Source organism: Agromyces sp. NPDC127015, from assembly GCF_042725165.1.
Taxonomy (GTDB): domain Bacteria; phylum Actinomycetota; class Actinomycetes; order Actinomycetales; family Microbacteriaceae; genus Agromyces; species Agromyces chromiiresistens.
Genome location: NZ_JBHXDI010000001.1, coordinates 1 through 57,671, shown reverse-complemented (window position 1 = coordinate 57,671; position 57,671 = coordinate 1). Strand labels below are relative to the sequence as shown.

At 71.6% G+C, this 57,671-nt stretch carries 43 protein-coding genes and 2 tRNA genes (1 of these 45 running past the window's edge); 29 read left to right on the top strand and 16 right to left on the bottom strand.

Annotated features, from left to right (window positions below):
- On the bottom strand, window positions 1-40 hold the 5' portion of the coding sequence (locus tag ACFWGP_RS00225) for a TetR/AcrR family transcriptional regulator (RefSeq protein WP_231428964.1). Its footprint begins 683 nt before the window's first position; the window shows 40 of its 723 coding nt (coding positions 1-40); its start codon is at window positions 38-40; its stop codon lies beyond the left edge, outside the window.
- A gap of 89 nt (window positions 41-129) precedes the next feature.
- Between ACFWGP_RS00225 and ACFWGP_RS00220 the strand changes: the two genes are divergently transcribed.
- A complete protein-coding gene (locus ACFWGP_RS00220; protein ID WP_376929865.1) occupies window positions 130-519 on the top strand; it encodes a VOC family protein in 390 nt (129 codons plus the stop codon).
- 44 nt (window positions 520-563) lie between these two features.
- On the opposite strand, the gene ACFWGP_RS00215 is transcribed toward ACFWGP_RS00220, so the two are convergent.
- Complete coding sequence (locus ACFWGP_RS00215; protein WP_231428962.1) at window positions 564-1,697, bottom strand: glycoside hydrolase family 172 protein; 1,134 nt, start codon at window positions 1,695-1,697, stop codon at window positions 564-566.
- Between the two features lie 120 nt (window positions 1,698-1,817).
- Here ACFWGP_RS00215 and ACFWGP_RS00210 point away from each other — a divergent pair, with 120 nt between their 5' ends.
- The 3 genes from ACFWGP_RS00210 to ACFWGP_RS00200 all read left to right on the top strand — a co-directional run bounded on the left by ACFWGP_RS00210 (window position 1,818) and on the right by ACFWGP_RS00200 (window position 6,152).
- Complete coding sequence (locus ACFWGP_RS00210) at window positions 1,818-2,801, top strand: LacI family DNA-binding transcriptional regulator (RefSeq protein WP_231428961.1); 984 nt, start codon at window positions 1,818-1,820, stop codon at window positions 2,799-2,801.
- 149 nt (window positions 2,802-2,950) lie between these two features.
- A complete protein-coding gene (locus ACFWGP_RS00205; RefSeq protein WP_376929864.1) occupies window positions 2,951-4,453 on the top strand; it encodes an FGGY-family carbohydrate kinase in 1,503 nt (500 codons plus the stop codon).
- A 49-nt stretch (window positions 4,454-4,502) separates the two neighbouring features.
- Entirely contained in the window at window positions 4,503-6,152 is a 1,650-nt protein-coding gene (locus ACFWGP_RS00200; protein ID WP_231428959.1) for a fucose isomerase, read from the top strand.
- Between the two features lie 90 nt (window positions 6,153-6,242).
- On the opposite strand, the gene ACFWGP_RS00195 is transcribed toward ACFWGP_RS00200, so the two are convergent.
- On the bottom strand, window positions 6,243-10,049 hold the full coding sequence (locus ACFWGP_RS00195) for an NPCBM/NEW2 domain-containing protein (RefSeq protein WP_376929863.1): 3,807 nt from the start codon (window positions 10,047-10,049) through the stop codon (window positions 6,243-6,245).
- A 151-nt stretch (window positions 10,050-10,200) separates the two neighbouring features.
- Between ACFWGP_RS00195 and ACFWGP_RS00190 the strand changes: the two genes are divergently transcribed.
- Entirely contained in the window at window positions 10,201-11,046 is an 846-nt protein-coding gene (locus ACFWGP_RS00190) for an alpha/beta fold hydrolase (RefSeq protein ID WP_231428957.1), read from the top strand.
- Between the two features lie 139 nt (window positions 11,047-11,185).
- Window positions 11,186-12,913, top strand: a complete 1,728-nt coding sequence (locus ACFWGP_RS00185; protein WP_376929862.1) for a beta-N-acetylhexosaminidase — start codon at window positions 11,186-11,188, stop codon at window positions 12,911-12,913.
- A 123-nt stretch (window positions 12,914-13,036) separates the two neighbouring features.
- On the opposite strand, the gene ACFWGP_RS00180 is transcribed toward ACFWGP_RS00185, so the two are convergent.
- Entirely contained in the window at window positions 13,037-13,681 is a 645-nt protein-coding gene (locus ACFWGP_RS00180) for a histidine phosphatase family protein (RefSeq protein ID WP_275506073.1), read from the bottom strand.
- Window positions 13,682-13,940: 259 nt separating this feature from the next.
- Between ACFWGP_RS00180 and ACFWGP_RS00175 the strand changes: the two genes are divergently transcribed.
- Both ACFWGP_RS00175 and ACFWGP_RS00170 read left to right on the top strand, forming a co-directional pair.
- Window positions 13,941-14,990, top strand: coding sequence for a biotin/lipoate A/B protein ligase family protein (locus tag ACFWGP_RS00175; protein WP_376929861.1), 1,050 nt, complete (start codon window positions 13,941-13,943; stop codon window positions 14,988-14,990).
- Between the two features lie 68 nt (window positions 14,991-15,058).
- Window positions 15,059-15,385, top strand: coding sequence for a hypothetical protein (locus tag ACFWGP_RS00170; protein WP_275506077.1), 327 nt, complete (start codon window positions 15,059-15,061; stop codon window positions 15,383-15,385).
- Between the two features lie 79 nt (window positions 15,386-15,464).
- On the opposite strand, the gene ACFWGP_RS00165 is transcribed toward ACFWGP_RS00170, so the two are convergent.
- Window positions 15,465-16,076 carry a TetR/AcrR family transcriptional regulator gene (locus tag ACFWGP_RS00165; RefSeq protein ID WP_231428952.1) on the bottom strand — a complete coding sequence of 204 codons (612 nt, stop codon included), beginning with the start codon at window positions 16,074-16,076 and terminating at the stop codon, window positions 15,465-15,467.
- A gap of 97 nt (window positions 16,077-16,173) precedes the next feature.
- Here ACFWGP_RS00165 and ACFWGP_RS00160 point away from each other — a divergent pair, with 97 nt between their 5' ends.
- The 6 genes from ACFWGP_RS00160 (at window position 16,174) to ACFWGP_RS00135 (ending at window position 27,516) form a co-directional block, all read left to right on the top strand.
- On the top strand, window positions 16,174-17,625 hold the full coding sequence (locus ACFWGP_RS00160) for an APC family permease (RefSeq protein WP_231428951.1): 1,452 nt from the start codon (window positions 16,174-16,176) through the stop codon (window positions 17,623-17,625).
- Window positions 17,626-18,065: 440 nt separating this feature from the next.
- Window positions 18,066-19,799: an amidohydrolase gene (locus ACFWGP_RS00155; RefSeq protein WP_376929860.1), complete on the top strand. Its 1,734-nt coding sequence runs from the start codon at window positions 18,066-18,068 to the stop codon at window positions 19,797-19,799.
- A gap of 54 nt (window positions 19,800-19,853) precedes the next feature.
- Window positions 19,854-20,738 carry a site-specific DNA-methyltransferase gene (locus tag ACFWGP_RS00150; RefSeq protein ID WP_231428949.1) on the top strand — a complete coding sequence of 295 codons (885 nt, stop codon included), beginning with the start codon at window positions 19,854-19,856 and terminating at the stop codon, window positions 20,736-20,738.
- A complete protein-coding gene (locus ACFWGP_RS00145) occupies window positions 20,735-21,457 on the top strand; it encodes a GntR family transcriptional regulator (protein WP_376929859.1) in 723 nt (240 codons plus the stop codon). The genes ACFWGP_RS00150 and ACFWGP_RS00145 overlap by 4 nt, the downstream gene beginning before the upstream one ends.
- Before the next feature lie 232 nt (window positions 21,458-21,689).
- Window positions 21,690-26,105: a LamG-like jellyroll fold domain-containing protein gene (locus ACFWGP_RS00140; RefSeq protein WP_376929858.1), complete on the top strand. Its 4,416-nt coding sequence runs from the start codon at window positions 21,690-21,692 to the stop codon at window positions 26,103-26,105.
- A 28-nt stretch (window positions 26,106-26,133) separates the two neighbouring features.
- Window positions 26,134-27,516, top strand: coding sequence for a HupE/UreJ family protein (locus ACFWGP_RS00135; protein WP_376929857.1), 1,383 nt, complete (start codon window positions 26,134-26,136; stop codon window positions 27,514-27,516).
- Window positions 27,517-27,538: 22 nt separating this feature from the next.
- Here the strand turns inward: ACFWGP_RS00135 and ACFWGP_RS00130 are convergent, their stop codons facing one another.
- The 5 genes from ACFWGP_RS00130 to ACFWGP_RS00110 form a co-directional block, all read right to left on the bottom strand.
- Window positions 27,539-28,582, bottom strand: a complete 1,044-nt coding sequence (locus ACFWGP_RS00130; protein ID WP_275506081.1) for a LacI family DNA-binding transcriptional regulator — start codon at window positions 28,580-28,582, stop codon at window positions 27,539-27,541.
- A 119-nt stretch (window positions 28,583-28,701) separates the two neighbouring features.
- Window positions 28,702-30,159, bottom strand: coding sequence for a GH1 family beta-glucosidase (locus ACFWGP_RS00125; protein WP_231428944.1), 1,458 nt, complete (start codon window positions 30,157-30,159; stop codon window positions 28,702-28,704).
- Between the two features lie 26 nt (window positions 30,160-30,185).
- Window positions 30,186-31,082 (bottom strand): carbohydrate ABC transporter permease, encoded by an 897-nt coding sequence (locus tag ACFWGP_RS00120; protein ID WP_231428943.1) that lies wholly within the window; start codon window positions 31,080-31,082, stop codon window positions 30,186-30,188.
- Window positions 31,079-32,251 (bottom strand): carbohydrate ABC transporter permease, encoded by a 1,173-nt coding sequence (locus tag ACFWGP_RS00115; RefSeq protein WP_376929856.1) that lies wholly within the window; start codon window positions 32,249-32,251, stop codon window positions 31,079-31,081. The genes ACFWGP_RS00120 and ACFWGP_RS00115 overlap by 4 nt, the downstream gene beginning before the upstream one ends.
- Window positions 32,252-32,321: 70 nt before the next feature.
- Window positions 32,322-33,641, bottom strand: coding sequence for an ABC transporter substrate-binding protein (locus ACFWGP_RS00110; protein ID WP_376929855.1), 1,320 nt, complete (start codon window positions 33,639-33,641; stop codon window positions 32,322-32,324).
- A gap of 213 nt (window positions 33,642-33,854) precedes the next feature.
- Between ACFWGP_RS00110 and ACFWGP_RS00105 the strand changes: the two genes are divergently transcribed.
- Both ACFWGP_RS00105 and ACFWGP_RS00100 read left to right on the top strand, forming a co-directional pair.
- Complete coding sequence (locus tag ACFWGP_RS00105; RefSeq protein ID WP_231428940.1) at window positions 33,855-34,667, top strand: M15 family metallopeptidase; 813 nt, start codon at window positions 33,855-33,857, stop codon at window positions 34,665-34,667.
- A complete protein-coding gene (locus ACFWGP_RS00100; RefSeq protein WP_231428939.1) occupies window positions 34,667-36,001 on the top strand; it encodes an MFS transporter in 1,335 nt (444 codons plus the stop codon). The genes ACFWGP_RS00105 and ACFWGP_RS00100 overlap by 1 nt, the downstream gene beginning before the upstream one ends.
- Here ACFWGP_RS00100 and ACFWGP_RS00095 read toward each other — a convergent pair.
- Window positions 35,970-36,980 (bottom strand): DUF1648 domain-containing protein, encoded by a 1,011-nt coding sequence (locus ACFWGP_RS00095; RefSeq protein WP_275506085.1) that lies wholly within the window; start codon window positions 36,978-36,980, stop codon window positions 35,970-35,972. The two genes, ACFWGP_RS00100 and ACFWGP_RS00095, sit on opposite strands and share 32 nt — an antisense overlap.
- Window positions 36,977-37,327 carry a GntR family transcriptional regulator gene (locus ACFWGP_RS00090; RefSeq protein ID WP_231428937.1) on the bottom strand — a complete coding sequence of 117 codons (351 nt, stop codon included), beginning with the start codon at window positions 37,325-37,327 and terminating at the stop codon, window positions 36,977-36,979. Before ACFWGP_RS00090 ends, ACFWGP_RS00095 begins: the two co-directional genes overlap by 4 nt.
- A gap of 216 nt (window positions 37,328-37,543) precedes the next feature.
- On the opposite strand from ACFWGP_RS00090, the gene ACFWGP_RS00085 reads away from it, so the two are divergent.
- A complete protein-coding gene (locus ACFWGP_RS00085; RefSeq protein WP_376929854.1) occupies window positions 37,544-39,091 on the top strand; it encodes an amidase domain-containing protein in 1,548 nt (515 codons plus the stop codon).
- Window positions 39,092-39,094: 3 nt separating this feature from the next.
- On the opposite strand, the gene pgm is transcribed toward ACFWGP_RS00085, so the two are convergent.
- Both pgm and ACFWGP_RS00075 read right to left on the bottom strand, forming a co-directional pair.
- Window positions 39,095-40,723 (bottom strand): phosphoglucomutase (alpha-D-glucose-1,6-bisphosphate-dependent), encoded by a 1,629-nt coding sequence (pgm, locus tag ACFWGP_RS00080; protein WP_376929853.1) that lies wholly within the window; start codon window positions 40,721-40,723, stop codon window positions 39,095-39,097.
- Window positions 40,724-40,864: 141 nt separating this feature from the next.
- Entirely contained in the window at window positions 40,865-42,151 is a 1,287-nt protein-coding gene (locus ACFWGP_RS00075; RefSeq protein ID WP_376929852.1) for a DUF445 domain-containing protein, read from the bottom strand.
- Window positions 42,152-42,199: 48 nt separating this feature from the next.
- Here ACFWGP_RS00075 and pheA point away from each other — a divergent pair, with 48 nt between their 5' ends.
- Both pheA and ACFWGP_RS00065 read left to right on the top strand, forming a co-directional pair.
- Window positions 42,200-43,162: a prephenate dehydratase gene (gene pheA / locus ACFWGP_RS00070; protein WP_376929851.1), complete on the top strand. Its 963-nt coding sequence runs from the start codon at window positions 42,200-42,202 to the stop codon at window positions 43,160-43,162.
- Window positions 43,163-43,193: 31 nt separating this feature from the next.
- On the top strand, window positions 43,194-44,204 hold the full coding sequence (locus ACFWGP_RS00065; protein WP_376929850.1) for a hypothetical protein: 1,011 nt from the start codon (window positions 43,194-43,196) through the stop codon (window positions 44,202-44,204).
- A gap of 8 nt (window positions 44,205-44,212) precedes the next feature.
- Here ACFWGP_RS00065 and ACFWGP_RS00060 read toward each other — a convergent pair whose 3' ends face one another.
- On the bottom strand, window positions 44,213-45,436 hold the full coding sequence (locus tag ACFWGP_RS00060; RefSeq protein WP_376929849.1) for an ROK family protein: 1,224 nt from the start codon (window positions 45,434-45,436) through the stop codon (window positions 44,213-44,215).
- A gap of 129 nt (window positions 45,437-45,565) precedes the next feature.
- On the opposite strand from ACFWGP_RS00060, the gene ACFWGP_RS00055 reads away from it, so the two are divergent.
- The gene (locus tag ACFWGP_RS00055; protein WP_376929848.1) at window positions 45,566-48,313 is read left to right on the top strand and encodes an alpha-N-acetylglucosaminidase TIM-barrel domain-containing protein; all 2,748 of its coding nucleotides are present in this window, start codon (window positions 45,566-45,568) and stop codon (window positions 48,311-48,313) included.
- A 127-nt stretch (window positions 48,314-48,440) separates the two neighbouring features.
- Window positions 48,441-50,024, top strand: coding sequence for an MFS transporter (locus ACFWGP_RS00050; protein ID WP_231428929.1), 1,584 nt, complete (start codon window positions 48,441-48,443; stop codon window positions 50,022-50,024).
- Window positions 50,025-50,062: 38 nt separating this feature from the next.
- On the opposite strand, the gene ACFWGP_RS00045 is transcribed toward ACFWGP_RS00050, so the two are convergent.
- The gene (locus tag ACFWGP_RS00045) at window positions 50,063-51,070 is read right to left on the bottom strand and encodes a diacylglycerol kinase family protein (protein ID WP_231428928.1); all 1,008 of its coding nucleotides are present in this window, start codon (window positions 51,068-51,070) and stop codon (window positions 50,063-50,065) included.
- 74 nt (window positions 51,071-51,144) lie between these two features.
- On the opposite strand from ACFWGP_RS00045, the gene serS reads away from it, so the two are divergent.
- The 8 genes from serS to ACFWGP_RS00005 all read left to right on the top strand — a co-directional run.
- The gene (gene serS, locus ACFWGP_RS00040) at window positions 51,145-52,413 is read left to right on the top strand and encodes a serine--tRNA ligase (protein ID WP_376929847.1); all 1,269 of its coding nucleotides are present in this window, start codon (window positions 51,145-51,147) and stop codon (window positions 52,411-52,413) included.
- The gene (locus tag ACFWGP_RS00035; RefSeq protein ID WP_231428926.1) at window positions 52,410-53,240 is read left to right on the top strand and encodes an HAD family hydrolase; all 831 of its coding nucleotides are present in this window, start codon (window positions 52,410-52,412) and stop codon (window positions 53,238-53,240) included. The genes serS and ACFWGP_RS00035 overlap by 4 nt, the downstream gene beginning before the upstream one ends.
- A 66-nt stretch (window positions 53,241-53,306) precedes the next feature.
- Window positions 53,307-54,644 carry an LCP family protein gene (locus ACFWGP_RS00030; protein ID WP_231428925.1) on the top strand — a complete coding sequence of 446 codons (1,338 nt, stop codon included), beginning with the start codon at window positions 53,307-53,309 and terminating at the stop codon, window positions 54,642-54,644.
- 126 nt (window positions 54,645-54,770) lie between these two features.
- Window positions 54,771-54,855: transfer RNA gene (locus tag ACFWGP_RS00025), tRNA-Ser, on the top strand.
- Between the two features lie 76 nt (window positions 54,856-54,931).
- Entirely contained in the window at window positions 54,932-56,209 is a 1,278-nt protein-coding gene (locus ACFWGP_RS00020) for an LCP family protein (protein WP_376929846.1), read from the top strand.
- 97 nt (window positions 56,210-56,306) lie between these two features.
- Window positions 56,307-56,395: transfer RNA gene (locus ACFWGP_RS00015), tRNA-Ser, on the top strand.
- A gap of 141 nt (window positions 56,396-56,536) precedes the next feature.
- Complete coding sequence (locus ACFWGP_RS00010; RefSeq protein ID WP_231428923.1) at window positions 56,537-56,701, top strand: hypothetical protein; 165 nt, start codon at window positions 56,537-56,539, stop codon at window positions 56,699-56,701.
- A gap of 134 nt (window positions 56,702-56,835) precedes the next feature.
- On the top strand, window positions 56,836-57,671 hold an 836-nt coding region (locus tag ACFWGP_RS00005), incomplete at its 3' end, for a GyrI-like domain-containing protein (protein WP_376929845.1).

Genomic DNA, 57,671 nt, shown 5'->3' with positions numbered 1-57,671 from the left:
GGCGGTCGCGCCAGAGCAGGTCGATCAGGGGCCTGGGCATCGCGGGACCTCCCTCGGAATACCGTCGCAACATTGTACGTTGTAGACGGTACTGTACGCTGTACAGGGTTTACCGAACGGGGAGAACCGATGAACATCACCCAGACCGCCGTCTCGCTGAACGTCGCCGACGTCGACGCCTCGGCGAACTTCGCCAAGACCTGCTTCGGCTACGAGGAGGCCATGGCGGCCGACGGGTTCGTGTCGCTCCGCCACGCCGACTCGAACACGAACCTGATCTTCCTCGCCACGGGCCTCGCCACCTTCAAGCCGAGCGAGATCGCCGGCTCGGCGGGGCAGGGGCTGCTGCTCGTCTTTGTGGTCGACGACCTCGACGCCGAGTTCGAGCGCATCGCGGGGACCGGCGCCCGCGTCGTGACGGCACCCGAGACGGAGCCATGGGGCGAGCGCTACTGCCAGTTCGCCGACCCGAACGGCCTCGTCTGGCAGCTCGTGCAGTGGGTCGAGCTGCCCGCCTGAACACGGGGGCGACGCGCCGCGCGCGTCGCCCCTCATGCCGGCGGTCAGGTGCGCGGCGGCGTCGCGCCGAGGTCGGGCACAGGGGCCGAGCCCAAGTGCACCTCCAGGTCGTCGGCCGTCGGCGTCTTCGGTCGGCGGGCGGTGGGCCGGTCGAGGTAGAACATCGCGGTCGAGGCGATGTCGTCGCGCAGGGGAAGGTAGCGCCATCCGCTGCGCCAGCCGAGGGCCTGGATGTCGACCTTCGGCAGGCCGGTCGTGAAGTGGATCGGGTCGAGCAGATGCCACCGGTACATGCCGAAGCGCTGCTGCGAGACGTAGAGCCCGTCGGGCCGGATCACCTGGGGCATGCCGAGGTACGGGGTCGAGTAGGCCGTGTAGCCCCGCCCCGGGATGTCGAAGTTCCACGCACCGCCGAAGTAGTCCTCGGTGCCGGTGCCGCAGATCGTCGGGTGGTCGGTGTCGTCGTCGAGGTAGAACTTGATCTCGCCCTCGCCCCACCAGCCGTTCGAGTTCACGCCCCAGGCGAGGTAGGTGCCGACGTACTGGCCCTGCCCCTCGATGCCCTCGAGGATGGTGTGCGGCACGAGCTCCTCGAGCGGGTTCGAGCGGCGCCACTGGGCGTGGAAGTAGCCGTCGCTCGCGTAGTCGCCGCCGATCTCGTAGGTGACCTGGTAGTAGACGCGCACGTCGACGACCGAGGTGTTCTCGATCGTGAGCCGGGCGCCCCGCTTGAACGGCATCGGCCAGTACGAGTTGAAGCCGCCGTGCGGGTTCGCCGCGATGACCTGCGAGTTCACCTGCGCGAACACGCCCCAGCCGTTGCAGAAGAAGTCGCCGTAGGGCACCTCGACGGCGGGCTCGTCGGCGCCGTCCCAGTAGGCGCGCAGGATCAGCGTGCGCCAGTTGTCGGTATGCGTCGTGATCCAGACGTGGGTGATGCGGCCGGGTCCGTCGATCGCGGCGAGGTCGAAGGTCTCGCCGGCCGTGATGTCGACGCTCGGCGAGATCTTCCACCCCGGCCCGAGGTCGCGTGCGCACGAGGCCCCGGTGCCCTCGGTCGCGCGGGCGCCGCCGCCCTTCGACCCGTCGAAGTTCTCGGGCGAGATCGACCGCGTCTGCAGCGGCCGGATCGCGGCGATCGACGAGAGGTCCGGACTCGGCGGGTGCGGGGCGTTCACGTTGCGACCACTTCCTCGTGTGTCGGCGCGGCGCTGCGGCGCTCGCGTTTGGAATCGATTTCAACACTGTAAAGTGGCCTCACCGGCATGTCAACGCGGGCCGGCGCAGGGGCAGGGCGCATGGCGACGATCTACGAAGTGGCGAAGCTCGCGGGGGTGTCACCCGCGACGGTCTCACGCGTGTTCAACGGCGTGGCCGTCTCCGACGAGAAGGTCGCCGCCGTCCGCGACGCCGCCAGGCAGCTGAAGTTCACGCCCAATCGCACGGCGCGCACCCTGCGCAAGCAGGAGTCCGAGGTGATCGCGCTCGTGATCCCCGACATCGAGAATCCGTACTTCACCGAGCTCGCCCGCGGCGTCGAGGACGTCGCCCAGAAGGCGGGCTACTCGGTCGTGCTCTGCAACACCGACTCGCAGCTCGAGAAGGAGGCGACCTACCTCCAGATCGCGATCTCCGAGCACATGGCCGGGGTCATCCTCGCCGCCGCCTCCGACACGACGAACCTCGACGACATCCAGGCGGCGGGCCGCCCCGTCGTCGCGGTCGACCGGGGCACCGGGTACGACATCGACGGCGTGGTGATGGCGAACCGCACGGCGGGCCAGGCGGCGACCGAGCACCTCGTGCGAGCCGGCTACCGGCGAATCGCCTGCATCACAGGCCCGCAGCTCATCGAGACGGCCTATGAACGAGCACAGGGATGGCGCGCGGTGGTCGCCCGCCAGTTCCCCGACGTCGATCCCGACGAACTGCTGCGCTACTCGACCTTCCGCGTCGACGGCGGGCGCGAGGTGATGGAGGAGCTGCTGGCCCTGCCCGAGCCGCCCGACGCCGTCGTCGCGGGCAACAACCTGCTCGGCGTCGGCGCGATCCAGGTGCTCACCGAGCACGGGCTCACGCCGCCGAAACTCGGGGTCGCGGTCGTCGGCTCGCTGCCGTTCACGACGCTGTCGCCGAGCGCGGTCACCCTCGTGCGGCTGCCGGCCCGCCACATGGGCGTGACGGCGGCCAAGATGCTGCTCGAGCGCATCGCCGGCGACGACCAGCCGGCCCGCACCGTCGTGCTGCGCGGCGAGCTGCAGCCGGCGCGCGCAGCCGGCTGAGCGCGGCCCGCACACGCGCATCGGCGCCGGGTCGAGCCATCCCGTGCGGTTGATCATGAAATCGATTTCGCATAGAGTGACCGCAGAGTGCCGGAGCGCGGACGCAGCGTCCGCGACGACGCGAACGACGGTGATCGAGGAGGAGCGCCATGTCGGTGCGATGCACCCTGGGGGTCGACATCGGCACGTCCAGCAGCAAGGGCGTGCTGGTCGCGGGCGACGGCACCCTGCTCGCCACGGCGACCCGGCAGCACGAGGTCGACCGCCCGCGCACCGGGTGGGTCGAGATGAACGGACGCATCTGGTGGCGCGAGTTCGTCGAGCTCGCCCGCGAACTCCGGGGCGGTGCGCCCGGGGCCGAGATCGTCGGGGTCGGCGTGAGCGGCATGGGCCCGTGCGTGCTGCTCTGCGACGACGACGACGAGCCCGTGCGGCCCGCGATCCTCTACGGCGTCGACACGAGGGCCGGCGCGCAGATCGACCGGATGAACCGTGAGCTCGGCACCGACGAGATCGCGCGCGTGGGCGGCTCGCAGCTCACCTCCCAGGCCGCCGGCGCGAAGATCGCCTGGGTCGCCGACGAGGAGCCCCGAGCATGGGCGCGCGCCCGCCGCCTCTACATGCCGGCCTCGTGGCTCGCCCGGCGGCTGACCGGCGCCTACGTGCTCGACCACCAGTCGGCGAGCCAGACCTCGCCCCTCTACGACGTCGAGGCGGAGGCATGGCACGAGCCGTGGTGGCAGCGCTACGCGGCGACCGTCGAGGCGCCCCCGCTCGCGTGGGCCGGCGACCTCGCGGGCCTCGTGACCGCGTCGGCCGCCGCCGAGACCGGGATCGCCGAGGGCACGCCCGTCATCGTCGGCACGATCGACGCCTGGACCGAGGCGGTGAGCGTCGGCGCCCATGGGGTCGGCGACCTGATGCTCATGTACGGCACGACGATGTTCCTCATCGCCACCGGCGACGAGACCCTGCGCTCCCCCTCGATGTGGACCACGGCCGGCGCCTTCCCCGGAACGCGCAACCTCGCCGGCGGCCTCTCGACCTCGGGCGCCCTGACCGCGTGGCTCGCGAACCTCACCGGCTCCGACTACCCCGAGCTGCTCGCCGAGGCGGCAGCGTCGGGGCCCGGCGCACGCGGCCTCGTCACCCTGCCCTACTTCGCGGGGGAGCGCACGCCCATCCAGGACCCCGACGCCCGCGGCGTCATCGCCGGACTCACCCTCGAGCACGGTCGCGGCGACCTCTACCGCTCGGCACTCGAGGCGACCGCCCTCGGCGTGCGGCACAACGTCGAGACGATGCGCGCCGCGGGCGCCGACCTGCGCCGCATCGTCGCGGTCGGCGGCGGCACGCAGGGCGAGCTCTGGCTGCAGATCGTGTCGGATGCCACGGGGCTCGTGCAGGAGGTGCCCGAGATCACGATCGGGGCGAGCTTCGGGGCGGCCTTCCTCGCCGCGGGTGCGGTCGCCTCGCGCGACGGCGCGACGCCCCCGGTCATCGCCGACTGGAACCCGACGACCCGCACGATCCGCCCCGACCCCGCCGCGCGGGCCGCCTACGACGCGCTCTTCGACCGCTACCTGCGGCTCTATGCGGCGAGCGCAGAGGTCGTGCACGAGCTCGCCGCCGAGCAGCGCGGCCGCGCATGACCACGAACCACCACCAGCACCGACGTCCAGCACCCACCAGGAGGCATCCATGACCGACACCGCTCAGACCCGGTACGCGCTCCCGCGGCCGGCGGCCCGCCCCGCGGCCGAGCCGAACACCGCCTACCTGATCGCATCGGGCGACCTGCGCGAGTCGGCCAACACGGCGGGCTGGGCGACGCAGGCCGCCATGGAGGCCGACGTCACGGCGGCCCTCGGCGAGCTCGGTTGGCGAGTGGTGCGCGCGAACGAGGTCGATCCCGCGACCGGGCACGGGTTCATCTCGAGCCAGCGCATGGGGCTCGAGGTGTTCAAGTCCATTCCGGTCGACGCGCCGCTGATCGTCGCCGAAGCGGTGTGGCAGTACTCGCACCACGTGCTCGCGGGCCTTCGCACGCACCGGGGGCCGATTCTCACGGTCGCGAACTTCGCGGGCGACTGGCCCGGCCTGGTGGGCCTGCTCGGCCTGAACGCCGGTCTGACCAAGATGGGCAGGGAGTACTCGACGATCTGGTCGGTCGACTTCACCGACGACTGGTTCCGGCAGGGGCTGCGCGAGTGGGTCGAGACCGGCTCGATCACGCACGACGCGTCGCACGTGCGGCCCCTGCCAGAGCTGCCCGACACCGCCGAGGTCGAGCTCGGGCGTGCGCTCGCCGACGAGCTGCTCGCCGACAAGGCGATCATCGGCGTCTTCGACGAGGGCTGCATGGGCATGTACAACGCGATCTTCGACGACGAGCTGCTGAACCGGCTCGGCATCTACAAGGAGCGGCTCTCGCAGTCCGCGCTCTACGCCGAGATGCTGACGGTCGGCGACGACGAGGCCGACGCGGTCGGGGCCTGGCTCGTCGAGCGGGGCATGACGTTCAAGCTCGGCAGCGACGAGGCGACCGAGCTCACCGAGGCGCAGCTGCGCTGGCAGTACAAGATGTACATCGCCGCGCTGCGGATCGCCGACGACTTCGGGCTCGACGCCGTCGGCATCCAGTACCAGCAGGGCCTGAAGGACCTCGTGCCGGCGTCGGACCTCGCCGAGGGCCTGCTCAACTCGACCGAGCGCCCGCCCGTCACGTCGCGCGACGGCGAGCGCGTGCTGCACGAGGGGCGCGCGTTCCCGCACTTCAACGAGGCCGACGAGGGCGTCGCGGTCGACGCGCTCATCACCGACCGCATCTGGCGGGCGATGGGCATGGTCCCCGACAACACGCTGCACGACGTGCGCTGGGGCGAGGAGTTCGCGGGCGAGTTCGTGTGGGTGTACGAGATCTCGGGCTCCGTGCCCGGCTCGCACCTCGGCGGCTGGCAGAACGCCGAGGGGTGGCGGCAGGACCCGGTGTTCTTCCCGGCGGGCGGATCGACGGTCAACGGCGTCTCGAAGCCCGGCGAGGTGGTCCTCTCGCGCGTGTTCATCGCCGACGGCCGGCTGCAGGCCGACCTCCTGCGTGCCACCGTCGTCGTGCTGCCCGAGGAGGAGACGATCCGTCGCAAGAACGCCACGAACCCCGAGTGGCCGATCGCGCACGTCGTGCTGCACGAGGTGAGCCGCGACCAGTTCATGGCCAGGCACAAGGCCAACCACGCCCAGCTCGTCTACGCGCCCGACGCCGACACCGCCGACAAGGCCCTCGTCGCGAAGGCCGCGATGCTCGACCGGCTCGGCGTGAAGGTCAACCTCGTGGGGCGCGTCGAACTCTGAGCCCGAACGAGCGGATGCCTCGGCGAGCAGCGCTCGCCGAGGCATCCGTTCAGTGTTGGGCGGGCCGTGGGGAAGCGGCCCGCACCGGCCTCACTCGCAGGTGAACTTCGCGTCGCCCCACACGCCGTGGGCGCCGTTGATGCTGCCGGGCGCCTCGACGATCAGGTCGACGTACTGCACGCCGCTGAGGTCGACGTCGACCGACTCGGGCGCGAACCCGGGCGTGAACGTCCGCGACTGGTAGCGGTTCTCACCGTCGGCGTCGACCTTGAAGATCACGTTGCCGGCGAACCGCGCCTCGAGGCCCACTTCGGCCGTGAAGGCCGAGCACGCCCCGCCGACGTAGTACGTGATCTTCGAGAGCGCGTGCACCCCGAGGCCCTTCTCGTACGTCGGGTTCGCGCCCGTCGCCGGGTCGGTGTAGTTGATCGCGAGCGGAACGTCGGGCGAGCTCGCCGCGTCCTTGTTCGCGACGTCCTTGCCGATCACGCCCCAGCCGTTCGTGGCGCTCAGCCACGGCAGGTCGGAGGCGTAGACCGTGCCCGACGGGGGCGTCGGCAGCGGCTGGTCGACGACCTTCCAGTCGAAGATCTTCAGTCGCGACTCGGTCGGCAGCACGACGTAGGCGAGCTCCTTCGCGGGGTTGAGCCGCAGCACGTTCGAGTACACCTGGTACTTGTACGTCGGATACTCGTAGACGGCCGGGTTCGTCGCGCTGTTGCGCCCGAGCGAGGTGATCGCCACGCTCGCACCGCCGAGGCCCGAGGCCTGCGGCAGCCAGTTCGGGAAGAACACGCTCTGCTTCGACACGCTGCCGTCGGCGTAGTGCAGCTCGAGCTCGGGGTTCACCCCGCCGCCCGACGCCGCTGAGGCGAGGAGCGCGAGGTGCGTGCCCCGGCCCGAGAGCGCGATCGTCTGGCCGGCCGGCGAGACCGAGTCGGCCGCACCCGAGGGCGCCGGCCACGTGTACCCGATCGCCGCGTCGCCCGTGCCGACGGTGACCGTCGAGCCCGGCGTGACGCCCGCGCGGGCGAGCGCCTCGGCCGAGAAGCTCGCGCCGCCGCCGTCGAAGTTCGCGGCCTTCGCCGTCGCGATCTCGCTGATCGCGTCGGCGTTGTAGGCGCCCGCGAGCGAGCCGTAGGCGACGTAGATCTGGTTCGCTCCCGACACCGTCTGCGGCGAACGCTGCGACGTGTACGCCGCCTCGACGCCGACGGTCTGGCGGTCGGCCGCCGCGGCATCCGTCACCTCGAACACGAACTCGGCGCTCGCCGAGCCGCCCGCCTGCACGGTGCCGGCGCGGTCGCCCGTCGCGGAGACGAGCTCCCAGCCCTCGGGCGAGGCCGGCGTCAGCACGACGTCGTCCTTCGCCTTGGTGCCGGTGTTGCGGAACGTCGCCGTCACCGTGGTCTCGTCGCCCTGGAACACGCGATCGGCCAGGTCGACCGAGACCGATGCCGCCGAGGCATCCGCGTCGCGCCCGCCGACCGCGCTCGTCGCGGCCAGCACGACCTCGGCGCGCTCGCCGGAGGCGATCGGCGCGAGCTTCACGGTCACGACCCCGCCGGCGTCGGCGGCGTCGTAGAACCAGCCGGATGCCGCGGCCTCGAGCGCCTCGAGCGACGCGGCCTTCTTCAGGCCGGTGCCGTCGACCGCGACGTTCTGGGGCGCGGAGCCCGTGTGCGCCTCGATCACGTAGGGGCGGGCGCCGGCCTTGCCGTCGTAGTCGCCCTCGCGCTCGCCGATGCCGATCGTGACGGTGCCCTTCTTGCCGGGCTCCGGCGCGTCGACCGTGAACTCCTGGGTGCTCGACTCGCCGTCGGCGTAGCCGCGGGTCACCTTGTCGTCCTCGTAGAGCGCGAACTCGCTCTCGTCCTGCGGGTACACCGACAGGGTGATCGGCGAGTCCTCGGGCACGAACGAGGCGTTGCGGGCGACGACGCCCTGCGGCACGAGCGCGCCGGCGCGCACGAAGATCGGCAGCTTGTCGAGGGGCGCCGGGTGGCCGTTGATCACCTGGCCGCCCTCGTAGAGCTTGCCCGTCCAGTAGTCGACCCACTGCTCGCCCTCGGGCACGTAGATGCCGTTGCGCACGGTCGTCTTCGTGAAGACGGGTGCGACGAGGTAGTCGCTGCCGAGCAGGAACTCGTTGTTGGCCTCGACGCTGTAGGCGCCCGGGTCCTTCGGGTACTCGAGCGCGAGCGACCGCATCATCGGCAGGCCGCTCCGGTGCGACTCGGCCGCGAGCGTGTAGATGTACGGCATGAGCTGCTGGCGAAGCTGCAGGTACGAGCGGTTGATCGCCGTCGCCTGCTCGCCGTAGAGCCACGGCCGCTTGTCGACCGAGGCCCAGCCGCTCATCGAGTAGAGCGCGGGCGCGAACGCCTTCCACTGCAGGTCGCGCACGTAGCTCTCGGCGGAGCCGCCGAAGATGCCGTCGACGTCGCCGGTCGTGAAGGGCAGGCCCGAGTTGCCGGCGCCCGTGAGCGCCGAGACCTGCCAGCGAACGGCGTCGAGGTTGCCCGAGTGGTCGCCCGTCCACTGCATGCCGCAGCGCTGCGCGCCCGCCCAGCCCTCGACCATGAGCGAGGTGCCGCGGGCGTCGGAGTACTGCTCGATGCCGTCGTGCGCGGCCTCGCAGCCGGTGAGCGCGAGCCGGTAGCCCGACCCGACCCAGGCGACGTCGAGCTTGCGCAGGCGGATGCCGGCTTCGCCGACCTCGTACTCCTGCTGCGTGAGCGAGCGCTGGGTCCAGAGGCCGGTCTTGAGGCCGGTCTCGGCCTCGATGGCGTCGACGGTCTCGGGCAGCTCCTGGTACTCGCAGCCGTAGCCGTCGTTGACGAGCATCCAGCCGCCGGGCATGTCGTGCTCGACGAAGTCCTTCGCGATCTCGAGCGCCTGCGGGGTCTTCAGCTTCGCCGGGTCCTTCGAACCCGAGTAGGTCGGGCTCGAGCGGTTGTAGCAGTCTGCGTCGCCGTACTCGAGGGCGTACACCGGGGGCATGATCGGCCGGCCGGTGAGCTTCGTGTAGCCGTCGAGCGCGTCCTCGTAGTCGCCCACGAAGTAGAACGCGTCGAACCGCTGCTCGGCGTGCGTCGTCGTGCCCGCCGCGAAATCGTAGCTGCCGGCGGCGAACGTGTCGCGCAGCACGCCGTAGCCGTTCGACGACATGTAGTACGGCACCGCGTTCGGGTAGCCCTCGTCGTCCCAGTCGAAGTTCTTGGCGACGTTGATGGTCGCACCCGTGTGGATCGACCGGCCGTTCTGCATGCCGCCGCCGAGGAACTGCTCGCCCTCGACCGCCTCGAGGTGCTGGGTCGTCGAGCTGCGCCCGAAGGTGAGGGGCTCGGACTCGGACCAGACGGTCGAGCCGTCGGCGCGCTCGAGCGCGGTGCGCCCGGTGGCGCGGTCGATCTCGAGGGTCGCCTTCGCGGTCGCGATGGTGATCGTGTCGCCCTCGGTGACGGTCACGGATGCCTCGTCGAAGTCGTCCTCGCCGACGACGATGTTCGCCGTGCGGGCGGGGTCGCCCTGCGGGGTGTTCGCGGGGTCGGTGAACTCGCCGGTCGGGGTGGCCTCGAGGCGCAGGGTGCGCTCGTCGAGGAAGGTCGCCCTGAGCGCGCCGTGCTCGGCCTCGAGGGTGACGGTCGCGCCGTCCTGCTCGACGCCGGTGATCGCACCGAGCGTGGTGCCCGTGTCGTCGACGGGCACCTCGGGGTTCACCTTCTTCGGCGTGATCGGCGTCGGCTCGCTCGAGGCGGCCTCGGCAACGCTCGGTGTCGAGCCGGCCGCGAGCGCGAACGAGCCGAGGCCCGTCATCGCGACGAGGGCGGCGAGGCCGAGTGCGGTGAAGCGACGCGGCGGCCCGACGGGCCGGGTACACGGTTGCTGCATCATTGCTCGCAATCTCAAAGTGATGGATTGTGACGTTTTCCGCCACCAAACGTTCATATAAGAGCACTTTGGAATCACCCCCGTCAAGGGGTCGCGCTCGTTCGGGACGATCGGCCGCCCGGCGGTCGGCGCGCCGCCTGCGATGATGTTCGGCATGCCGAGCTTCATCGATGCGCACGGGGTCGCCATCCACTACGAATCGTGGCGGGTGCCCGATGCGACCGCCGTCGTCCAGCTCGCGCACGGCGTGGGCGAGCACATCGGCAGGTACGGCGAGCTCGTCGGGGTGCTGAACGCGGCGGGCTACTCGGTCTGGGCCGACGACCACCGCGGGCACGGGCAGACCGGCTACGTGCAGCACGGCGGCGACCTCACCCGCATGGGGCGGCTCGGCCCGGGCGGCCTGCGTGCGGCGATCGATGCGGTCGAGCAGTTCACCGGCGTGATCCGCGAGCACGAGACATCCGACCTGCCGCTCGTCTACCTCGGGCAGTCCTGGGGGTCGTTCCTCGGGCAGATCATCATGAACCGGCACCCCGAGCGGTACGACGGCTTCGTGCTCACCGGTACCGCCTACCGCACGCTGTTCGACCTCCACTCGCCGAGCAACAGGCGCTTCGGGCACACCGGGCCGACACCGATGGAGTGGCTCAGCCGCGACCCCGAGGTGGCCCGGGCGTTCATGGCCGACCCGTACGCGACCGAGGTGCCGTTGCCGAAGCTGTTCGGACTGCCCGACACGCTCAGGCTGCTCGGCCGGCCCGCGCGCGGCCTCCCGCCCGAGCTGCCGCTGCTCATCATGAGCGGCACCGAGTGCGCCGTCGGCGGCGAGCGCAGCGTGCGTCGCCTCGCCGAGGCGTACGTCGAGCGGTCGGGCCTGCGCGACGTCGAGCTCATCGTGTACGAGGGTGCGCGGCACGAGCCCTTCAACGAGACCAACCGGGCCGAGGTCTTCGGCGACCTCGTGCGTTGGCTCGACGAGCGGTACGCGGTCGACTGATCGCAAAGATGAGCGAATGATCACCCATGGTGATTGTTTCTGACCGAAAACATCGGACTATTGACAGACTCGATCAGCGCTGGCTAGCTTTCGGAGAGAACCCGAGACGCCCCTACCACCGAGCTCGAGGAGGACACCGATGTCCAGATCGCCCCGCGCCGCACTCGCCGCCACTGTCGCGGTGGGTGCGCTCGCCTTCGTCGCCGCGCCCCTGCCGGCGAATGCCGCCGACTCCGCTGCCGGCGCCGACCCGCTCGCCGACCTCGCCCTCGTTCCACAACCGTCGCACGTCGCCGCGACGGGCGCGGATCCCGTCGAACTCGGCGCCGGCACCGTCATCAAGGTGCACCCGCTCGACGACGGCGCGGCGTCGGTCGGTGAGGGCTTCGCGGAACTGCTGAGGGATGCCACGGGCTACGCGGTCCCCGTCGGCCAGCGAGCAGCGGGCGCATCCCGGGGCGCGACGATCGAGCTCTCGACCCGCGGCGACGCCGCCCTCGGCGACGAGGGCTACACGATCCAGGCCGAGGGAACGCACGTGTCGCTCGAGGCGCACACCGCCGAGGGGCTGTTCCGCGGCGCGACCACGCTCCGGCAGTTGCTGCCGCCCGAGGTCGAATCGGCCGAGGCATCCGATGTCGCCTGGGCGATCCCGTCGGTCGACATCAGCGATGCGCCCCGCTACGACTACCGCGGCGCCATGCTCGACGTCGGTCGGCGGTTCTACCCCGTCGACGACGTGAAGCGCTTCATCGACCACATGGCGCTCTACAAGTACAACGCGCTCCACCTGCACCTCACCGACGACCAGGGCTGGCGCCTCACCGTCGATGCGCGGCCCGAGCTCACGCAGGTCGGCGCATCGACGCAGAGCGGATGGAAGCCCGGCACCGGCGGGCCCTGGTTCTACACCAAGGCCGACTACCAGGAGATCGTGAAGTACGCCGCCGACCACTTCATCGAGGTCGTGCCCGAGATCGACGGGCCGAGCCACGCGATGGCGGCCAAGGCGTCGATCCCCGAGATCAACTGCGACGGCAAGGCCGTCGCGCCGTATTCGGGCTTCGACGTCGGCCTGCCGACCATCTGCCTCACGCCCGAGAAGCGAGCCGAGGTGCGCGCCTACCTGCAGGACGTGTTCACCGAGGCCGCGCAGCAGAGCTCCTCCGACATCGTGCACATCGGCGGCGACGAGGTGCCGTCGACCACGCAGGAGCAGATGGACTGGTACGTCGAGACCTCCGCCGAGGTGCTCGCCGAGCAGGGCAAGCGGGTCATGGGCTGGCACCAGATCGGCGCCTCGCCGCTGCCCGAGGGCTCCATCATGCAGTGGTGGGCCGACGCCGGCGACCAGGCCTCGATCGGCACGCCGAACGAGCGCCCCGACGTGCGGGAGCTCCGCAACGCGCTCGCGCAGGGCGCGACGGTCGTCGCCTCGCCCGCCGACCGCTCGTACCTCGACATGAAGTACGACGCGAGCGTGCCCTACGGGCTCAGCTGGGCCGGCCTCGTCGACCTCGAGCGCTCGTACGACTGGGACCCGATCTCGGTGACCTCGAGCACCGACGGCAGCGTCTCGCTCGCGACCGAGGAGCAGATCGAGGGCGTTGAGGCGGCGCTCTGGGCCGACCGCGCCTACTACGGCTCGACGAAGCTGCCGACGTCGCTCGACCAGTTCATCCCCGTGTCGCAGTACGCCGACTTCGTGAGCTTCCCGCGCATGCCGGCGATCGCCGAGGTCGGCTGGTCGGCGCCCGAGGTGCGCTCGTTCGACGACTTCGAACGCCGCATCGTGCAGCAGGCCCACCGCTGGGACGAGATGGGCATCGGCTACTACAAGGCGCCCGACGTGCCCTGGGAGGAGTAGGGGTCGTCGCCCCGCACGAGGCGCCGCCGGGACTCACCCGGTGGCGCCTCGTTCGAGTTCCGGCCCGTCGCGGGCCGAGGAGGGAGCGAGGCGAGCGCCTCGAAGCGCCGCCGACCGCCGCGGCTACATGCCCGCGTGCCAGGGCGGCACGTCGTAGCCCAGCAGTCGGATGCGGGGATGGTGCGCCGCGCGCGACTCCGTCGCCCAGGGGTAGACGATCGTCGTCACGTTGCAGTTGCCGAGCACGGGCAGCAGGTCGCGGTAGCCGTCGGGGTCCATGCCGGCGAGCTCGCAGAACAGCAGCCGGATGAGGGTGGCGTGCGCGACGACGAGCACGCGCCCGTCGGGGAACTCCTCGACCAGCTCGTCGAACACCGGCAGCGCCCGGGCGATGCCGGCGCGGCCGGTCTCGCCGCCCGGGAACGGGTTCGACGCGGGCGCCTCGCAGAACGCCGCCCACTCGGCCGGGTACCGCTCGGTGAGCTCGTCGGGCGTGAGTCCCTCGGCGGCGCCGAAGTCGATCTCGACGAGCCGGGCGTCGGTGCGCACCGGCAGGCCGGTCGTCTCGCCGGCGGGTGCGGCCGAGCGCTGCGCGCGGCTGAGCGGCGAGGCGATGATCGCATCGAGCCGGGCGTCGACCGCCCACGCGCCGAGCGCCGCGGCCTGGCCGAGGCCGTGGCGCGTGAGCGCGACATCCGAGTTGCCCGCGTAGCGGTGTTCGGCGTGCCAGACGGTCTCGCCGTGCCGCGCCAGGAAGAACGTCGTCATGTCGCCAGCGTACGCAGGGTCCCGTCGGTCGAGTAGGCGGCACCGGCGGGACCAAGCGATCCGCACCAGGTGTGGATTTGTGGATTTGTGGCCACCGATCGAGTGGATTTGTGGATTTGTGGACACCGATCGAGTGGACTTGTGGATTTGTGGCCGCCTTCCCGCGAGTGCACCCGGCGGTCGGCCTGACGCGGCGCGTCCGAGCCCGTGACGCTCCCGCGCTACTCGACCGACGGAACCCATCCGTAGGCTGTACCGCATGCACGGTGAATACAAGGTGCCCGGCGGCAAGCTCGTGATCGTCGACTTCGACGTGGTCGGCGGGGCGATCCGCAACCCGCGGGTCGCCGGCGACTTCTTCCTCGAACCCGACGAAGCGCTCGACGACATCAACGCCGCGCTCGAGGGCCTGCCCGCGGCTTCCGACGCGAAGCAGATCTCGGCCGCGATCGGCGCGCGCCTCCGCAAGGACGCCGTCATGCTGGGCTTCTCGGCCGACGCCGTCGCGGTCGCCGTGCGCCGCGCGCTCACCGAGGCGACGAGCTGGGCCGACTACGACTGGGAGGTCGTGCACGACCCCGCCGTGCCGCCGCGCCTGCACCTCGCGCTCGACGAGGTGCTCGCCACCCGCGTCGGCGAGGGCCGCCGCAAGCCGACCCTGCGCATCTGGGAGTGGGACGAATCGGCCGTCGTCATCGGCTCGTTCCAGTCGGTGAAGAACGAGGTCGATCCCGAGGGCGCCGAGCGCTATGGCTTCGACGTCGTGCGCCGTATCTCGGGCGGCGGCGCGATGATGATGGAGCAGGGCAACGTCGTCACCTACTCGCTCTACGTGCCTGCAGAGCTCGTGCAGGGCATGAGCTTCGCCGAGTCGTACGCCTACCTCGACGACTGGGTGCTGCAGGGCCTGCGCGCCCTCGGGATCGAGGCGACGTACCAGCCGCTCAACGACATCACGAGCCCGCTCGGCAAGATCGGCGGCGCCGCGCAGAAGCGCCTCGGCAACGGGGGAGTGCTGCACCACGTCACGATGGCGTACGACCTCGACAACGAGAAGATGCTCGAGGTCCTCCGCATCGGTCGCGAGAAGATCAGCGACAAGGGCATCGCCTCGGCGGCGAAGCGCGTCGACCCGCTGCGCTCGCAGACGGGGCTCAGCCGCGGCGCCATCATCGAGAGCCTCAAGCAGACGTTCGTCGCGCTCAACGGGGCGACGCCGGGCAGCGTGACCGCCGACGAGCTGGCCGAGGCCGAGGAGCTCGTCGAGGCGAAGTTCGCGACGCGCGAGTGGCTCTACCGGGTGCCCTGACGGCCGCGCGTCGCGGCTGAGCGACGGCTCGCGAGGAAGGCTCAGGGTCACCCCGCTAGAATCGCCGGGTGGATTGGTGGATCTGGCTCGCGATCGCGCTCGGCGCGCTCGCCGTCATCGTCGTCGCCGTGCGGCTCGGCTGGATCGACCTCTCCGACAAGACCAAGAAGGGCAAGCCCTCGGGCAGCGCCGTCATGATGATCGGCGACGAGGTGTTCGCGCCGCGCAAGTACGAGGCGCAGGTCGAGATGGACCGGCAGAACCGCCTGCCCACGCCGGCGCCGACCCCCGACGGTGACAAGGGCATCGCCTTCGCCGACGACGAGGGGGATGCCGCGGGCGCGCCTCCGGCGCGGTCCGATCGCTTCAAGGGCTCGATCCGTCTCGACGTCTGAGGACGGTCGGTCGGTCGAGTGGCGAAGCGGATCGAGGCCACCGGGTCGAGCGGCCCGGCCTCGATACGGTGCTGCGCGCCTACTCGGCCGACGGGGTGGTCGGGCAGCCGAGTTCCGCCGCGACCGCCCGCATCGCCGCGGCCGCGGTCTCGACCGTCATGAGCGCGTTGCCGCCGACGATGTGCAGGCCGTACGCGTCTTCGAGGGCGACGAACGTCATCGCGAGCCGGTCGTCGTCGAGGTTCGGCGTGAAGACGCCGGCCGTGCGCCCCGCGGCCAGGATGCGACGGTACGTCTCGAGCTGGCGCAGGTAGAGCTTCTGCACGAGCTCGTCGTGCAGCGGCGAGTTGCCGGCGAGCACGTCGAACTCGTAGAGCAGGCTCATGAGCGCGTCATCGGGCCCGCTCGGCAGACCGCCGTCGATGGCGGCGGCGAGCTGCGCACGGGGGTCGTCGAGGCGGTCGACGACGGCATCGCGATCGTCGCAGAACCGCTCCACACCGGCAGCATGGGCCTCGACGAGCAGTGCGTCGAGGTCTTCGTAGTAGTAGAGGATCGCGCCCCGCGTGAGGCCGGCCTGGGCCGCGACATCCGTCAGCGACAGCGACCGCAGCCCGTGCATGCGCCCCGCGGCATACGTCGCCTCGATGAGGGCCGCGCGCCGGGCGTGCTGGTTGCGGGGTCGGGCCATGTTCTTGACACTAACCGATCGGCCTGTCATGCTCGGTTGCATTCTTTGACACTTGAGTCAAATAATGCCTTGGTTCCCCCGACGAAGCGAGACCCCCATGTCATCACCCACTCCAGCGCCCGCCCTCGACACGGCCGCGACGACGACGCACGGCGCGCAGCTGTCGCGTTCGCTCGGCGTCGGCGGCAACGTGCTCATCACCCTCTCGGGCATCTCGCCCGCCTCGAGCGTGTTCATCCTCGGCGGCGCCGCGCTCGCCACCTACGGCACCGGCGTCTTCTGGGGCTTCGCCCTCGCCGGCGTCATCAGCCTGCTCGTCGCGCTGTGCTACGCCGAGCTCGGGTCGCGGCATCCCATCGCCGGCGGCGACTACTCGCTCGTGAACCGCGTGCTCGGGCCGGCAGCGGGCGCGGCCGTGTTCTTCATCAACCTCATCACGCTGCCGCTCATCGTGGCGATCTTCGCGCTCGGCGTCGCCGACTACCTCGGCGTCGCGATCGCGGGGCTCGACCCGTTGTGGACGGCGCTCATCGTGATCGTGCTCGCGACCGTGACGGCGTGCTTCAACATCCGCACGAACGCGTGGGTGACGGGTGCCTTCCTCTTCGTCGAGATGGCCGCGCTCGTGCTGCTCGCGGTGCTGGGGCTCATCAACGTCGAGCGCCCGATCACCGCGCTCTTCGACCCGCAGGTGCTCGACCCCGCGACGGGCGGACTCGCTCCGCTCGGCATCGCCGGGCTCGTGCTGGCGATCACGCAGGGCATCTTCTCGTACAACGGCTACGGCGGCGCGATCTACTTCGCCGAGGAGACCCGCAACGCCCGCCGCACCATCGCCCGCGCCGTGCTCTGGAGCGCGCTCATCACCGTGCTCGCCGAGCTCATCCCGCTGACCGCGATCCTGCTCGGTGCCGACTCGCTCGAGGACCTCTTCGGCGCGGCGCTGCCGGTCGAGACGTTCCTCGCCGAGAGCGCCGGCGATGCCGTCACGATCGTCGTGCTCGTGGCGATCGCACTCGCGATCGTGAACGCGATCATCGCGATCGCCCTGCAGTCGGGCCGCCTGCTCTTCGCCGCTGCCCGCGACCAGGCGATGCCGGCCGGGCTCGCCCGCCCGCTCGCGAAGGTGTCGCCGACGACGAAGATGCCGGTCGTCGCCACGATCGTCATGGGCGTGCTCGCCCTCGCGGCATGCTTCGTGCCCTTCGACGTGCTGCTCAACGCCACCGGATCGACGCTCGCGTTCAGCTACGGCTTCATCGCCCTCGCCGCGCTCGTCGTGCGCCGGCAGACGAACCGCGAGGCCGCCGCCGGGGCGTCGATGTCGGCGTACTTCCGCATGCCGCTCTGGCCGATCGCGCCGATCGTCGCCCTCGCCGCGATCGCGACGATCTTCGTGATCGGGATCCTCGACCCCGCGCAGTGGCTGAGCCTCGGCATCGCGGCGGGGATCATCGTCGCCGGGTTCCTCTACTACGCGCTGTACCTGCGCACGAACCCCGGCGCGGCGCACCTGCTCGACGCCGACGAGGACGACGACCTCGCCTGAGGATCCCCACGGTCCGCGACGGGATCACGGCGGCCGGCCGCGTCGGCTCCGCGATCCCGTCGCCCGGGTCGGGGATGTCTCGGCCGGGAGCGCGACCACATGACCGCATGACCACATGGGTCGAGTCCACGTGCCCACACGACCACGCCGTCCGAGGAGCGAACGCACCGGCCGGGGACGCTTCTCGCAAGGGCGTCCACACGTCCACATGTCCACAGCGTGCGCGTCGACAATTCCACACATCCACACGATCGATGCGCACATGTCCACAAATCCACAGCTCCGGCGGACCGAACGCCCCCGGAGTCCGGCGAACCGTGGCTGGTGACTGCCCCATGTCATCGGCCACCGCATCACCGCATCACCGCACCACCGCTCCACCGCACACCGCGCTCCACCGCACACCGCGCTCCACCGCACACCGCAGAAAGCCCAGCACCATGACCCTCGACCTCCTCATCACCGGCGCACGCGTGCGCACCTTCGACCCCGCGCGGCCCTGGGCCGAGGCGATCGGCGTCACGGGCGACCGCATCGCCTACGTCGGCCCCGCGGCCGAGGCGCCCGCCGCGCGGCGCACGGTCGAGGCCGACGGCCGGCTCGTCACGCCCGGCGTGATCGACAGCCACAACCACCTGCTGCTCGGCTTCGACGACGATGCGGTCTCGCTCGAAGGGGCGCACACCCTCGACGAGGTGCGCCGGCGCATCGCCGGCTTCGCGGCCGCCCGCCCCGAGCTGCCGTGGATCTGCGCCGAGAACGCCGTGTACGCCGTCGTCGAGAACCGCCGGCCGAACGCGCGCGACCTGGCCGGCCTCGACCCGCACGGCCGGCCGATCTTCGTGACGACCTACGACCAGCACTCGGTGTGGCTCGACCGCCGCGCGCTCGAGGTGCTCGGCCTCGCCGACGGCGGCGAGATCGCCTGGGGCCGCGCCGAGCGCGACGCCGACGGCACGGCGACCGGATGGGTCACCGACTTCTACACGAGCGCGATGACCGTCGCGGGACTCGCGGCGCTGCAGCGCGACATCCCGATGTACTCGCCCGAACGCCGGTACCGCAAGCTGCGGTCGAGCATGCGGATGGCGACCGCGCTCGGCATCACGACCGTCGTCGAGCCGCAGGTGCCGCTCGCCGAGCTTCCGCTCTTCGAGCGTGCGCTCGCCGAGGGCGTGCTGAGCTCCCGAGTGATCGCCGCGCTCTTCCACCCCGTCGGGGCCGACGGCGAGTTCCGGCGCACGCTCCGCGACACGATCGCGAACGCGGCCGAGAACCCGGATGACGCGGGCCTGCTGCGCCTCGGGCCCATCAAGCTCTACTCCGACGACGTGATCGAGCCGCACACCGCGCTCATGCTCGACGACTACGCGACCCGGCCCGGCCGGCGCGGACGCCCGAGCTACGCCGGCAACGGCGGGCGCGAGCTCGTCGACGTCGTCACCGAACTCGACCGGCTGGGCCTGCAGACCCACACGCACGCGACGGGCGACGCGGGCATCCGGCTGGCGCTCGACGCGATCGAGCACGCGCAACGGGTGAACGGCACGGTCGACCGGCGCCACGGCGTCGTGCACGTCGAGTGCCTGCACCCCGACGACCTGCCGCGCTTCGCGGAGCTGGGCGTCACCGCGGCGATGCAGCCGCGGCACTGCTCGCCCGACCTCGTCGCCGGCACGTGGATGGAGAACGTCGGCGAAGAGCGCTGGAGCCGTGCCTGGCGCTTCAGGAGCCTCCTCGACTCGGGCGCGACCGTCGCCTTCTCGAGCGACTGGCAGGTCGGCGAGATGGACCCGCTCGTCGGCGTCTTCTCGGCCGCGACCCGTGCGGCGCTCGACGGCACCGACGCCTGGACCGCGGGGGAGCGGGTCGGCGTCGACCGCTCGCTCGAGGCCTACACGGTGCACGGTGCGCGGGCCTGGCATCTCGAGGGGTCGCGCGGGCGACTCGCGGTGGGCATGGACGCCGACCTCGTCGTGTGGTCGGGCGACCTCTACGCGCACGAGCACGACCCAGCGGGCCTCCTCGCCGAGCACGCCGAGGTGACGCTGGTGGGCGGGCAGGTCGTGCACTCGCGCGGCGCCGTCGCCGACGTCGTCGGTTCGGCCGCGGCATCCGACCCCGCCGCGGGCCGCGAGATCGCCGACGCGCACGCGCACGAGCACGCCGGCTGACTTCGGCGGGCGCTACTGCAACCGGCGGAGCGGTCGACTGGCAGACTGGAGCCCGTGGCCTCCGACGAACCCGACCGCATCATCCATGCGGACAACCTCGCGGTGCTGCCCACCCTGCCCGACGGCCGGTTCACGCTCATCTACCTCGACCCGCCGTTCAACACCGGCCGGGTGCAGGCGCGCCAGTCGCTGCGTCACGTGCGGCAGGTCGAGGCGGATGACTCGGAGCCCGAGCCGGGCGCGGCGAACACCGTCAACACGATCACCGGGTTCGCGGGCAAGCGCTACGAGCGCATCCGCGGAGACCTGCTCCGCTACGACGACCGCTTCGACGACTACTGGGCGTTCCTCGAACCGCGACTCGTCGAGGCCTGGCGCCTGCTCGCCGACGACGGCACGCTCTATCTGCACCTCGACTACCGCGAGGCGCACTACGCGAAGGTGCTGCTCGACGCGCTGTTCGGGCGCGAGTGCTTCCTCAACGAGTTGATCTGGGCGTACGACTACGGCGCGAAGTCCAAGCGGCGCTGGCCGACGAAGCACGACACGATCCTCGTGTACGTGAAGAACCCCGAGCGCTACTGGTTCGACTCGACCGCGGTCGACCGCGAACCGTACATGGCGCCGGGCCTCGTGACCCCCGAGAAGGCCGAGCTCGGCAAGCTGCCGACCGACGTCTGGTGGCACACGATCGTCTCGCCGACCGGGCGAGAGAAGACCGGGTACCCGACGCAGAAGCCCGAGGGCATCCTGCGGCGCATCGTGCAGGCCTCGACCCGCGAGGGCGACTGGGTGCTCGACTTCTTCGCGGGGTCCGGCACGACCGGCGCCGTCGCCGCGACCCTCGGCCGCCGGTTCGTGCTCGTCGACGAACACCCCGATGCGATCGCCGTCATGCGCGGACGGTTCGCCGAGGTGGCGGGGGTCGTCTTCGAGTGACCGGGTCGGTCGACCTCATCGGCGACCTGCGTCGCCGGATCGTGTCGGGCGAGCTGCCGGCAGGCACCCGGCTGCCGAGCGAGCTCGAGCTCGCCGCGGCGCAGGGTTCCTCGCGCAGCGTCGTGCGAAGCGCGCTCGCCGCGCTCGCGCGCCAGGGCCTCGTCGAGTCGCGCCGCGGCGCGGGCTGGTTCGTGCAGGCGGCGAAGACCCAGGGGTTCGACCGCATGCGCTCGTTCACCCAGTGGGCCGAGGCCCAGGGCCGCGCGTCGGGCGGTCGGGTCGTCGCGAGGGAGGTCCGACGCGCGACTCCGCGCGAGGCGCGGCTGCTCGGCATCGGCACGGGCGACGAGGTGCTGCACATGATCCGCGTGCGCACGCTCGAGGGGCGCGACGTCATGGTCGAGCGCTCGACCTGGGCGCCGTGGGTGATGCCGCACGTCGCACGCATGCCCGACGATGCGCACTCGACCACGCGACGGCTCGCCGACGCCGGCATCGTCATCACGCACGGCAACCACCGCATCGAGGCCGTCGCCGCATCGAGCGAGGACGCACGGCTGCTCGGGGTCCGACGCTCGAGCCCGATGCTGCAGGTGCGGCGCGAGACGTACGCCGCGAACGCGCGCCCCGTCGAGTGCGGCGAAGACCGGTACCTGCCGCACACCATCTCGTTCGAGGCGCAGGCCGCCGGCACGGCCGAGTTGCCCGACGCCGGCTGAGACCCGGCCACGACCGGGCCGCGCACCCACTGTGCGCAGCGGGCCGACGAATCCGGCCCCGCTCGCGAATCCGCCGCCGCGCGGTCCCCTCACGTTCACCCGGCGGCCACCTCGGCTCGGTTTCGTGGCACCGTTCCGGCCCAGGTCACTCGAAGGACATATCGTGTCGCAGCCCGCCGTCCCCCCGTCCGATTCCGCCGTTCCCCGCCGATCCCGGCGTCGGTCGGCCCTCGTGGTCACCTCCGTCGCCGCCGCGACGCTGCTCCTCACCGGCATCGCCGCCGCGCCTGCCCAGGCGCAGGCCGCGCCCGCCACCACCGCATCGGCCGTCGCGCCGTCGAACGGCGACGCCGAGTCGGCCGCCACCGCATCGGGCGCGGCCGACGCGCCCGTCGCCATCACCGGCCCGACCGACGCCGTCGTCGGCGACACCGTCGTCTTCACCGGCGGGGCCGGTGCGGCCGGCGACCTCGTCGTCTCGGTCACGAGCCCCGACGGCGTCGTGGCCGCCGTGAGCCCGGGCGACGACGGCGCCTACCGCTTCGTGCCCGCCGTCGCGGGCGAGTACACGGTCGCCTTCACCGTCACCGATGCCGAGGGCGGCATCACCGAGGAGACGCGCACCGTCACGGTCGGCGGAGATGCGACCCGGGCCCCGGCCGGTGCGCCGGCGTCCGAGGAGCCCTCCGCCGAGGCATCCGGGCCGTCGTCGACCGAGTCGGTCGTCGAAGCCCCTGCGACCGCCGCCGGCGAGCCCGACATCCGCTTCGCGGCGATCGGCGACATCCACAACAACTGGAGCGAGCTCGCCGAGGCGTACGACTTCTGGGCCGCCGAGAACGTCGGCACCGCCCTCTTCGTGGGCGACCTGACGAATACCGCGACCGCGAGCGAGTACGCCGGGCTGAAGTCGACGATCGACTCGAAGGCCGGCCTCGGCATCGACCTCGTCGCCTCGCTCGGCAACCACGACGTCAGCGCGATCTCGTCGTACGACCTGTTCACCCAGGCCACCGGCGGCCAGAAGCCGAACGCCGACTACACGATCGACGGCTACCACTTCATCACCGTCTCGCCGGGTGCCGGCACGCTCGACCCCGTCACGGGCAAGCCGTCGTCGGCGAGCTCGGGCAATTACGCCTACGCCGCCTCGTGGCTGCAGCAGCGACTCGCGGCCGCCACGGCCGAGGACCCGACGAAGCCCGTCATGGTGCTCGTGCACCACCCGCTGCAGTGCACGCACTACGTCTCGAACGAGTGGTACGGCACGGGCCTCTCGAGCGGTTGCGGCAACACCCTGCAGTCGGTCTTCGACGACTTCCCGCAGGCGGTCGTCTGGGGCGGGCACATCCACACGCCGCAGAACATCCCGACGTCGGTCTGGCAGGGCCAGGAGAACCGTGCCGGCGACAAGGCCGACAAGGGCTTCACGACCGTCAATGCACCGCCGCTCGCGTACTACGAGTTCGAGTCGGGCGTCGTGGGCACGAGCCCGACGAGCCGATCGAACGACACGACGCCCGACGACGCGGGCAACAACCGCCAGACGGCGGTCGTCGAGATCACCGGCTCGAAGGTCACGATCAGGAACTACGACCTGCTCGCCGATCAGTGGATCGACCAGACGTGGACGTGGGACGTCGCCGACTCGGTCGACACGACGAAGACGTACGACGAGCGCTTCCCGCTCAACAACACCCACCGCGCGAGCCTCTCGAAGGCGCCCGAGTGGAAGGCGGGCTCCGCGGTGACGGTCGACGGCATCGGCGAGGACAAGGCGATGGTCGCGTTCCCGCAGGCCGTGCCCGCTCCGAACACCGTGCAGGACATCGTGCACAAGTACCGCTACACGACGGTCGACGTCGCGACCGGGCAGACCGTGAACACCTTCCTGCAGTGGTCGGGGTTCTACAACCTGCCGATGCCGACGAGCCGCAACCACGAGGTGTGGAACCTGCGCCCGTCGCGACAGTACGAGGTGCGGGTCACCCCGATCAACGCGTGGGGCAAGGAGGGTACGGCGCTCACGGCGCGGTTCACGACGACCGGCTCGACCGGCCCGGTCGAGCCGCCGTTCGACCCCGAGAAGCTCACCTTCGACGACCTGCGCGAGCAGGTGCCGACCGCCGATCTCCTCGATGTCGGCTTCGCCGACGGCAAGGCCGCGGATGCCTCGCCGAAGGCGTGGACCCTCACCGCAGGCGGCGCTGCCCGAGTCGCGGACGACGCCGACCTCGGCGCACAGGTCGCGGTCGGTGAGCAGGACGCGGCCACCGCGTTCAAGACCGCGCCCTGGAGCGACGCCGACTACGCGAAGCTGCAGGACGGCTTCACGATCGACGCGACGTTCAAGCTCGACGCGATCGACAAGCCCGTCGGCGGATACGTCGACGTGTTCGGCGGCATGCAGGGCGGCGGCGTCGGCCTCGAGGCGGTGCGAACGGCGTCGGCCACGACGTACGAGCTCGGATTCTGGTATTCGAGCCCTCGTCCGTCGGTCGAGCTGGAGTACGGCACCTGGTACCACGTGACCGGCTGGTACGACGGCACCGACGCCCGCCTCTACGTGAACGGCATCAGGGCGGTGACCACGGAGGACGTCTCGTTCCCGGTCAAGCCGAGCAACACCGCGGCGCGCTACATGGCGATCGGCGGCGACGCGAACGCGAGCGGCACCCTCGACGACGCGACGCTCGACGGCCGCATCGCCGGCGTCGAGATCTACAGCACGCCGCTGAGCGACAAGAACGTCTACCGCGTCGCGAACCGCGAGCTCAAGCTCATCGACGCCACGCCGCCGCAGGTCGAGGCCGAGCGCCCGGCGCCCGGTGCCTCCGCGGTCGTCGGTCGGCCCTACATCGCCCCGGCGCCGCAGGCGGTCGACAACTCGGGCCGGGTGAAGGTCGCCGTCGAGGTGACCGACCCGACGGGTGGTGTCGTCGAGGTGGCGCGCACCGACGACGGCCGGTACACGTTCACGCCGAGCGTGGCGGGCGCGCACACGCTCGCCTACGTCGTCACCGACGCGGCCGCCCGCCAGTCGCAGGCTTCGTTCACCGTGACCGCGGCGAACGGATCGGCCGAGCTGGCCCGACTCCTCGAGCCGCTCCCCGCGGCCGACCTGCTCGATCTCGACTACGTCGGCGGCAGGCCCGTCGACCGGTCGCCGCGGGCGCACGCCATCACCGCCGGCAACGCGCCGATCGCGGTCGACGCCGCACTCGGCACCGAGGTCGCGACGTTCACCGGCAGCTCCGCCCAGGGCTCGCGCATCGCATGGTCCGACGGCGACTACGCCGAGACCGAGGACGGCTTCACGATCGAGTCGGTCGTCAAGGTGCCCGCGATCACGACCGAGCGCGACATGATCTCGAACACGCAGAGTGCGGGGCAGGGCCTCGAGATGCTGCCCGGCACGCAGCCGGGCAAGGTCTCGCCCGAGCTGTGGGTGCGCGTCGGCGGCAAGTACGTCGTCGCCCGTGCCGAGAACGCCGTCACCGCCGGGCAGTGGTCGCACATCGCGGCGACGTACGACGCCGCGTCGGGAGCACTGCGCGTGTTCGTCGACGGCCGCGAGGCCGGCACGGCCACCGCGACGGGCGGCGGCAAGGTGCAGAACCCGACGGGCGCAGCACGGTCGTTCGTCGTCGGCGGAGACATCTCGTCGTCGGGCACGGTCGAGTACCCCTTCGAGGGCACCGTCGCGACGGCGAAGATCTTCGGCGAGCCGCTCGCGGCCGCATCGGTCGAGCGCCTCGCCGCGCACGCCCTGACGAGCAACGACACGACGCCGCCGCTCGTCGAGGTCGACCCCGCGCCCGCCGCGACCGCGACGGTCGGCACCGAGTACACGGTGCCCGCCGGCCTCGCGGGCGACGACTCGGGCTCGGTCGAGCTCACGATCACGGCGTCGGGGCCCATCGGCGAGGACGTGCCGCTCGAGCCGGGCACGATCGTGCCCCCGGCCGCCGGTGCGTACACGTTGCGGTACCTCGCGGTCGACGCCGCCGGCAACGACACCGCGGCCGAGTTCGACGTCACCGTCGAGGAGCCCGCGCCGGTCGCCACCGTGCAGCCGAGCGTCTCGGGAACCGCCGAGGTCGGCGGCATCCTCTTCGCGAAGCCGGGCGAGTGGGACGCCGAGGGCCTCGCCTTCGCCTACCGCTGGACGGCGGACGGTGAGGAGCTCGCGGGAGAGACCGGCGCGCAGCTGCAGGTCGACGGATCGCTCAACGGCGCCGAGATCGCGGTGACCGTGACGGCGAGCCGCCCGAACAGCGCCGACGGCACGGCGACCTCGAAGGATGTCGCGATCGCAGAGCTGCCGACCTGGCGCGCCGACCGCGCGTACGTCGCCGGCGACCGGGTGCTCCATGACGGCCGCGTGTTCGTCGCGCAGTGGTGGACCAAGGGGGCGACGCCCGGGGCGACCGCGAAGAACGGCAAGGTGAACGGCGCCTGGGCCGAGCAGGGGGTCGAGGTGAGCACCGCGAAGGGCATCGTGCGGGCCTGGACCGCGTCGTGGGTCTACACCGGCGGCGAGACCGTCGAGCACGAGGGGCGCCTCTATCGCGCCCAGTGGTGGACCCGCGGCGAGGCGCCCGGCACCGCGAAGCACCCGGCCTGGGCGGACCTCGGTGCGGCCTGAACCACGCCGCAGGGGGAGCGCGCGCCTCGTGCGTGCGCTCCTCTGCGCGGTCGCCGCGGTCGGGGCACTCGCGTCGGCCGTGCTCGCCCCGGCCGACCCGGCGGCCGCGCACAGCTACGCCGCGACCGTCTTCGCCGACGTCACCGAGCCCGAGCCCGGCCTCGTGCGGACCGTGCTCGAGATCGAGTACGTGCTGCTCGCGACCGACGGCGCGCGGGCGATGGACGACGCCGGGTTCGAGGCCGACGCGTACGCCGACGTGCAGGCGTCGGGCCGCGATCCCCGGAAGCTCACGACCGAGGTGCTCGAGCGCCACTCCGACACGGTGCTCGGGTACGTCCTGCCGCGGTACTCGGTCGCGGTCGAGGGGGATGACTCGGCTGGGGCGGCCTGCCCGAACACCCTCGTCGAACCGTTCGCGATCACGATCCGCGACGGCGTGCCGCACGCCCGGCTCGTGATCGACGCCGACTGCCGGTCTGAGGTCGGCGCGGCCGCCGCCGTCTACCGGATCGGCACCGAGCTGTTCCCGGGAACGGCACCGGGCGGCAGGACGACCACGATCGTCAGCTACGACCTCGGCTCGGGAGCCGGTGTCGCGAACCTCGACACCGACACGAGCCCGACGATGACGACGACGCAGGACTGGGGCTCGCGGATGGGCGAGTTCCTGATCCTCGGCGCCGAGCACCTGCTCTTCGGACCCGACCACCTGCTGTTCCTGCTCGCCCTCATCGTCGGTGCGAGGCGCCTGCGCGACATCGTCGTGGTCGCGACGGCATTCACGGTGGCGCACTCGATGACGTTCATCGCCGCCGCGCTCGGGCTCGTGAGCGTGCCGCCCGCGTTCGTCGAGCCGGTCATCGCGTTCTCGATCGCTGCCGTCGCGCTCTGGAGCGTCTGGGCGTCGCGACGCGGCCGGGGAGGTCTGGACGGCCTGCTGAGACGGCGCGGGAACGCGGCGAGCACCGGGGAGGTCGCTGCGGCCGCAGGAGCCCGGCCGGGCGCCACCCCGAACCCGGGCGGCGCCTCGGGCTCCGGCCCGCGCGGGGGCCTCGCCCTCCGCGAGCGCACGGCCGTGACGGTGCTGCCGACGGTGCTCGCGCCGCCCCGCGGGTTCTCGCGCGAGGACTGGGTGCGGGTCGCGGTGGTCTTCGTCTTCGGGCTCGTGCACGGCGTCGGCTTCGCGGGTGCGCTCGGCATCGACGAGCCGTTCTCGTGGGGCCTGCTCGGCGCGCTGCTCGTGTTCAACGTGGGCATCGAGCTGACCCAGCTCGTGCTCATCGCCGTGACGTTCCCGCTCATCGTGCTGCTGCGTCGCCGGCTGCCGGGCTCGCCGCTCTGGATCGAGCTCGGGGTCGCCGCGGTCGGGCTCTTCTGGTTCGTCGAGCGGCTGCTCGCCGGGGCCTGACCGGTGCCGAGGGCGCCGGGGCCTACGCCGACTCGCGCACCACGAGGCGCGTCGGCAGGATCGTCTGCTTCGGCACGTCGTCGTCGCCCGAGATGAGGCGGATGAGCAGCTCCGCCATCGTGCGGCCCTGCTCCTCCGACGGCTGGGCGACGGTCGTCAGCGGCACGGCGGTGCGGGTCGCGACGGGACTGTCGTCGAAGCCGACCACGGCCACGTCGTCGGGCACGCGCAGGCCGCGCTCGGCGAGCACGGCGAGGGCGCCGCTCGCCATCAGGTCGCTCGCGACGAACAACGCGTCGATGCCGGGGCCGTCGCTCCCGCGTGCGGAAGCGCCGACCCGGTCGAGCAGCCGACGGGTCGCGGCCGCGGCGCCCTCGGCGGTGAAGTCGCCCGACTCGACGAGGTCGTCGGGCAGCCCGGCCGCGCTGACCGCCGCACGGAACCCGTCGAGCCGGTCGACGCCCGCGCGCATGTCGAGTGGACCGGTGATCGACCCGATGCGACGCCGGCCGAGATCGATGAGGTGGCGCGTGCCGACCTCGGCCGCCGCCTCGTTGTCGACGTCGACGTAGGTCGCGCCCTCGACGAGCCCGTCGACCGGGCGGCCGCCGAAGACGAGCGGCACCGTCGAATCGGCGAGCACGATCTCGTCGCCCGTGTGGTGCGAGATCACGAGGGCGCCGTCGACGACGCCCGACTCGAGGTAGGCACGCGTCTTGTGCCGCGGATCGCTCGAGGCGACGAGCAGGTTGAGCACGTAGTCGCTGTCGTCGATGCGGCTCATGATGCCCTTGACGATCTCGGCGAAGTACGGGTCGCCGAAGAACGTCGTGACGTCTTCGGGCACGACGAGCGCGATCGCGTTCGACGAGCGGCTGGCGAGCGAGCGGGCCGCCCGGTTCGGCACGTAGCGCAGGCGCTTGACCGCGTCGTTGACCGCTGCGGCGACCTCGGGGCTCACCTTCGGCGAGCCGTTGACGACGCGGCTCACCGTCGCCCGCGACACTCCCGCGACGCGTGCGACCATCTCGAGCGTGGGGGCACCCCCCGAGGCATCCTTCGCCATGTCGTCAGTCTAGGTCGCGTGGCGCCGCGGCCCGCGGTCTCGATACGCGCTGCGCGCTCCTCGACCGGCGGGTGCGTGGTCTCGATGCGGCGCCGCGCGCCCGCTCGGCCGACCGGCCATCACAGCGCCCGGTCGCGGATGACGCGGGCGTACGCGTGCCCGCTGCGCTTGACCGTGCGTTCCTGGGTGTCGTAGTCGACCCGCACGATGCCGAACCGCTTCGCATACCCCCACGCCCACTCGAAGTTGTCGAGCAGCGACCAGTAGAAGTACCCGTTGACCGGCACCCCCTGCTCGATCGCGTCGAGGATCGCCGCGAGGTGCGCGAGCACGAACGACTCGCGGTCGGCGTCGTCGACGACGGCGGCGCCGCCGGAGGTCGACACGACATCGTCGTACGCCGCGCCGTTCTCGGTGACGTAGAGCTCGACCCCGGCTGCGGCCGCGTATTCCTCCCAGATGCGGCGCAGCAGTCGGGTGAGCCCCTCGGGCTGCACCTCCCAGTTCTGCGCCGTGCGCGGCAGGCCGCGCTCGACGTTGTAGAGGTCGCGAGCGACCGGGTACGGGCTGCGGGTCGGGCGCGGGTTGCCGGGGGCGCTCGGCACCGGGGTGTCGGCCGGAGCCGGCGGCGTCGCCGAGACGAGGTCTCCGTGGTAGTAGTTCACGCCGAGCGCGTCGATCGGCGTCGAGATCAGCTCGAGGTCGCCGTCGCGCACGGCCGCCTCGAACCGGTCGACGGCCGCGGCATCCGCCTCGCGGATGTCGGCGACGATGTCGGCCGGGTAGCTCGCCCGGAACAGCGGGTCGAGGAACCATCGGTTGAACTGCCCGTCGAGCCGGCGCACCGCGTCGAGGTCGCGGGGATCGCTCGGGTCGGCGGGGTCGGCGACCGTGTGGTTGAGGGTGATGCCGAGGTCGAGCCCGGCGTCGCGACTCCGCAGCTCGCGCACCACCTGACCGTGGCCGAGCAGCAGGTGATGCGCGGCGAGCAGGCCCTCGGCGATGCTCTGATGCCCCGGCGCGTGCTCGCCGCCGGTGTACGAGAGGAACGAGGCGCACCACGGCTCGTTGAGCGTGGTCCACGCGGTCACCCGGTCGCCGAGCACGTCGTGCAGCGAGAGCGCGTACTCGGTGAACCGGTCGCTCGTCTCGCGCACCGTCCAGCCGCCGCGCTCCTGGAGCGCCTGCGGCAGGTCCCAGTGGTAGAGCGTGAGCCACGGCTTGATGCCGGCGCCGAGCAGCTCGTCGACCAGTCTCGAGTAGAAGTCGACGCCCGCGGGGTTCACGGGGCCGCCGTCGGGGCGCACCCGCGACCACGACGCCGAGAAGCGGTACGTCTGCAGTCCGAGCTCGCGCATGAGTGCGACATCCTGCGGCATGCGGTGGTAGTGGTCGCACGCGACGTCGCCGTGGTCGCCGCCGATCACCGCGCCGGGCACCCGGCAGAACGCGTCCCAGATCGAGGCGGTGCGGCCGTCTTCGAACGCGGCGCCCTCGATCTGGTAGGCGGCGGTCGCCGCACCGAACAGGAAGGTCTCGGGGAACGCGCGCGCCGGGGCCGTCGACGTGTCGGTCATGGACAGGTCCTCTCGAAGTCCGATGGTCATCCCTTGACTGCTCCTGCCATGATCCCTGAAATGAGTTGCTTGCCGGCGATGATGAAGAGAATCAGCAGTGGCAGCGTCGCGAGCACCGCGCCCGCGAGCACCACCGAGTAGTCGACGTAGCGGGCCGACTGCAGCTGGCTCAGCGCCACCTGCAGGGTCGGGTTCTGCGGCACGACGAGCAGCGGCCAGAGGTAGTCGGTCCACGCCGTCATGAAGGTGAAGAGCCCGAGGATCGCCATCGCCGGGCGGGCGGCCGGCACGCCGACGTGCCAGAACGTGCTGATCATCGACGCCCCGTCGACGCGCGCCGCCTCGATGAGCTCGTCGGGGATGACGTCGACCAGGTACTGCCGCATGAAGAACACGCCGAACGCGGTCACGAGCGTCGGCACGATCACGGCGCCGAGCGTGCCCGTCCAGCCGAACTGCTTCATGAGCATGAACAGCGGGATGATGCCGAGCTGGGTCGGCACCGCGAGCGTCGCGATCACGAACACCATGAGCCCCTCGCGGCCGCGGAACCGCAGCTTCGCGAACGCGTAGCCGGCGAGCGTCGAGAAGCTCACGACCGAGAGCGTGATGACGCTCGCGACGATGATCGAGTTGCCGAGCGCGAGCCAGAACGGCACGGTGTCGAGCACCTCGCCGACGTTGGTCCAGAACTGGCCGCCCGGCAGGAGCGGCGGCCAGGTGTCGGTGAGCGCCGACTTGTCGCTCGAGCCGATGACGAACGACCAGTACAGCGGGTACGCCCCGGCGACGAAGAAGACGCCGAGCAGCGTGTAGGTGAGCCAGCCCGGGCGGCGCTCGATGCCGAGCGAGCGCCTGCGGGGTGCGTCGTACCGCGCGGGCTTGATCGCGTCGCGGGTGACGACGGCCTTCGTGGCGGTCATGCGCGTTCCTCCGGACGTGGTTCGTCGAGATCTGGGTCGTCGAGCATCGGCTCGGCCACCATGGCCCCGGTCACGCCTCCGGCGCCGACCCGGGCGGTGAGGGCGGATGCCTCGGCGTGCGCCGCGGCGTGGGCGTCGAGCCTGCGTCGGGTGCTGCGCTTCGTGCGCTTCGCCTCGGCTCCCGCGATGCGCCGCGAGAGCCAGAAGTTCACGAGCCCGATCGCGACGATGATGAGGAAGAGCAGCCATGCGACAGCCGAGGCCTTGCCGAAGTCCTGCCGGTTGAAGGCGAGGTCCCAGAGGTAGAGCACGGTCGTCTGGTACTGCCGTTGCGGCCCGCCGGGCACGGAGCTCGTCGCGTTGAAGAGCTTCGGCTCCGTGAAGATCTGCAGGCCGCCGATCGTCGCCGTGATGATGACGAAGACGATCGTGGGCTTGATGCTCGGGATCGTGACCGAGAAGAAGCGGCGCACGGCGCCGGCGCCGTCGATGGCGGCGGCCTCGTGGATGTCCTTCGGCACGGCCTGCATCGCCGCGAGCAGGATGAGCGCGTTGTAGCCCGTCCAGCGCCAGTTGACCATGGTCGCGATCGCGATGTGGCTCGGGAGGGTCTCGGTCTTCCACATCACGGGATCGGCGCCGATCGTCGTGAGGAGGTTGTTGATGAGGCCGTACTTCTCGCCGAAGACGTTGCTGAAGATGAGGGTGACGGCGACGGGCGTCACGACGTAGGGGAGGATGACCGACAGGCGCCAGAAGGTCTTGGCGCGGATGTTCTGGTCGAGCACGGCGGCGATGACGATCGCCGCGATGAGCTGCGGCACCGCCGAGAGCAGGAAGATGCTGAACGTGTTGAACAGCGAGTTCCAGAACAGCGGGTCCTGGAGCTCCGCGGCGAAGTTCTCGAGGCCGACCCACTCGCCCGGGCCGGTGAGCAGGTTCCAGTCGTTCAGCGACACCACGAAGGTGTAGCCGAGGGGGAACAGCCCGACGAGTCCGAACAGCACGAAGAACGGCGCGATGTAGAGGTAGGGGGAGTACCTCACGTCCCAGCGGCTGAGGCGCTGCCGGGTGGTGAGTGCGGTGCGGTGCGCGGTGCGGTCGTGCTTCGCGCCGCCCGAGGGCGTGGGGGATGCCGCCTCCGCCGGCGGCGTGATGGTCGAAGTCATTCGGGGTTCCTCTCGTGAGGCGGGCCCTTCGGAGCGTTCCGAAGGGCCCGCGTTCACTTCGCCGGTCGGACTACTGCTGGACCAGCTGGTCGAGGAGGTCGAGCGCGTGCTGCCACGCGGTCGGGCCGTCGGCCTTGCCCGAGTCGAGCTCCTGGATCGAGGGGCCGAAGACCTGCTCCTGGATCACCGAGTCGTCCGGTCCCTTGTACTGGGCCACGACACCTTCGGCACGCGAGCCGAGGATCTCGCCGACCGGTGCGTCGTTGAAGAACGCGGTCAGTTCGCTCTCGCCGGTCACTCCGGCGTCGGCCTGCGCCTCGACGTTCGAGGGGAACGTTCCGGCGGCCTGGAAGGCCGCGACCTGCGACTGCGCGTTCGTCAGGTACTCGGCGAGCTCGGCCGCCTCCTTCGGGTGCTTCGAGGTGGTCGGCACCGTCAGGAACGCGCCGCCCCAGTTGGCCGCGCCGCCGGGGAAGACGTCGGCGAAGTCCCAGCCGGTCGTGGCGTCGCCGCCGGCGGCCTCGACCTGGCCCTTGACCACGCCGAGCATCCAGCCCGGGCAGACGAAGGTCGCGAACGAGCCGTCGGTGAACGCCTTGCCCCCGCCCCAGTCCCACTGGGTCTGGTTCGACGAGAGGCCGTCGGCCGCGCCCTGCGCGAGCAGGGCCCATCGGGCCTCGAGCTCGGCGTTGCCCTCGACGTTCAGTTCGCCGTCGGCGGTGTAGTAGCCCTCGGGCAGCTGGTTGACCATCGAGTTCCAGACGAAGCCCGACTGGTCGTAGAACGCCTTGCCGGTCTTGTCGTGATAGGCCTTGCCGACCTCGAAGAACTTCTCCCACGAGGCATCCTCGCCGCCGAAGAGGGCGGCCACGCCTTCGCGGTCGCTCGGCAGGCCGGCCTCCTCGAAGAGCTTGCCGTTGTAGCAGAGGCCCTCGGGGCCGATGTCGGTGCCGTAGCCGATGATGCGCCCGTCGGCGTCGGTGGCCTGCTTCACCTTCCAGTCGACCCACTGGTCGCTGAGGTCGTCGGCGCCGTAGTCGCGCAGGTCGGTGAACGAGTCGCTCACCTGCATGACCTTCGACAGCCAGCCCTCTTCGACGGCCTGCACGTCGGGAAGGCCCGCGCCGGCAGCCTGCTTCGTCTGCCAGTCGGTGAGGGCGTTGCCGCCGGTGTCGATGTTGGTGGCCTTGATGGTGATGCCGGGGTGGTCGGCCTCGTACTGCTCGTACAGGCCCTCGAGGCCCTGGGTGCCGAACGTGGTGACGGTGAGGGTGATGTCCTCGCCCTCGGCGCTCGCGCCACCGCCGGTCGAACAGGCGGTGGCCAGCAGTGCGATGGATGCCGCGCCGGCGATGGCGACGGCGCCCCGGGTGCGTCGTGAAAGCTTCACGGTCACTCCTTTGTGTGCGTGGTCGAATGGGGGATGATGCAGGAACAAGAGAGCGCTCTCTCGCTATTGTGAGAGCGCTCTCACACTTTCGGAAGGTGACTCTACGACGCGATCTCTGCTGCTGTCAAGAGAGCGCTCTCACAGCGCCGCGGCCGCGGTGGGTGTTCGCCGCCCGGGGCGGCGGCGATGCCCGCCGCGCGTAGAATCGGCAGCGTGTCCGAACCCGCAGATCCTCCCGCCGTCGACGAGGCGGTGCAGCGACGGCGCATGACCGTGGCACTCGTGCTCATCGCGATCCTCGCGGCGATCAGCGTCGTCGTGGTCGGCGCGGTCGCCGGAGCCGGTTCGGGCTCGGCCGGCGCCACCGGCGGCGGCCCCGAGGCATCCGGCTCCGCGAGTGCGACGCCGCGGCCGGCGCCGGCGACCGCGCCGCCGCCCGCGAGCGTCGACACCTTCGATCGCACGGCGCACTCGCTCGACGACCCCGCCAGCATCTGGGTCGTCGTCAACCAGGTGCGCCCGCTGAACCCGCAGGACTACGTTCCCGACGACCTCGTCGAGGTGCCCGTCGCGCACAGCTGGGTGCCCGAGATGCGCCAGGAGGCGTCCGACGCGGTCGTCGCGATGTTCGCCGCCGCGGCCGACGAGGCCGACTTCTACCTGGCCTCGAACAGCGCCTACCGCAGCTACGACACGCAGGTCGAGCTCTACGGCGACGGCAGCGACCCGACGACCGCCCCGCCGGGGCACTCCGAGCATCAGACCGGCCTCGCGATGGACATCGGCACCGAGGGCGGCTGCACGTTCGAGTGCATGGACGACTCCGCCGAGGGCGAATGGGTGCGTGCGAACGCCTGGCGATTCGGGTTCATCCTGCGCTACCCCGCCGACAAGGTCGACATCACGGGCTACCCGCACGAGTCGTGGCACTTCCGCTACGTCGGGGTGCCGCTCGCGACCGAGATGCACGAGAAGGGCATCACGACGCTCGAGGAGTTCTTCGGCGTACCGGGCGGCGGCGCCTGATGAGCGATGCGCCGAGCGCACCCGAGCCGACGACGGCGCGGGTGACGCCGGTGCCGCACCGCGGGATCTCGCTGACCGTCCTCATCGTCAACCAGCTGCTCGCGGGCGTCGGCGTCGCCTCGGGCATCGCCGTCGCGGCCCTCCTCGTCGACGAACTCACCGGCGTCGTCGCCCTCGCGGGCTTCGCCCAGTCGTCGAGCGTGCTCGGCGCGGCCATCGCGGCGATCCCGCTCGCGAAGCTCGCCGTCGGGCGTGGGCGGCACGTCGCGCTCGCCACGGGCTACGCGCTCGGATGCCTCGGCGCAGTGCTCGTCATCGTCGCCGCCGTGAGCGGGTTCGTGCCGCTCGTGTTCCTCGGGCTCATGGCGTTCGGGGCCGGCACCGCGGCGGGCCTGCAGGCGCGCTTCGCCGCCACAGAGGTCGCTGCGCCCGGCTTCGAGGCGCGCTCGATGTCGCTCGTGCTGTGGGCGACGACGCTCGGTTCGGTCGCCGGGCCGCTGCTCTCCGACCTCGGCGACACCGTCGGCCAGGCCATCGGGCTGCCGGCGCTCGTCGGCCCCTTCCTGTTCTCGGGTGCCGCGTTCGCGTTCTCCGCGCTGCTCGTCGCGGCGCTCCTGCGCCTGCCGCAGGCCGGGCGGCTCGCGAGCGACGCCGGGGCGGACGAGGCATCCCCGACGCCGACCGGAGCGGCCGGTGCGGGCGGCGCCTCGAAGCCCATCGGATCGTGGCAGGCGATGCGCATCGCCGCGCGCAACCCCCGTGCGCTCTTCGCCATCCTCGCGATCGTCTGCTCGCAGACGGTCATGGTCGGCGTCATGGTGATGACGCCCGTGCACATGATGGCGCACGGGCTCTCGCTGACGGCGGTCGGCGTCGTGCTCAGCATCCACATCGTCGGGATGTACGGCGCCAGCCCCATCGTCGGGTGGCTCGCCGACCGCATCGGGTCGGAGCGGGTGATCTTCATCGGCATCGGGGTGCTCGCCGCTGCGACGCTCATCGGCATCCTCGCGCCGGCCGACGACATGCTGCTCGTGCCGCTCGCGCTCGGCCTGCTCGGACTCGGCTGGTCGTGCGGACTCATCGGCGGCTCGACCCTCGTGACCGACTCCGTCTCGCAGGAGATCCGGGTGCCGTTGCAGGGCGCGACCGATGCGGCGATGAACCTCTCGGCGGCGGTCGCGGCGGCCCTCAGCGGCTTCGTGCTCGGCCTCGGCGGGTTCGCCGGCGTGTGCCTCGTGGGCGCGCTCGTGCTGCTGCCGCTCGTCGTGGCCGGCCTGCGCGCACGGGCTCGCGCCCGCGTCAGTTCCGAGCCCCGCGAACCCGCGAGCTGAGGGCCTCGAGCAGCGCCGCCGCCGTCGCGGCGTCGTCGACGGTCACGGTGAAGCGACGTCCGTCGCGGCGAGTGACCTGCAACGCCTCGCCGGCGCGGAGCACGATGCCGAACGACCCGTTCGGCACGAGCCGCACGCCCCATCCGCCGAAGTCCGCGGTCGGGTTGACCGTCGTGACCGCCGCCGACGCCACATCGTCGAGCGCAACGCCGAACCGCGGCACCCCCGCCGCCGAGGCGACGGTGAGCCCTCGATCGTCGACGCGCACCCGGAAGACGAACGTCGTCGCGGCGAGCAGCACGAGCAGCACGGTGACGCCGAGCATCACCCACCAGGCCGGGGAGCCCGTGGCCGCGACGACGACGGTGCCGAGCGCGAGCGCGACGATGCTCGCGACGATGGCGACCATCGCCGCGCGCGACATCGTGGTCGTGCTCACCCAGACGGCACGCTCGCCCGGGGCGAGTCGGAGCGGTTCGATCGTCCGGGTCGCCCGGGCGCCGGTCGTGACGTTCGGCTGCGCGTACCACCCGGCCGCGCCCGCGACGACGCCGAGGAGGAGCGCGACGAGCATCGGGAGGCCGATGCCCGGGGCGTCGTGCGGATCGGCGAGGCCGCGCTGCAGGCCGAACGACCAGGTCATGCCGACCGTGACGAGCACGGTGGTGGCCAGCGAGGCGGCACCGAGCAGTCGCATCATCGGGCCCCAGTGCCCGTCGCGCGTGCCCGTGAGCATGATCGTCGCGAACAACGCGGTGAGCCCCAGGCCGAGCACGGCGGTGCCGACCGGAACGGTCCACGCCGGGGCGAAGGCGTCGGGCTCGCCGGTGCTGCTCCAGTGCGTCGCGACGGTGGCGGGCATCTCGGGCAGCCAGGCGAGCATGAGCGCGACGGCGACGAGCGTCAGCGCGACCGGGACGGCGCAGCCGACCACGAGGTAGCGGCGGCGGGCGGTGCGGACATCGTCGGATGCGGTCATCGGTACGTCTCCTTCACGAGGGCGGCGAGGGTGTCGGGGGAGAGCCCGAGCTCTTTGGCACGCGCGACGAGCGTCGCGACGTCGTGGTGCAGCTGCGCGAGCGGTTCGACGGCCTCGGTGACCACCGCGCCGCGACCGCGGCGCATGTCGACGAGGCCCTCCTCGCGCAGCGACTGGTAGGCCCGCAGCACCGTGTGGAGGTTCACGCCGAGCGAGGCGGCGACCTCGCGTGCCGAGGGCAGCTTGTCGCCGGCTCGCAGGCGCCCGGCCGCGGCATCCGCCCGCACCGATGCGGCCACCTGGGCGAAGATCGGTGTCTCGCTCGCGGGGTCGACGCGTATCAGCACGGCGGCACTCCTTTCACAACTGTTCTATGACTATTAGAACAGTTGACGACGGGGTCCGCAACGTCGCGTGCAGGGTGTTGGGAGATCGCTCTCATCGTCCTCCCAGAGTTCGAGAGGGTTCCTCACAAACTCGCGTGGTGAGGTTTCGTGTCCCCCGAAACGCCGACCGGAACCCATCCCGTGTTCAAACGAATCTCCAAGACTCCGCCTGCCCCCATGCCGCAGCGCCGGCGCGCGACGTTCCGCGCGCCGGGCGCGATCGACCCCGCACTCCTCGCCGAAGGCGCGGAGGCGACGGTCGACGGCGACGGCGAGGGGGACTCGTTCGAGCACGCGGTGGAACCGGTCGGCATCCGGGAGGACTCGGCCGCGCCCGATACGGCCGAGCCCTCCCGCCCCGCGAAGGCTCGTCGCGGATTCGTGGCCGCGATGCGCGGTCGCGACGCATCGGCCGGTGCCGCAGCGTCCCCCGACGCGGCGCCGGCCGATCCGGAGGCTCCCGACGCCGGGACGCCGCAGGGTCCGGGTTCCGTTCCCCGTAACCCGGGCCCGCCGACGTCCCGTCGCCACGGCGACGGTGCAGTCGGGCCGGCCCACGGGCCCACCCGGCCGACCACGGCCGGCACGGCCGCCACGCCCGACCCGCCCGGTACCGACCCGGGCGACCGCCACCCGCGGCACCGCGCCGACCACGCGCGCAACCGACGCCCGTCGAGCGGTGCGCGCCGGCTCGTCGCGCTCGGCGCGACGACCGCGCTGTTCGGCGTGACCGCCTTCGGCGCCGTCGCCTCGGCGATCGCTCCCGACGGGTCGGCGATCGCCGTGACCGCGGGCGGCGTGCCGGGCTCGACGAGCACCGTCCGCGCGGCATCGCCGGAGGCGGCGGCGGCCCGCGACGAGATCGTCTCGACGGCGGCGCTGGCCGACGAGCGGCCGACCATCACGAGCGGGCTCTCGACCGCGTCGGTGCCCTTCACGGGCGGCACGAAGGTGACCGTGACCGGTGAGGGACTCGACCAGGTCGGCGGGGTGACGGTCGCGGGAACCGCTGCGACGATCGTCGCGGCCGACGAGGGCACCGTGACGTTCGCGGTGCCGGCGACGTCGGCCGACTCGCTCGGCGGCGTCGAGGTGAGCTTCTCGGACGCCGCGGGCAACCCGGTCCCCGTCGAGGCGTCCGCCGCGTCGGTCGCGGCCGGCGTCGACGTGCCGTCGGCGTCGACGAGCGACCTCTCGGGCATCGTCGAGGCGTCGACGAACGAGGCGCCGACCGCGCTCACGCTGAACTACACGACCGACCCCCGCATCGACGCGCAGGTCGGCTACGTGCTCGCCCACTGGAGCGACTACAACTCCGACGCGTACACCGTCCTGAGCGGTGTCGACTGCGCCAACTTCACGAGCCAGTCGCTCATCGCCCGCGGCTGGAAGATGAACGACGGCTGGTACTACGACCACGCGACCGGCGCCATGTCGCCGAGCTGGGCCAGTTCGACCGCGCTCCGGGACTACCTGCTCGGCCGCACCGACCTCGCCACCGCGCTCGACGACTCGCAGCGCGGCCTCGTCAAGGTCGGTGACATCGCCCAGTTCGACTGGGATGACTCGGGCGATCGCGACCACACGGCCGTCGTGACCCGGGTCGTGCACTCGGGCGGCACGACCCGCATCTGGGTCGGCGGCCACACGAAGGACGCCGACTACTGGGACGTCGACGAGGCGCTCGCGTCGGGCGGCTCGGTCACCTACTTCTCGCTGAAGTAGGCGTCAGCCGTCGAGCGCGCCGTCGACGATGCGCTTCGCCTCGGCCTGCACGAGCTTCAGGTGCTCGGGCCCCTTGAACGACTCGGCGTAGATCTTGTACACGTCCTCCGTGCCGCTCGGCCGCGCGGCGAACCAGGCCTCGGCCGTCTCGACCTTCACCCCGCCGATCGCGGCGTCGTTGCCCGGCGCCTTCGACAGCTTCGCGCTGATCGGGTCTCCCGCGAGCTCAGTCGCGGCGATCGCGTCGCCGTCGAGTCGGCCGAGGGCGGTCTTCTGCGCGGCGTTCGCCGCGGCATCCACCCGCTCGTAGGCGGGCTCGCCGAAGCGCTCGACGAGGTCGGCGTACAGCTCCGACGGCGACCTGCCGGTGACCGCGCGGATCTCGGCCGCGAGCAGGCACAGCAGGATGCCGTCCTTGTCGGTCGTCCAGACGGTGCCGTCGAAGCGCAGGAACGATGCGCCCGCGCTCTCCTCTCCGCCGAAGCCGACCGAGCCGTCGACGAGCCCGGGCACGAACCACTTGAAGCCGACCGGCACCTCCCAGATGCGGCGGCCGAGCGACGCGGCGACCCGGTCGATCATCGAGCTCGACACGAGCGTCTTGCCGATCGCGGCGTCGTCGCGCCAGCCCGGTCGGTGCGCGAACAGGTACTCGATCGCGACCGCGAGGTAGTGGTTCGGGTTCATGAGCCCGCCGTCGGGGGTGACGATGCCGTGCCGGTCGGCGTCGGCGTCGTTGCCGGTGAGCAGGTCGTACGCGCCCGCCTTCGCGACGACCGAGGCCATCGCGTTGCGGCTCGACGGGTCCATCCGGATCTTGCCGTCCCAGTCGAGGGTCATGAACGACCACGTCGGGTCGACGCGCTCGTTCACGACGGTGAGGTCGAGGCCGTATCGGTCGCGGATCGCCGCCCAGTAGTGCACGGAGGCTCCGCCCAGCGGGTCGGCGCCGATGCGGATGCCGCTGCGCGCGATCGCCTCCATGTCGATCACGTTCGCCAGATCGGCCACGTACGCGCCGCGGAAGTCGTAGGTCTCGACGCCGCTCGGCTCGGCCTGGTTCACGCCGCGCAGCCCGCCCTCGATGAGCTCGTTCGCGCGCGCCGCGATCCACGCGGTCGCGTCGCTGTCGGCCGGTCCGCCGTGCGGCGGGTTGTACTTGAAGCCGCCGTCCTGCGGCGGGTTGTGCGACGGCGTGATGACGATGCCGTCGGCCTCGCCCTCCGCGCGCTTCGCGGGGTCGTTGTTCCAGGTCAGGATCGCGTGCGAGAGCGCCGGCGTCGGCACGTAGTCGTCGAACTCGTCGACGAGCACCCGCACCTGGTTGCCGACGAGCACGTCGAGCGCGGTCGTCTGGGCGGGGGCGCTGAGCGCGTGGGTGTCGGCGCCGATGAAGAGCGGGCCCGTGATGCCCTGCGCCGCGCGGTACTCGACGATCGCCTGCGTGGTCGCGAGGATGTGGTGCTCGTTGAAGCTCGTCGTGAGCGACGAGCCGCGGTGGCCCGAGGTGCCGAACGCGACGCGCTGCCCGGGCACCGACGCATCGGGTTTCAGCTCGTAGTACGCCCTGACGAGCGCCTCCACGTCGATGAGGTCGGACTCGATGGCCGGGGTTCCCGCTCGCTCGTGCATGCCCCCCAGTCTGGCACCGCGCCCCGCGATGCGGGAGGGACCGGGCGTCCCGCAGACGGGCCGCGATCGTTCGACGCGTCCGCCCCGCATGGGGCGGGACTCACCTGAGGAATGGGACTGCGCCCGCCACCGGCCGGGACATCACATCGAGATGGCGAGCGCGTGCACGCCCGTCGCGACCGCGTAGATGGCGACGCCCGCGAGCGCGCCGACCACCGTGCCGTTGATGCGGATGAACTGCAGGTCGCGCCCGACCTGCAGCTCGAGCTTCTCGGTCGTCTCGCGCGGGTCCCAGCGCTCGACGGTCTCGGTGATGACGCCGGCGATCTCGTGCCGGTAGTTGCGCACGACGTAGGCCGCGGCATCCGTCACCCAGTCGTCGACCTTCGCCGCGAGGGCGTCGTCGGTCGCGAGGCGGGTGCCGACCTCGACGATCGCCGCGCGCAGTCCGGTGCGCAGCTCGCTCGAGGGGTCGGCGAGCCCGTCGACGAGGGTCGCCTTCACGGCGGCCCACGCCTCGCCCGCGAACTCGCGCACGCGCGGGCTCGCGAGCAGCTCGGCCTTGAGCCGCTCGACCCGGGCGATCATGGCCGGGTCGTGCTGCAGGTCGTCGGCGAGCTCCGCGAGATAGCGGTCGATCGCGAGGCGCAGCGGGTGCGCGTCGTCGGCGCGCACCGCGCGCACGAAGGCGAGCACCTCGCGATGCGCGCGGTCGTCGACGAGGCGGTCGACGAAGCCCGGCACCCACCGCGGCAGCCGCTCGGAGACCATGCGCCCGAACGCCTCCGGGTGCCCGGCGAGCCACGACTCGGCCTTCTCGAGCACGGCGTCGACGGCGGCGCGCTGCTGGTCGGCCGCGACGAGCTGCGCCCCGATGCGGCCGATCGCCGGCCCCCACTCGGGCTCGAACAGGTGGCGGCGGGCGAGGCGTTCGATCACGTCCTCGACGTCGTCGTCGCCGAGCATCGTGAGCACGCCGCGTGCGGCGACGGAGGCTTCGGCGGTCACCCGTTCGGCGTTCTCGGGCGCCGCGAGCCAACCGCCGACCCGCCGCGAGATGCCGATCGAGCGCAGCTTGCCGAGCACGACCTCGTCGGAGAGGAACTCGTGCTCGACGAAGGCCCCGAGGCTCGCCCCGATCTCGTCCTTGCGCCGCGGGATGATCGCCGTGTGCGGGATCGGCAGTCCGAGCGGATGACGGAACAGCGCCGTGACCGCGAACCAGTCGGCGATCGCGCCGACCATCGCGCCCTCGGCGGCGGCGCGCACGTAGCCCATCCAGGCGATCTCGTCCTGCAGGGCGAACGACGCTGCGAACACGACGGCGGCCACCGCGAGCAGGCTCGTCGCGACGCGCTTCATGCGGCGCAGCGCGATGCGCCGCTCCGCATCGCCCGGCACGGCCCTCGTGATCGCCGCGGTCTCCACGTGGGCAGTATCGCAGTCGGCTCCCGCCCCGCTCGTTAGGCTTGGCGCATGACGACGGATGCCTCGGCGACGCCCCCTCACGAGACGTACTCGTATCTCGGGCCGGCGGGCACCTTCACCGAGGCGGCGCTGAAGCAGGTGCCCGAGGCGGCGGGCAAGCACTGGCGCCCGGTGAACAACGTCGGCGAGGCGCTCGCCGACGTCGTCGAGGGCCGTTCGACGGCCGCGATGATCGCGATCGAGAACTCGATCGACGGGGGAGTGAGCGCCACGCAGGACGCACTGGCGACCGTGCCGGGCCTGCGCATCGTCGGCGAGTACCTCGTGCCGGTCAACTTCGTGCTCGTCGCCCGCCCGGGCACGACGCTCGCCGAGGTCCGGGTCGTCAACGCCCACCCCGTCGCGTACGCGCAGTCGCGCGGCTGGCTCGAGCGCGAGCTGCCGAACCACGGGCACATTCCCGCGACCAGCAACGTGCAGGCCGCGGCATCCCTGTTCGAATCGGCGCAGGCCGACGCGGCCGTCGCCCCGCCCGGCATCACCGAGCACCTCGACGTCGACGTGCTCGCCCGCGACATCGGCGACAACCCCAACGCGGTGACCCGCTTCGTGCTCGTGAGCCGGTCGCGCGTCGTCCCGGCGCCGACGGGCGCCGACAAGACGAGCCTCATCGTCGAACTGCCCGACGACGAGCCGGGCGCGCTGCTCGAGATGCTCGAGCAGTTCTCGACGCGGGGCGTGAACCTCTCGCTCATCCAGTCGCGGCCGATCGGCGACGCGCTCGGCCGGTACCGCTTCGTGATCGATCTCGAGGGGCACGTCGAAGACGAGCGGGTCGCCGACGCGCTGCTCGGCCTCCGCCGCTACTCGCCGAAGGTGATCTTCCTCGGCTCCTATCCGCGCGCCGACCGGCGCGAGATCGAGTACCACTCGAAGTACGATGACGAGATCTTCATCGAGGCCCGCGACTGGTTGCGCGGGCTCTTGAGCGGCGAACCCGACGGCGCCTGACGGCGGCGCGGGCTCACGGAGGGGGTCGACGATGACCGGGGCACGTGAGGGCATCGACCCTCGCTACGACGCGCGGTTCCAGCGCGGGTATGACGGGCACGGGGCGGATGCCTCGGCCGCGGGCCGTGCGCAGGGCGTCGAGCCGACCGTCGCGGCGACGGCGTCGGGCACTGGGGCGTCCGGCACCGCGGCACCGATCGTCTCGGAGGCGTCGTCGGCGGCGAGCACGGCATCGGTCGCATCCCCGGCCGAGAACGTGCCGGTCGAACGCGACACCGACGAGGAACTCGACCTGTTCGCGGTGCTCGAACCGGATCGCGACGACGCGGCGGACCTCGAGCGCGACGACGACTCCGGCCGCTCGGATCCAGTGCGGCGCGACCCGCTCGATTCCGCACCTGTCCACACGGGGATGCCCGACGAGGACGATGGGTTCGGTCCAGCGCCGGAGCCCGCGGCAGAGCCGCTCGGACGCCGTACCTGGGTGTGGCTCGCTGCGGGGTGGGCCGTCACCGGGGCGGTCACCGTGATCGGTGCCTGGCTGAGCTGGCTCACCAACGCGGACACGAGCTGGTACGCGAGCCCGTCACCGGCCGAAGATCCCACTGCGCAGTTGCTGCGCACCCTCGGCTGGGCGATGTCGCCGTCGTTGCTCATGGCGGGTGGGGTCGGACTCGTCGTCGTGACCGCGATGGCGGCCCGGCTCTGCGAGGCGGACTCCCCGCGAAGCGGGTTCGCGCGCTCGGCCGCGTGGTGGGCGCTCGTCGCGATCGCCGCGGCGGGCCTCATCGCGATGCCGGGACTGATCGGCGCGATCCAGGAGACCATCGTGCTGAACTCGGGCATCGTGGTCGACGGCAACGGCATGGTCGTCGACGACACGCAGCAGGCGCAGCTCGACGCGATGGCCCGCGGCCAGTTCGCCCAGGCGGTCATCGGCACCATCGCGCTCACGGTCGTCGCGGCGGTCGTCGCGGTCGTCGTGCACGAGGCGCACCGCGCGCTGCGCCGTCCTGCGGCGAGATCGACGCAGTCGAGCTGAGCCCGCGCTCAGCGGGCGGACCTCCGCGCCCTCGTGCGCGCGTCGGAGCCGAGGCCGCCGTCGAGCGCCGACTCCCAGGCCGACCGCACGGCGGCGGTGACGGCGCCGCGCACCACCGTGTTCTCGGCGAACGGCGACAACCGCACCTCGATCGGTGCGGCGCCGATCGCGGTGAGCCGTCGTTCGAGGGCGGCGGTGAGCACATCGCCGCCGCGCGCGATGCCGCCCGTCACGTAGACCCGGTGCAGGTCGAGCGCGAGCAGGATCGGCGCGAGCGCCCGCGCGGCGACGTCGGCGAGCTGGTCGACGATCTCGGTGGCCGCGCGCTCGCCGTCGTTGGCCCGCTCGAACACGTGGGCGGCGGCGGCCTCAGCGCCGAGCTCGGAGGCGAGTCGGGTGAACGGGTCCCTCGCCGCGACGAGCCGGGCGATCTCGTCGATGTGCTCGGCGCCGACCACGGCCTCGAGCGTCGCGCGCTCGCCGCTCCACGGGTCGGTCACCATGAGCGCGCCGATCTCGCCGGCGGCTCCGAGCGGGCCGCGGTAGAGCCGACCGTCGAGCACGAGGCCGGCGCCGAGCCGCTCGCCCCACTGCACCGTCAGGAACGACGGCGGGCAGTCGTCGAGCTCCGACATGGCGAGGGCGGCGAGATTCGCGTCGTTGTCGAGGTCGACGTCGACGCCGAACCCGCGGCCGAGCTCGCGGGTCAGGTCGAGGTCGGTCCACGCGTCGATGCCCCGGATGACGCGCACGCGCCCCTCGGCGCGGTCGATCATGCCGACGCTCGCGACCGAGACCGCCGCGATGCCGTCGCGTTCGAGGGCCGCCGCGGCGAGGGCGCGGTCGACGGTCGCGTTGACGAGGCGCAGCAGCTCGCGGCCGTCGTGCACCTCGTGGAGGGCGTTCGCCTCGGCGATCACGGCGCCCGCGGCGTCGGCGACCTCGGCGACGACGCGGTGCAGTCCGATGTCGACGCCGAGCACGTGGAAGCGCTCGGGCGTCACCGAGAACCGCGCTGCCGGCCGCCCGAGGGCGCCGAGCGGGTCGTGCCGGCGCAGCCAGCCGTCGGCGTCGAGCTCCTCGATGATCGTGGCGACGGTCGAGCGGGTGAGGCCGGTGCGCTCCGCGATCTCGACGATGCGCACCGGCTCGCCGCCGGAGCGCAGCTCGTCGAGCACCCTCGCGGTGTTGTAGCGCTTGAGTCGTGCGGTGCCGACGATCGGGTCGTTCATGCGGCCTCCGTTCCGGCGGTTAGTTTAGCCGAGACTTTACGTTAAGACCTTGCGTAAAGGTCGGAGGTCTGATTGGGTCGGGATGGCGGCGCGATCCGCGCCGCATCCGAACGACCGGCGAAAGGCCCGATGATGCACCCAACGCCCAGACGACGTCGACGAGCGGCCCTCGCTCCGCTCGCCACGATCGCGACCGCACTCCTGCTGACGACCGGCACCGCCGGCGCGGCGAACGCCGAGCCTCCTGCCCGCGACGCGAAGCTCGACGTGCCGCCCAAGACGGCGCGGGGCCTCGAGCCCGCGCGCGACGCCGTCGAGCGGCTGCTCGGCGAGGCATCCGACGGGTTCGATCTCGCGATGCTCGAGTCCGCCGACGGCGCCGACGCCTACGAGATCACCTCGAAGCGCAACCACGTGCGCGTTGCGGCGACCGACTCGGCGACGGCGATCGCCGGGGTCAACGCCTACCTCGCCACGATCGGCCAGTCGGTCTCGTGGAACGTGCGCAACCTCGACCCCGAGGCGGCGCTGCCCCTGCCCGCCGAGCCGATCACGGCGACGTCGAACGTCAGCCACCGGTTCTACGGCAACGACACCGAGGACGGCTACACCGGCGCCTACCGCACCTGGGACGAGTGGGAGCGCGAGATCGACGAACTCGCCGCGCTCGGCTTCAACGAGGTGTTCATGCCGGTCGGCTCCGAAGCGGTCTACGCCGAGGTGCTCGAGCAGTTCGGCTACTCGGCCGAGGAGGCCCGCGCGTGGATCCCGCTGCCGGGTCACCAACCCTGGTGGCTGCTGCAGAACATGTCGGGCTATCCGGCCGGCACGAGCGAGGCGCTGCTCGAGGAGCGCACCGAACTCGGTCGCAAGATCGCCGACCGGCTGCGCGAGCTCGACATGACCCCCGTGCTGCCCGGGTACTTCGGCACCGTGCCGACCGACTTCGCCGACCGCAACGCCGACGCGCGCGTCGAGCCGCAGGGCGGCTGGGTCGGGTTCCAGCGCCCCGGCTGGCTCGACCCGAACTCGGCCGTGTTCCCGGCGGTCGCCGAGGCCTTCTACGAGGCATCCGAGGAGAAGCTGGGCGCCTCGAACGCGTACAAGATGGACGTGCTGCACGAGGGCGGCCGCCGCGGCAGCGTCGACGTGCCCGCCGCGACGCGCGCGATCGAGACGGCCCTGCAGACGGCGCAGCCCGGGGCGACCTGGGTGCTGCTCGGCTGGCAGAACAACCCGCCCGAGGATGTCGCCGCTGCGGTGGATCCCGAGACGACCTTCATCGTGGACGGCCTGTCGGACCGCTGGGCGCGCGGCGACCTCGAGGCCAAGTGGAGCGGGGTGCCGTACGCGTTCGGCACGATCTGGAACTTCGGCGGGCACACGACGATGGGTGCCGAGCTCGCGAAGTGGAACGAGCTGTTCGACGAGTGGCTGAACCGTGACGGCAGCCGCGTCGACGGCATCGCGGCCCTGCCGGAGGGCGGACTCAACAACCCTGCCGCGATCGACTTCTTCGCCGGTCTCGCGTGGCGCGACGGCCCCGTCGACGTGAACGCGTGGTTCGACGCCTGGACCGAGCGCCGGTACGGCGTCGACGACCCGGAGCTGAAGGCGGCCTGGCGCATTCTCGCAGAGACGGCCTACACCCTGCCCGACAACGAGGGCTACAGCGAGGCGCACGACGGGCTCTACGGCGCCCGCCCGTCGCTGTCGGCGAGCGCCGCGGCGACCTGGTCGCCGGGCAGCCTCTCGTACGACCCCGACCGGTTCGCCGAGGCGCTCGACCACCTGCTCGCCGCCGCTCCCGCCGCGGGCGGGAACGCGAGCTACCGGTACGACCTCATGGATGTCGCGCGCCAGGTGACCTCGAACACCTCGCGGGTGCTGCTGCCGCAGCTGCAGCAGGCCTACGGCATGCGCGACCGGGCGGCCTTCACCGGGCTCAGCGAGGAGTGGCTCGGCAACATGGACCTGCTCGACGCGATCGTCGCGACGCAGCCGCAGACGCTCTTCGGCCGCTGGATCGCCGACGCACGCGCCGCGGGCGCCGATGCGGCCGAGGCCGACCGGCTCGAGTTCGACGCGCGGTCGATCGTCACGACGTGGGGCGACCGCAGCGCCGTCGACGCCGGCCTCAACGACTACGCGAACCGCGAGTGGCAGGGTCTCGTCAGCACCTACTACAAGGACCGGTGGGAGCGGTTCTTCGCGAGCATCCAGACGGCCTTCGACACCGGCAGGGCCCCGGCGTCGATCGACTGGTACGCCGTCGGCGCCGAGTTCACGGCGTCGACCGACACCTCGGCGTTCCTCACCGAGCCCGAGGGCGACATCGTCGAGCTCGCCGGACGCGCGGTCGAGGCCCACGACGCGACCGTGCCCGACGTGCCCGAGCCGCCGACGGCGGGCGAGCACTTCCTCTCCGACCTGCCGTTCGCCTCGGCGTCGCTCAACGCGGCCTACGGGCCGATCGAGCGCGACACCGAGATCGGCGAGGCCGCGTACGGCGACGGCAAGCCGATCCGGCTCGCCGGCGTCGAGTACGGCAAGGGGCTCGGGGTCAACTCGCCGACCACGATCGGATTCAACCTCGGCGGGCAGTGCTCGGCGTTCGCGGCGGTCGTGGGCATCGACGACATCATGAACAAGGCGGGGGCATCGCCCAACGTCATCTTCCGGGTCGTCGCCGACGGCGAGGTGCGTTACGACAGCGGCGCGATGACGAAGGGGCTGGCCGCCGACGTCGACGTCGACGTCACCGGTGTCGAGCGGCTCGAGCTCGTGGTCGACCCGAACGCGGCGGGCTCGCCCGCCGGCCAGGCCGAATGGTGGGACCGCGCGGACTGGGCCGACGCGATCGTGACCTGCGGCTGACGCAGGCGCGAACCGGGGGGCGGGACCGGCCGGCCGGCCGGCCCCGCCCCCGTCTGCGCGCCGTTTCGGACCGCTTCGAACCGGAGCGGGCCCTTCCGGCCCGGCCGCGGGTGTGCTTGAGTGAGCCATGGACTCTCGCGGCACCGCCGAAGGGCGGTTCAACGGCAAGCTCGCGCTCCTGCTCGCGATGGCCATGTTCGTGCTCGTGGTCGACACCTCGCTCATGAACGTGTCGATCTCCGCGGTCGTGCGCGATCTCGACACCACGGTGAGCGGCGTGCAGGGCGCGATCGCGCTCGAGGCCCTCGTCTCGGCGGCGTTCATCCTCATCGGCGGCAAGACGGGCGACCTCATCGGCCGGAAGCTCGCGTACGTCCTGGGCCTCCTCGGCTACGCGATCGGTGCGATCGCCATGGTGTTCGCGCAGGACCTCACCGCGATCATCATCTTCTGGGCGGTGATCGGCGGCATCGGCGCGTCGCTGCTGCTGCCTGCGATGCAGTCGCTCATCCACGGCAACTTCGAGGGCGACCACCAGAAGCGGGTGTACGCGCTCGTCGGCGCCTCGGCGGCGATCGCCGCCGCCGTCGGGCCCCTGCTCGGCGGGTTCATCACGACCTTCCTCTCGTGGCGGGTCGGTTTCGCGCTCGAGGCGCTCATCATCGCCGTGGTGCTCGCGGGCATCGGGCTCGTGAAGGATGTGCCGTATCACGGCGATCGGTCGGTCGACATCGTCGGCGCGCTGCTCTCGATCATCGGAATGGGGGGCGTGGTCACCGGCATCCTCGTCTGGCAGGAGGGCGGCGGCTACGTCGGCCTCATCATCGGCATCGGCGTGCTTGGCCTCGGCCTCCTCGTCTTCTGGCTGCGCAACCGCAAGCGCGCCGGCAAGCCCGTGCTGCTCGACCCGGCCCTCTTCGAGTCGAAGATGTTCCGCACCGGGGCGAGCGGGCAGCTGCTGCAGCAGATCGCCCTCGGCGGCACCATGATCGTGCTGCCGATCTACCTGCAGATGGTCTTCGAGTACAACGCGCTGCAGGCCGGGCTCTCGATCGCGCCGCTCTCGCTCAGCATGTTCGTCGTCGCCCTGCTGGCCGGCCGCGGGCTGAGACGCAGGCCGGCGAGCATCATCCTGTGGGGCTTCGCCCTCGTTGTCGTGGGCGTCGGGGTGCTCGTGCCGATCGTGCCGATCGCCGACTCGGGCTGGTACCTCACGCTGCCGCTCATCGTCGCCGGATGCGGCCTCGGCCTGCTCGTCTCGCAGCTCAACAACTACACGCTGTCGCCGATCTCCGACGAGCGGGTCAGCGAGGCGGCGGGTGTCAACTCGGCGGCCGGCTCGTTCGGTCTCTCGTTCGGACTCGCCTTCGCGGGGGCGATCATGCTCGCGACGCTCGCGTTCACGTTCACGGCGAGCGCCGAGTCGAGCACGGTGCTGAGCGCCGAGGAGGCGCAGCAGGTCTCGACCGTCCTCGAGGAGGACGCCGAGATCATGACCGACACCGGGCTCGCCGAGCTCCTCGTCGACCAGCCGCCAGCCGTGCAGGAGGAGATCCTGCGCATCAACACCGACTCGCGCTTCATCGCCCTGCAGGTCGCGCTCATCGTGCCCATCCTCGCGGGGCTGCTCGGCGTGCTGAACGCGCTGCGCATGCGTCGGCTCCCCGACCCGAAGGCCTCCTCGTCGGCGGAGGGATCGATGCTCGGCTGAGGGTCTCGACTCGCCTCGCTACTCGACCACCGGAGCGGTCAGCGCGGCACGCGCACGACGAGCGACGCCGGGTCGACCTCGAACCGCGCCGCGACGACGGTGCCGAACTCGTCGCCGTCGATCTCGAACTCCTGCGGCCCGCCCTCGATCGCGAGGTCGACGTTGCGACCACGCGAGTACGCGACGACCTGCCGGCGGTTGCCACCCGTGAGGTCGAGCACCTGCCGGCCGATCGCGGTCTTGCGCATGACCCGGTTCTCCCACGCGATGACACGCCACACGAACAGCCAGCCGAACAGGTTGCGCGGCTGCAGCCGCACGACGTCGAGGCGGCCGTCGTCGATCTCGGCGTCGGGGATGAGCTCGAGGTTGCCCGGCAGGTAGCCGAGGTTGGCCACGAGGATGCTCGACACCCTCGACCGGTGGTGCCGGCCGCCGTCGAGGCGGTGCACGATGCGGAACGGCTCCGAGTTCGGCAGCGCCCGCAGGCCCGCGTCGACGTAGGCGAGCCAGCCCACCTTCTTCTTGAGGTCTGGATTCGTGTTCGCGATCATCGTCGCGTCGATGCCGATGCCCGCCATCACGAGCGACGCGTGCGCCTCCGTGCTGCCGTCGGGCCGACGCACGCGGGCGATGAGCACGTCGACCGCCCGGTCGAGCCCGGCGAACGCGAGCACCACGGCGTCGTCGACGTCGTTCACCGGGATGTCGAGGTTGCGCGCGAACAGGTTGCCCGTGCCGAGCGGCACGATGCCCATCGGGACCCCGGTGCCCCGCAGCCCGGCCGCGACCGAGCGCACGGTGCCGTCGCCGCCGGCCGCGATCACGAGGTCGGCGCCGGCCTCGACCGCTTCGCGGGCCATGCCCTTGCCCGGGTCGTCCTCGGTGGTGTCGATCCACAGCGACGGGGCGAACCCCTGCCGCTCCTCGGCGCGCTCGACGGCGGCGCGGAGCGCATCGACCCCCGACTTCGTGGGGTTGCTGATGACCGCCGCGCGCGGGCGCGGCTCCGAGCCATCCGCGCTGGTCTGGTGCTGGGCCGTCACACTGCCAACGGTACGGCACCCGCGCGCGGGAGTTCGCTGAAGACCCGTGGATGCCGCGGGCTAGACTTGCTCGGGTGATCGACCCCGTGCTGCTCCGCGAGAACCCCGACCTCATCAAGCGTTCGCAGGAGCTCCGTGGCGAGTCCTCGGCGCTCGTCGACGAGGCCGTCGCCGCCGATTCGGCGCGCCGCACCGCGATCACCGTCTTCGAGACGCTCCGCGCCGAGCAGAACGCGTTCGGCAAGCAGGTCGCCCAGGCCCCGAAAGACGCGAAGGCCGCGCTCGTCGCCCAGGCGCAAGAGCTCGCGGCGCGGGTCAAGGCCGCGAACCAGGCGGTGAGCGACGCCGAGGCCGAGTTCACGCTCGCCGTGCAGAAGCTCGGCAACATCGTCATCGACGGCGTGCCCGCCGGCGGCGAGGACGACTACATCGTGCTGCGCGAGGTCGGCGAGATCCCCGCGTTCGACTTCGAGCCGCGCGACCACCTCGAGATCGGCGAGCTGCTCGACGCGATCGACATGCCGCGCGGCGCGAAGGTGTCGGGCGCGCGCTTCCACTACCTCAAGGGCGTCGGCGCCCGCCTCGAGCTCGCCCTCATGAACATGGGCCTCGACCGCGCGATCGCCGCAGGGTTCACCCCGCTCATCACGCCGACGCTCGTGCGTCCCGAGATCATGAACGGCACCGGGTTCCTCGGCGCCCACGCCGACGAGGTGTACTACCTGCCAGAGCAGGAGCTGTACCTCACGGGCACGAGCGAGGTCGCGCTCGCCGGCTACCACGCCGACGAGATCATCGACGTGTCGAACGGCCCGATCCGGTACGCCGGCTGGTCGACCTGCTACCGCAGCGAGGCCGGCTCGCACGGAAAGGACACGCGCGGCATCATCCGCGTGCACCAGTTCAACAAGCTCGAGATGTTCACCTACATCGACCCGGCCGAGGCCGAGGCCGAGCACGAGCGCCTGCTCGCGTGGCAGGAGGAGATGCTGCAGAGCCTCGGGCTCGCGTACCGCGTCATCGACACCGCGGCGGGCGACCTCGGCTCGAGCGCCGCACGCAAGTACGACATCGAGGCGTGGGTGCCGACGCAGAACGCGTACCGCGAGCTCACCTCGACCTCGAACTGCACGACGTTCCAGGCACGCCGCCTCGACATCCGCCACCGCACCGAGAGCGGCAAGACCGCGCCGGTCGCGACCCTCAACGGCACGCTCGCGACGACCCGCTGGATCGTCGCGATCCTCGAGACGCACCAGCAGTCCGACGGCTCGGTGACCGTGCCCGAGGCGCTGCGGGGCTATCTCGGCGGCCTCGAGCGATTCGAGCCCGTCGCGCGATGAGCGAGCAGGCGACGGCGAGCGAGATCGCGGCTGACCAGTGGTTCGTCGCGCTCGACGTCGACGGCACGATCATGCACGAAGACGGCACGATCGACGATCTCGTCGCCGACGCCGTGGCCGCTGCGGCCGACCGGGGCCACCTCGTCACGCTCGCGACCGGTCGCTCGTGGGCGACGACGCGGCCGGTGCTCGAACAGCTCGGGCTCACGCCCGAGTACGTGGTGTGCGCCAACGGCGCCATCACGATGCGCCGCGACGACACCGCCGAGGGCGGGTACTCGCGCGAGCACGTCGAGACGTTCGACCCGACCGCGGTGCTGGAGCGCATCCGGGCGTTCCTGCCGTCGGGCAAGTTCATGGTCGAACTCCCCGACGGATACCGGCTCTACACCGCGGGCATGACCGAGTGGAACCTCGAGAACGCCCGCGAGGTCGTCTTCGACGAACTGCTCGACCAGCGCGCCACCCGCGTCGTCGTGACGAGCCTCGAGCACGGGCTCGACGAGTTCTTCGAGATCGTCGACCAGATGGGCCTGCACCACGTCAGCTACGCGATCGGGTGGACGGCGTGGCTCGACATCGCGCCCGACGGGGTCAACAAGGCGACCGCGCTCGAACGGGTGCGCGGATGGCTCGGGGCCCGGGCCGACCGGGTGCTCGCCGTCGGCGACGGCCGCAACGACCTCGAGATGTTCGCCTGGGCGGGGGCCGCCGGTCGCGCGGTCGCGATGGGCCAGGCGCCCGATGAGGTGCGGGCGGCGGCCGGCGAGGTGACCGGCGCCGTCGAGGAGGCCGGACTCGCGTCGATCCTCGACACGCTGCCCTGACCGGGGAAGACGCACAGGCCGCGTGGGGGCGCGGCAAATAGACTCGTGTGGTCGGGAGGGGACGACGTGGAGCACCAGACCGAGGAGCCGGGCGACGCCGCGGCGCCGGTCGGCGCGCCCGAGCCGACGCGTCACGGGCGCCTGCCGCGGCACACCGGGCCGCGCGCGACCCTGAAGCTCGTGGCATCCGTCGTCGCCGTGGTGGCGGTGAGCGCGACCGCGGTGGCCGCCTACGCGGCCGTCGACCTCGTCGGTTCGGTCAAGCAGGGTGCCTCGCTCGCGAGCGAGGACATGCTCGCGGGGGTGCCCGACATCGGTGCGATGGACGGCGGCCTCAACTTCCTGCTCGTCGGCAGCGACAAGCGCCCTGCCGACGGCTCCTTCGGCGACCCCGAAGAGGATTCGGGCATTCTCAACGACGTGAACATGCTGCTGCATGTCTCGCAGGACCACTCGCACGTCGAGGTCGTGAGCTTCCCGCGCGACATGATCGTGCCGGTGCCCGAGTGCCCAGACCCGGTCGATCCGGCTTCGGGCCCGCTGTCGGCGATGTCCGGCGTGCCGCTCAACAGCGTGCTGGAGCATGGGGGCCTCACGTGCATCGCGATGACGATCGAGCAGCTCACGGGCACGAAGATCCCGGTCGCCGGCGTCGTCGAGTTCAAGGGCGTTGCCGCCCTGTCTGAGGCCGTCGGCGGCGTCGAGGTCTGCCTCGCCGACCCGATCGACGACCGCGACTCGGGGCTCAAGCTCTCGGCAGGCACGCACAGCATCAAGGGTTTCGAGGCGCTCGCGTTCCTGCGCACGCGAAAGGCCGCCAACGACGGCAGCGACCTCGGGCGCATCGCGAGCCAGCAGGCCTTCCTCGCGTCGCTCGCGCGCACGCTGCAGTCGAGCGGCACCCTGAGCGACCCCGTCAAGCTCTACTCGATCGCGAAGGCCGTGCTCTCGAACATGGAGCTCTCGAAGGAGTTGCAGAACCCGGCCCGACTCATGTCGATCGCCCGCGCGCTGCAGGACACCGACCTGTCGAAGATCGCGTTCGTGCAGTACCCGACGGCCGACTACGGCGACGGCGTGCACGTGCAGCCCGCCGAGTCGGCCGAGGTCGTGAACCTCGCCCTGCAGGAGGACCGCCCGGTCGTCATCGACCCCAGCGCGAACGACAACGCGGGCTACGGCACCGCCGACCCCTCGGCGCCCGCGGTCGAGCAGGCGACGACCGACGCGGACGCGGAGACCGTGACCGCCGATGAGGCGCAGTCCGCCGACGACGAGCAGGCCGCCGAGGAGGCGCCCGCGTCCGATGCGCCGGCGACGACGCCGGCCGAGGAACAGTTGCCTCCCGACGTCACAGGGCTCACTGGCAACGAAGTACGCTGCGTCACTGGAAACAGCGACTGACCGGGGCATCCGACTCGCCTCAGGGCTCTTTCAGGCGCGACTGACAGGCTGTCGAGAGCGCAATTCGGCTAGAATCGGGGCCTGCCTGCACGATCTCCTCCGCCCCGGAGGGGGTCGCACGGGCATGGAGGGCTGTCCGAGCGGCCGATGGAGCTGGTCTTGAAAACCAGTGGGCAGCAATGCCTCGTGGGTTCGAATCCCACGCCCTCCGCGCGACCCGACAGGAGAGGACCACGGTGAACGAAGCGTTGCGACCCAGCTCGCGTCGCGCCGCGAAGAACCCTGCGGTGGCGCGCCACGGACGGCTCGGCCGTCACTCGATCTGGCGCACGCTCGCGAAGGTGACGGCGTCGTTCGTCGCCGTCGCACTCGTCTCGGGCGGCGCGGTCGCCGCCTACGCCGCGTGGGACCTCGCGAACACGCTCAAGCCCACGGTGTCGCTCGGCAACGCCGACGTGCTCGAGGGCGTGCCCGACGTCGGCGCGATGGAAGGCGGCGTGAACGTGCTGCTCATCGGCAGCGACAGCCGTGAGGGCCAGGGCGACGCCTTCGGCGACCCCGACGAAGAGACCGCGGTGCTCAACGACGTCACGATGCTCCTGCACATCTCGCAGGACCACTCGCACGTCGAGGTCATCAGCTTCCCCCGTGACATGTTCGTCGATGTGCCGCAGTGCGTCGACCCGGCCGACCCGGCCGGCGAGCCGCTCTACGAGCAGTACGGCGTCAAGATGAACTCGGTGCTGTCGTACGGCGGCATGCCGTGCGTCGTGAAGACGGTCGAGCAGCTCACCGGTGTCACCATCCCGTTCGCGGGCACCGTGCAGTTCATGGGCGTCGCCGCGATGAGCGAGGCCGTCGGCGGCGTCTCGGTCTGCGTCGCCGAGCCCATCGAAGACGAGCACACCAACCTCTACCTCACCGCCGGCGAGCACGACCTCAAGGGCCTCGAGGCGCTCCAGTTCCTGCGCACCCGGCACGGCGTCGGCGACGGCTCCGACCTCGGGCGCATCTCGAACCAGCAGGTCTTCATGTCGGCGCTCGCGCGCAAGCTGCAAGACGGCGGCACGCTCGGCGACCCCGTCGCGCTCTACTCGATCGCCAAGGCGGCGCTCGCGAACATGGAGCTCTCCGACACGATGGCCGACCCGACGACGATGGTCTCGATCGCGAAGGCGATGAAAGACGTCGACCTCTCGAAGATCGCCTTCATCCAGTACCCGACCGGCTACAGCGACGGTGGCGTCGTGCCGAGCGACTCGGCCGAGATCGTGAACCTCGCCCTCCAGCAGGACACCCCGGTCACCTTCGACCCGACGGCCGACGACGCGACGTTCGCGTCGTCCGGCGACCCCAGTGCGCCGCCGGCCGAAGAGACCGCGACCGACGGCGAGGCCGGAACGGCCGCGCTCGCGACCGAGGAGAGCGGCGAAGAGGCACCTGCTGAGGACACCGCCGAGGTGCCGACGCCGACCCCGTCGACCGAGCCGCTGCCGAGCGACGTCACGGGTCAGACCGCCGCCGAGACCCGGTGCTCCGCGGGCCGCACGCTCGAAGACCAGTAGACCGCCGCTCGCCGAAGCTCGTCGAGGGTGCTCGAATCGTCTTTCGGAGGATCGTCGGGTTATGATGGCTGTCGCGTGTGCGCTTGCGTACCCGCGAGGAGACGTCGCATAGTCCGGTCGAGTGCACCACCCTGCTAAGGTGGAGTCCCCGTAAGGGGACCGCGGGTTCAAATCCCGCCGTCTCCGCTCGAATGGCTGTTTGAAGAACTGAATTCGCGAAGGCTCCTGATCGGTTGTCGGGGGCCTTCTTGTATTGTTCGGGTGCTTCGTGTTTCGTCCGGGTGAGTCCCATTTCGGCCGGGTGCGGATCGGCGTATCGTCTCGACCATGTGGACAGTACTCGTGATCTTGCTCGTGGCATGGGTGGTGCTGTCGATCGTCGGCTTCGCCTTCGACGGTCTGCTGTGGCTCGCCATCATCGGAATCGTGTTGTTCGTCGGCACCCTGATCTTCGGGATCATCCGACAGCGCGCCCGTCGAACGAAGGCCTGACCCCGGATCCCGACCCGAATCTCCTGGACGAGGTCAGGCCGCGGTCGCGCGGCGAACCGCGATGATCGAATCGAACCCGAACGATCGGGTGCCGGGCGGGCGCGACGCGCAGGCTGGAGCGTGAAGGGAGAACCGTGATCGCTCTGCTCAACCGGCTCGTCGACACCGTCGAGGCGCACCTGTCCGACGAGCTCGACATCGCGGCGCTGGCCCGGAGTCTCGGCACGACCGAGTTCCACCTGCGCCGGATGTTCTCGTCGCTGGCGGGACTGCCGTTGTCGGACTACGTACGGCGCCGGCGCATGACGGTCGCCGCGACCGACGTCCTCCACGGCGACCGGCTGCTCGACATCGCGGTCCGCTACGGGTACGGCTCGACCGAGGCCTTCGGCCGGGCGTTCCGCGCCGTGCACGGCGCCTCGCCCGCAGAGGTCCGGCGTCACGGCGGCCCCCTTCGCGCACAACCGAAACTCAGGTTCCGCCTGACCATCGAAGGGAACGACACCATGGACACCCGCATCGCCGATCGCCCCGGCTTCCGCCTCGTCGGCCACGCCGCTCGCGTGCCGCTCATCCACGAGGGGGTGAATCCGCACATCCAGGCGCACATCGCCTCGTTGCCCATGGCCGAGCACGCCCGGCTCAAGGCGATCGGCGAGACCGAGCCGTCGGGCCTCCTCCAGGTGAGTGCCGAGGTCGACGCCGACTATCGCGAGGGCAGCGAACTGACCTACCTGCACGGCGTGGCCGTCGAGGCGGCGACGCCGGTGCCCGAGGGGCTCGACGTGATCGACGTCGCACCGGGCGCCTGGGCGGTGTTCCGCACGTCGGGCCCGTACCCGGCGGCACTCCAGAAGACCTGGGCGGCGACGGCATCGGAGTGGTTCCCCTCGAACCCGTGGCGACTGCGACCCGGCCCGTCGATCGTCGCCGTCGTCGACCGCGCCGAAGACTTCAGCACGGCGACCAC

Bases quoted from the DNA above. Each gene is read 5' to 3' on its own strand.
- ACFWGP_RS00220 (WP_376929865.1), top strand. From the start codon at position 130: ATGAACATCACCCAGACCGCCGTCTCGCTGAACGTCGCCGACGTCGAC.
- ACFWGP_RS00210 (WP_231428961.1), top strand. From the start codon at position 1,818: ATGGCGACGATCTACGAAGTGGCGAAGCTCGCGGGGGTGTCACCCGCG.
- ACFWGP_RS00205 (WP_376929864.1), top strand. From the start codon at position 2,951: ATGTCGGTGCGATGCACCCTGGGGGTCGACATCGGCACGTCCAGCAGC.
- ACFWGP_RS00200 (WP_231428959.1), top strand. From the start codon at position 4,503: ATGACCGACACCGCTCAGACCCGGTACGCGCTCCCGCGGCCGGCGGCC.
- ACFWGP_RS00195 (WP_376929863.1), bottom strand. From the start codon at position 10,049: ATGATGCAGCAACCGTGTACCCGGCCCGTCGGGCCGCCGCGTCGCTTC.
- ACFWGP_RS00190 (WP_231428957.1), top strand. From the start codon at position 10,201: ATGCCGAGCTTCATCGATGCGCACGGGGTCGCCATCCACTACGAATCG.
- ACFWGP_RS00185 (WP_376929862.1), top strand. From the start codon at position 11,186: ATGTCCAGATCGCCCCGCGCCGCACTCGCCGCCACTGTCGCGGTGGGT.
- ACFWGP_RS00180 (WP_275506073.1), bottom strand. From the start codon at position 13,681: ATGACGACGTTCTTCCTGGCGCGGCACGGCGAGACCGTCTGGCACGCC.
- ACFWGP_RS00175 (WP_376929861.1), top strand. From the start codon at position 13,941: ATGCACGGTGAATACAAGGTGCCCGGCGGCAAGCTCGTGATCGTCGAC.
- ACFWGP_RS00165 (WP_231428952.1), bottom strand. From the start codon at position 16,076: ATGGCCCGACCCCGCAACCAGCACGCCCGGCGCGCGGCCCTCATCGAG.
- ACFWGP_RS00160 (WP_231428951.1), top strand. From the start codon at position 16,174: ATGTCATCACCCACTCCAGCGCCCGCCCTCGACACGGCCGCGACGACG.
- ACFWGP_RS00155 (WP_376929860.1), top strand. From the start codon at position 18,066: ATGACCCTCGACCTCCTCATCACCGGCGCACGCGTGCGCACCTTCGAC.
- ACFWGP_RS00130 (WP_275506081.1), bottom strand. From the start codon at position 28,582: ATGGCGAAGGATGCCTCGGGGGGTGCCCCCACGCTCGAGATGGTCGCA.
- ACFWGP_RS00125 (WP_231428944.1), bottom strand. From the start codon at position 30,159: ATGACCGACACGTCGACGGCCCCGGCGCGCGCGTTCCCCGAGACCTTC.
- ACFWGP_RS00120 (WP_231428943.1), bottom strand. From the start codon at position 31,082: ATGACCGCCACGAAGGCCGTCGTCACCCGCGACGCGATCAAGCCCGCG.
- ACFWGP_RS00115 (WP_376929856.1), bottom strand. From the start codon at position 32,251: ATGACTTCGACCATCACGCCGCCGGCGGAGGCGGCATCCCCCACGCCC.
- ACFWGP_RS00100 (WP_231428939.1), top strand. From the start codon at position 34,667: ATGAGCGATGCGCCGAGCGCACCCGAGCCGACGACGGCGCGGGTGACG.
- ACFWGP_RS00095 (WP_275506085.1), bottom strand. From the start codon at position 36,980: ATGACCGCATCCGACGATGTCCGCACCGCCCGCCGCCGCTACCTCGTG.
- ACFWGP_RS00085 (WP_376929854.1), top strand. From the start codon at position 37,544: ATGCCGCAGCGCCGGCGCGCGACGTTCCGCGCGCCGGGCGCGATCGAC.
- pgm (WP_376929853.1), bottom strand. From the start codon at position 40,723: ATGCACGAGCGAGCGGGAACCCCGGCCATCGAGTCCGACCTCATCGAC.
- pheA (WP_376929851.1), top strand. From the start codon at position 42,200: ATGACGACGGATGCCTCGGCGACGCCCCCTCACGAGACGTACTCGTAT.
- ACFWGP_RS00065 (WP_376929850.1), top strand. From the start codon at position 43,194: ATGACCGGGGCACGTGAGGGCATCGACCCTCGCTACGACGCGCGGTTC.
- ACFWGP_RS00060 (WP_376929849.1), bottom strand. From the start codon at position 45,436: ATGAACGACCCGATCGTCGGCACCGCACGACTCAAGCGCTACAACACC.
- ACFWGP_RS00055 (WP_376929848.1), top strand. From the start codon at position 45,566: ATGATGCACCCAACGCCCAGACGACGTCGACGAGCGGCCCTCGCTCCG.
- ACFWGP_RS00050 (WP_231428929.1), top strand. From the start codon at position 48,441: ATGGACTCTCGCGGCACCGCCGAAGGGCGGTTCAACGGCAAGCTCGCG.
- ACFWGP_RS00035 (WP_231428926.1), top strand. From the start codon at position 52,410: ATGAGCGAGCAGGCGACGGCGAGCGAGATCGCGGCTGACCAGTGGTTC.
- ACFWGP_RS00010 (WP_231428923.1), top strand. From the start codon at position 56,537: ATGTGGACAGTACTCGTGATCTTGCTCGTGGCATGGGTGGTGCTGTCG.